Origin of the sequence: Mesorhizobium sp. AD1-1 (assembly GCF_020164655.1) — a bacterium.
In the GTDB taxonomy this organism is placed as follows: Bacteria; Pseudomonadota; Alphaproteobacteria; order Rhizobiales; family Rhizobiaceae; genus Mesorhizobium; species Mesorhizobium ciceri.
On the sequence record NZ_JAIUGP010000001.1, the window covers coordinates 55,750 to 112,568 of the forward strand.

The 56,819-nt window shown below is 63.9% G+C and carries 54 protein-coding genes (2 of these 54 only partly in view); 32 read left to right on the forward strand and 22 right to left on the reverse strand.

Annotation, left to right across the window (positions count from 1 at the left end; genetic code table 11):
• On the forward strand, positions 1-1,045 hold the 3' portion of the coding sequence (locus tag LB519_RS00300) for an NAD(P)/FAD-dependent oxidoreductase (RefSeq protein ID WP_224618278.1). The gene continues 206 nt to the left of window position 1, outside the view; 1,045 of the gene's 1,251 nt are visible here — the last part of the coding sequence; its start codon lies off the left edge, out of view; it ends in the stop codon at positions 1,043-1,045.
• Between the two features lie 289 nt (positions 1,046-1,334).
• On the opposite strand, the gene arfB is transcribed toward LB519_RS00300, so the two are convergent.
• Together arfB and LB519_RS00310 are read right to left on the reverse strand one after the other, a co-directional pair.
• Positions 1,335-1,772, reverse strand: coding sequence for an alternative ribosome rescue aminoacyl-tRNA hydrolase ArfB (arfB, locus tag LB519_RS00305; protein ID WP_027161031.1), 438 nt, complete (start codon positions 1,770-1,772; stop codon positions 1,335-1,337).
• Positions 1,773-1,855: 83 nt separating this feature from the next.
• The gene (locus tag LB519_RS00310) at positions 1,856-3,466 is read right to left on the reverse strand and encodes a phosphoenolpyruvate carboxykinase (RefSeq protein WP_224618280.1); all 1,611 of its coding nucleotides are present in this window, start codon (positions 3,464-3,466) and stop codon (positions 1,856-1,858) included.
• Positions 3,467-3,809: 343 nt separating this feature from the next.
• Here LB519_RS00310 and LB519_RS00315 point away from each other — a divergent pair, with 343 nt between their 5' ends.
• The 15 genes from LB519_RS00315 (at position 3,810) to LB519_RS00385 (ending at position 22,458) form a co-directional block, all read left to right on the forward strand.
• Entirely contained in the window at positions 3,810-4,511 is a 702-nt protein-coding gene (locus tag LB519_RS00315) for a response regulator transcription factor (protein WP_013528337.1), read from the forward strand.
• 20 nt (positions 4,512-4,531) lie between these two features.
• Complete coding sequence (locus LB519_RS00320; RefSeq protein WP_013528336.1) at positions 4,532-6,316, forward strand: sensor histidine kinase; 1,785 nt, start codon at positions 4,532-4,534, stop codon at positions 6,314-6,316.
• Positions 6,317-6,333: 17 nt separating this feature from the next.
• A complete protein-coding gene (locus LB519_RS00325; RefSeq protein ID WP_013528335.1) occupies positions 6,334-6,795 on the forward strand; it encodes an HPr kinase/phosphorylase in 462 nt (153 codons plus the stop codon).
• 164 nt (positions 6,796-6,959) lie between these two features.
• The gene (locus LB519_RS00330; RefSeq protein ID WP_010912939.1) at positions 6,960-7,361 is read left to right on the forward strand and encodes a PTS sugar transporter subunit IIA; all 402 of its coding nucleotides are present in this window, start codon (positions 6,960-6,962) and stop codon (positions 7,359-7,361) included.
• Positions 7,358-7,654 carry an HPr family phosphocarrier protein gene (locus tag LB519_RS00335; RefSeq protein WP_013528333.1) on the forward strand — a complete coding sequence of 99 codons (297 nt, stop codon included), beginning with the start codon at positions 7,358-7,360 and terminating at the stop codon, positions 7,652-7,654. Before LB519_RS00330 ends, LB519_RS00335 begins: the two co-directional genes overlap by 4 nt.
• A gap of 180 nt (positions 7,655-7,834) precedes the next feature.
• The gene (ahcY, locus tag LB519_RS00340) at positions 7,835-9,235 is read left to right on the forward strand and encodes an adenosylhomocysteinase (protein ID WP_013528332.1); all 1,401 of its coding nucleotides are present in this window, start codon (positions 7,835-7,837) and stop codon (positions 9,233-9,235) included.
• Between the two features lie 199 nt (positions 9,236-9,434).
• Complete coding sequence (locus tag LB519_RS00345) at positions 9,435-11,990, forward strand: sensor histidine kinase (RefSeq protein WP_013528331.1); 2,556 nt, start codon at positions 9,435-9,437, stop codon at positions 11,988-11,990.
• 8 nt (positions 11,991-11,998) lie between these two features.
• Positions 11,999-13,510: a bifunctional tRNA (adenosine(37)-N6)-threonylcarbamoyltransferase complex ATPase subunit type 1 TsaE/phosphotransferase gene (locus LB519_RS00350; RefSeq protein WP_013528330.1), complete on the forward strand. Its 1,512-nt coding sequence runs from the start codon at positions 11,999-12,001 to the stop codon at positions 13,508-13,510.
• Positions 13,507-14,235, forward strand: a complete 729-nt coding sequence (locus LB519_RS00355; protein ID WP_013528329.1) for a nucleotidyltransferase family protein — start codon at positions 13,507-13,509, stop codon at positions 14,233-14,235. Before LB519_RS00350 ends, LB519_RS00355 begins: the two co-directional genes overlap by 4 nt.
• Complete coding sequence (gene addB, locus LB519_RS00360) at positions 14,232-17,366, forward strand: double-strand break repair protein AddB (RefSeq protein WP_013528328.1); 3,135 nt, start codon at positions 14,232-14,234, stop codon at positions 17,364-17,366. Before LB519_RS00355 ends, addB begins: the two co-directional genes overlap by 4 nt.
• Positions 17,363-20,881, forward strand: a complete 3,519-nt coding sequence (addA, locus tag LB519_RS00365; protein ID WP_224618284.1) for a double-strand break repair helicase AddA — start codon at positions 17,363-17,365, stop codon at positions 20,879-20,881. Before addB ends, addA begins: the two co-directional genes overlap by 4 nt.
• Before the next feature lie 76 nt (positions 20,882-20,957).
• Positions 20,958-21,281: a thioredoxin gene (trxA, locus tag LB519_RS00370; protein ID WP_013528326.1), complete on the forward strand. Its 324-nt coding sequence runs from the start codon at positions 20,958-20,960 to the stop codon at positions 21,279-21,281.
• A gap of 128 nt (positions 21,282-21,409) precedes the next feature.
• Complete coding sequence (locus tag LB519_RS00375) at positions 21,410-21,691, forward strand: cupin domain-containing protein (RefSeq protein ID WP_013528325.1); 282 nt, start codon at positions 21,410-21,412, stop codon at positions 21,689-21,691.
• Positions 21,692-21,799: 108 nt separating this feature from the next.
• Positions 21,800-22,048 carry a type II toxin-antitoxin system VapB family antitoxin gene (locus LB519_RS00380; protein WP_013528324.1) on the forward strand — a complete coding sequence of 83 codons (249 nt, stop codon included), beginning with the start codon at positions 21,800-21,802 and terminating at the stop codon, positions 22,046-22,048.
• Entirely contained in the window at positions 22,045-22,458 is a 414-nt protein-coding gene (locus LB519_RS00385) for a type II toxin-antitoxin system VapC family toxin (RefSeq protein WP_013528323.1), read from the forward strand. The genes LB519_RS00380 and LB519_RS00385 overlap by 4 nt, the downstream gene beginning before the upstream one ends.
• Before the next feature lie 64 nt (positions 22,459-22,522).
• On the opposite strand, the gene LB519_RS00390 is transcribed toward LB519_RS00385, so the two are convergent.
• The 5 genes from LB519_RS00390 to LB519_RS00410 all read right to left on the reverse strand — a co-directional run bounded on the left by LB519_RS00390 (position 22,523) and on the right by LB519_RS00410 (position 27,838).
• Positions 22,523-23,848, reverse strand: a complete 1,326-nt coding sequence (locus LB519_RS00390) for a bifunctional folylpolyglutamate synthase/dihydrofolate synthase (protein ID WP_024501984.1) — start codon at positions 23,846-23,848, stop codon at positions 22,523-22,525.
• Positions 23,849-23,966: 118 nt separating this feature from the next.
• Entirely contained in the window at positions 23,967-24,893 is a 927-nt protein-coding gene (gene accD, locus LB519_RS00395) for an acetyl-CoA carboxylase, carboxyltransferase subunit beta (protein ID WP_013528321.1), read from the reverse strand.
• 101 nt (positions 24,894-24,994) lie between these two features.
• The gene (trpA, locus tag LB519_RS00400; RefSeq protein WP_013528320.1) at positions 24,995-25,834 is read right to left on the reverse strand and encodes a tryptophan synthase subunit alpha; all 840 of its coding nucleotides are present in this window, start codon (positions 25,832-25,834) and stop codon (positions 24,995-24,997) included.
• Between the two features lie 2 nt (positions 25,835-25,836).
• Positions 25,837-27,087, reverse strand: a complete 1,251-nt coding sequence (gene trpB / locus LB519_RS00405) for a tryptophan synthase subunit beta (RefSeq protein ID WP_224618287.1) — start codon at positions 27,085-27,087, stop codon at positions 25,837-25,839.
• Positions 27,088-27,178: 91 nt separating this feature from the next.
• Positions 27,179-27,838: a phosphoribosylanthranilate isomerase gene (locus LB519_RS00410; protein WP_024501981.1), complete on the reverse strand. Its 660-nt coding sequence runs from the start codon at positions 27,836-27,838 to the stop codon at positions 27,179-27,181.
• 112 nt (positions 27,839-27,950) lie between these two features.
• Here LB519_RS00410 and LB519_RS00415 point away from each other — a divergent pair, with 112 nt between their 5' ends.
• The gene (locus LB519_RS00415) at positions 27,951-28,169 is read left to right on the forward strand and encodes a hypothetical protein (RefSeq protein ID WP_013528317.1); all 219 of its coding nucleotides are present in this window, start codon (positions 27,951-27,953) and stop codon (positions 28,167-28,169) included.
• Positions 28,170-28,174: 5 nt separating this feature from the next.
• Here LB519_RS00415 and LB519_RS00420 read toward each other — a convergent pair whose 3' ends face one another.
• From LB519_RS00420 to LB519_RS00435, 4 genes are all read right to left on the reverse strand, one after another.
• Positions 28,175-28,933, reverse strand: a complete 759-nt coding sequence (locus LB519_RS00420; protein ID WP_013528316.1) for a M48 family metallopeptidase — start codon at positions 28,931-28,933, stop codon at positions 28,175-28,177.
• A 100-nt stretch (positions 28,934-29,033) separates the two neighbouring features.
• Entirely contained in the window at positions 29,034-29,516 is a 483-nt protein-coding gene (locus tag LB519_RS00425; RefSeq protein ID WP_063169787.1) for a DUF2852 domain-containing protein, read from the reverse strand.
• Between the two features lie 117 nt (positions 29,517-29,633).
• On the reverse strand, positions 29,634-30,776 hold the full coding sequence (locus tag LB519_RS00430) for a benzoate/H(+) symporter BenE family transporter (protein ID WP_013528314.1): 1,143 nt from the start codon (positions 30,774-30,776) through the stop codon (positions 29,634-29,636).
• A complete protein-coding gene (locus tag LB519_RS00435) occupies positions 30,776-31,546 on the reverse strand; it encodes an alpha/beta hydrolase (RefSeq protein ID WP_224618288.1) in 771 nt (256 codons plus the stop codon). Before LB519_RS00435 ends, LB519_RS00430 begins: the two co-directional genes overlap by 1 nt.
• Before the next feature lie 220 nt (positions 31,547-31,766).
• Here LB519_RS00435 and infC point away from each other — a divergent pair, with 220 nt between their 5' ends.
• The 8 genes from infC to LB519_RS00475 all read left to right on the forward strand — a co-directional run bounded on the left by infC (position 31,767) and on the right by LB519_RS00475 (position 38,712).
• Complete coding sequence (gene infC / locus LB519_RS00440) at positions 31,767-32,303, forward strand: translation initiation factor IF-3 (protein ID WP_013528312.1); 537 nt, start codon at positions 31,767-31,769, stop codon at positions 32,301-32,303.
• A gap of 163 nt (positions 32,304-32,466) precedes the next feature.
• Positions 32,467-33,114, forward strand: a complete 648-nt coding sequence (locus LB519_RS00445) for a methyltransferase family protein (RefSeq protein ID WP_013528311.1) — start codon at positions 32,467-32,469, stop codon at positions 33,112-33,114.
• Positions 33,115-33,295: 181 nt separating this feature from the next.
• Positions 33,296-33,499: a 50S ribosomal protein L35 gene (rpmI, locus tag LB519_RS00450; protein ID WP_006201248.1), complete on the forward strand. Its 204-nt coding sequence runs from the start codon at positions 33,296-33,298 to the stop codon at positions 33,497-33,499.
• Positions 33,500-33,592: 93 nt separating this feature from the next.
• Entirely contained in the window at positions 33,593-33,994 is a 402-nt protein-coding gene (gene rplT, locus LB519_RS00455; RefSeq protein WP_013528310.1) for a 50S ribosomal protein L20, read from the forward strand.
• Positions 33,995-34,147: 153 nt separating this feature from the next.
• A complete protein-coding gene (gene pheS / locus LB519_RS00460; RefSeq protein ID WP_013528309.1) occupies positions 34,148-35,245 on the forward strand; it encodes a phenylalanine--tRNA ligase subunit alpha in 1,098 nt (365 codons plus the stop codon).
• Positions 35,242-35,664 carry a GFA family protein gene (locus tag LB519_RS00465; RefSeq protein ID WP_013528308.1) on the forward strand — a complete coding sequence of 141 codons (423 nt, stop codon included), beginning with the start codon at positions 35,242-35,244 and terminating at the stop codon, positions 35,662-35,664. The genes pheS and LB519_RS00465 overlap by 4 nt, the downstream gene beginning before the upstream one ends.
• A complete protein-coding gene (gene pheT / locus LB519_RS00470; protein ID WP_224618290.1) occupies positions 35,661-38,069 on the forward strand; it encodes a phenylalanine--tRNA ligase subunit beta in 2,409 nt (802 codons plus the stop codon). Before LB519_RS00465 ends, pheT begins: the two co-directional genes overlap by 4 nt.
• 40 nt (positions 38,070-38,109) lie before the next feature.
• The gene (locus LB519_RS00475) at positions 38,110-38,712 is read left to right on the forward strand and encodes a nucleotidyltransferase family protein (protein ID WP_224618292.1); all 603 of its coding nucleotides are present in this window, start codon (positions 38,110-38,112) and stop codon (positions 38,710-38,712) included.
• Positions 38,713-38,822: 110 nt separating this feature from the next.
• Here LB519_RS00475 and LB519_RS00480 read toward each other — a convergent pair whose 3' ends face one another.
• Entirely contained in the window at positions 38,823-39,818 is a 996-nt protein-coding gene (locus LB519_RS00480) for an aldo/keto reductase (RefSeq protein WP_224618293.1), read from the reverse strand.
• 96 nt (positions 39,819-39,914) lie between these two features.
• On the opposite strand from LB519_RS00480, the gene LB519_RS00485 reads away from it, so the two are divergent.
• The 5 genes from LB519_RS00485 (at position 39,915) to LB519_RS00505 (ending at position 45,069) form a co-directional block, all read left to right on the forward strand.
• The gene (locus tag LB519_RS00485; protein WP_013528304.1) at positions 39,915-40,805 is read left to right on the forward strand and encodes a LysR family transcriptional regulator; all 891 of its coding nucleotides are present in this window, start codon (positions 39,915-39,917) and stop codon (positions 40,803-40,805) included.
• A 291-nt stretch (positions 40,806-41,096) separates the two neighbouring features.
• On the forward strand, positions 41,097-41,669 hold the full coding sequence (locus LB519_RS00490) for a cytochrome b (protein ID WP_013528303.1): 573 nt from the start codon (positions 41,097-41,099) through the stop codon (positions 41,667-41,669).
• Positions 41,670-41,738: 69 nt separating this feature from the next.
• Positions 41,739-42,314: a YceI family protein gene (locus LB519_RS00495; RefSeq protein ID WP_224618294.1), complete on the forward strand. Its 576-nt coding sequence runs from the start codon at positions 41,739-41,741 to the stop codon at positions 42,312-42,314.
• A gap of 68 nt (positions 42,315-42,382) precedes the next feature.
• A complete protein-coding gene (locus LB519_RS00500; protein WP_013528301.1) occupies positions 42,383-43,369 on the forward strand; it encodes a Gfo/Idh/MocA family protein in 987 nt (328 codons plus the stop codon).
• Between the two features lie 41 nt (positions 43,370-43,410).
• Complete coding sequence (locus LB519_RS00505) at positions 43,411-45,069, forward strand: FAD-binding dehydrogenase (protein WP_224618296.1); 1,659 nt, start codon at positions 43,411-43,413, stop codon at positions 45,067-45,069.
• Positions 45,070-45,104: 35 nt separating this feature from the next.
• Here LB519_RS00505 and LB519_RS00510 read toward each other — a convergent pair whose 3' ends face one another.
• The 7 genes from LB519_RS00510 to LB519_RS00540 form a co-directional block, all read right to left on the reverse strand.
• Positions 45,105-46,043 carry an alpha/beta hydrolase gene (locus LB519_RS00510; RefSeq protein ID WP_224618298.1) on the reverse strand — a complete coding sequence of 313 codons (939 nt, stop codon included), beginning with the start codon at positions 46,041-46,043 and terminating at the stop codon, positions 45,105-45,107.
• Positions 46,044-46,260: 217 nt separating this feature from the next.
• The gene (locus tag LB519_RS00515) at positions 46,261-47,043 is read right to left on the reverse strand and encodes a carnitinyl-CoA dehydratase (RefSeq protein WP_013528298.1); all 783 of its coding nucleotides are present in this window, start codon (positions 47,041-47,043) and stop codon (positions 46,261-46,263) included.
• Positions 47,036-49,114 carry an acetate--CoA ligase family protein gene (locus tag LB519_RS00520; protein ID WP_224618300.1) on the reverse strand — a complete coding sequence of 693 codons (2,079 nt, stop codon included), beginning with the start codon at positions 49,112-49,114 and terminating at the stop codon, positions 47,036-47,038. Before LB519_RS00520 ends, LB519_RS00515 begins: the two co-directional genes overlap by 8 nt.
• A gap of 3 nt (positions 49,115-49,117) precedes the next feature.
• Positions 49,118-50,281 carry an acyl-CoA dehydrogenase family protein gene (locus LB519_RS00525; RefSeq protein ID WP_013528296.1) on the reverse strand — a complete coding sequence of 388 codons (1,164 nt, stop codon included), beginning with the start codon at positions 50,279-50,281 and terminating at the stop codon, positions 49,118-49,120.
• Between the two features lie 4 nt (positions 50,282-50,285).
• The gene (locus tag LB519_RS00530; RefSeq protein WP_024501970.1) at positions 50,286-51,389 is read right to left on the reverse strand and encodes a carnitine 3-dehydrogenase; all 1,104 of its coding nucleotides are present in this window, start codon (positions 51,387-51,389) and stop codon (positions 50,286-50,288) included.
• Positions 51,386-52,015: an HD domain-containing protein gene (locus tag LB519_RS00535; RefSeq protein ID WP_013528294.1), complete on the reverse strand. Its 630-nt coding sequence runs from the start codon at positions 52,013-52,015 to the stop codon at positions 51,386-51,388. The genes LB519_RS00530 and LB519_RS00535 overlap by 4 nt, the downstream gene beginning before the upstream one ends.
• 21 nt (positions 52,016-52,036) lie before the next feature.
• Positions 52,037-52,954, reverse strand: a complete 918-nt coding sequence (locus tag LB519_RS00540; protein ID WP_013528293.1) for a 3-keto-5-aminohexanoate cleavage protein — start codon at positions 52,952-52,954, stop codon at positions 52,037-52,039.
• A gap of 77 nt (positions 52,955-53,031) precedes the next feature.
• Here LB519_RS00540 and LB519_RS00545 point away from each other — a divergent pair, with 77 nt between their 5' ends.
• Complete coding sequence (locus tag LB519_RS00545; RefSeq protein WP_024501969.1) at positions 53,032-54,012, forward strand: GlxA family transcriptional regulator; 981 nt, start codon at positions 53,032-53,034, stop codon at positions 54,010-54,012.
• A gap of 11 nt (positions 54,013-54,023) precedes the next feature.
• Here the strand turns inward: LB519_RS00545 and LB519_RS00550 are convergent, their stop codons facing one another.
• From LB519_RS00550 to xylA, 3 genes are all read right to left on the reverse strand, one after another.
• Complete coding sequence (locus tag LB519_RS00550) at positions 54,024-54,233, reverse strand: hypothetical protein (protein WP_013528291.1); 210 nt, start codon at positions 54,231-54,233, stop codon at positions 54,024-54,026.
• A 262-nt stretch (positions 54,234-54,495) separates the two neighbouring features.
• Positions 54,496-54,972: a GNAT family N-acetyltransferase gene (locus tag LB519_RS00555; protein WP_224618301.1), complete on the reverse strand. Its 477-nt coding sequence runs from the start codon at positions 54,970-54,972 to the stop codon at positions 54,496-54,498.
• A 236-nt stretch (positions 54,973-55,208) separates the two neighbouring features.
• Complete coding sequence (gene xylA / locus LB519_RS00560) at positions 55,209-56,534, reverse strand: xylose isomerase (RefSeq protein ID WP_024501968.1); 1,326 nt, start codon at positions 56,532-56,534, stop codon at positions 55,209-55,211.
• Positions 56,535-56,646: 112 nt separating this feature from the next.
• Between xylA and LB519_RS00565 the strand changes: the two genes are divergently transcribed.
• Positions 56,647-56,819, forward strand: the beginning of a protein-coding gene (locus LB519_RS00565; protein ID WP_013528288.1) for a nuclear transport factor 2 family protein. 190 nt of this gene lie beyond the right edge of the window; only the first 173 of its 363 coding nucleotides appear in the window; it begins with the start codon at positions 56,647-56,649; the stop codon falls past the right edge of the window.

A 56,819-nucleotide genomic window follows, 5' to 3' on the forward strand; every position in this document is an offset into this window, starting at 1 on the left:
CAACGCCGGCCCCGAAGTCCGCCGCGTCGGTTTCTTTTCCAGCGAGACCTGCGTCGAGGCGCCTATGCCGGGTGCAAAATATGGGCTCGCTGCAAACGACGGCTTCGGCCGGGCGCTGGGCCGGGACGTTCTCGACGCTCTGCTCTTGCAGGCGGCGCGATCGGCGGGCGCCGAGATATTCCAGCCTTGCCGGGCGGTCGCCATCGAGCGGGACGAGGACATGCAAAGGGTGCGCATTCAGGCGAGGGACGAGAATTCGGGCGACGAGACGACGACCTTGCGGGCGCCGGTAATTGTTGGAGCGCACGGTTCCTGGGAACCGGGACCGCTGCCAAGCCAACTCCAAAAGACCAGCCACCCGTCGGACTTGCTTGGCTTCAAGGCGCATTTCACCGGGTCGTCACTCGCGCCTGATCTGATGCCGTTGCTGGCGTTTTCCGGCGGCTACGGCGGCATGGTCCTGGCCGATCATGGCCGGCTGTCGATCTCGTGCTGCATAAGGCGCGACATGCTCGCCCGACTGCGCAGGAACCGTAGCTCCGGATGGGATGGCCCCAAACAGGATGGCCAAGTGTCGGCTGCTGAAGCGGTGTTTCGCCATCTCATGGCTTCTTGCCGAGGCGTGAGCGATGCTCTGGATGGAGTCCACCTCGATGGTCCGTGGCTTGCCGCAGGTCCAATCCAGCCTGGCATCCGCTCCTGTTACGAGCGGGATATCTTCCGCGTCGGCAACGCCGCAGGCGAGTCGCATCCGATCATCGCCGAAGGCATTTCAATGGCGCTTCAGTCCGGTTGGCTGCTGGCCGAGGAACTCGCGCGCGCGCCACGCGGCCGAGCCGGGCGCGAACTGGCCGGCAGACGCTATCAAGCGGCCTGGAGAGAATTGTTTTCGACGCGGGTTCACGCAGCTGCAGTCCTCGCCCGAATAGCCCTCAGCCCCGCCGGTCCCGCCTTGATGGCGGCGGCTGTTCGGAATTTCCCGCGAGCATTGACACTGGGCGCCCATATGAGCGGCAAGACGAGGCCGATCCCCGGTCTTGTTTGACCGATGCTGCGGCACTCCCGCTGCTCGCAGGGCCGAGAGCCAAGCTATGGAATATTCCCGGCGGCGTCCGGCGTTCCGCATACGGTCTTGCTATTTGCAATGGCCCTGCATGGAGGCGTTCATGATCCCCACCGGCAAGCCAACTTTCATGAATGCAATGCAATCAGACGTGGACGCGCCGCGTCTACGGACGCTCTGCCCGATCCGGGAGAATTTCCGCCAGGGCGCAATATTTCCTTTGAGTGAGCGTGCTTGGGAAGTCGTTTTGTGCGCGTGATTGGTGTGGTGCTTAATCGTTCTCCACCCGGCCGCGCAGCTTCTTGATCGTGCCGCGCCCGGCCTTGCTCTTCAGCCGCCGTTCCACGGCACCTTTCGACGGCCGCGTCTTCTTGCGCGGCGGCGGTGGCGGCTCGGCGGCCTTGGCGACCAATGCCGTCAGCCGTGCCCGGGCGTCCGCCCGGTTCTGTTCCTGGGTGCGGAAGCGGCCCGCTTCGATGACGATGACGCCGTCCTTGGTGGCACGCTGGCCGGCAAGCTTGATCGTCCGCTCGCGCACGCGCTCCGACAGACCCGCTGCGTTGGCGGCGTCGAAGCGCAGTTGCACCGCCGTCGCCACCTTGTTGACGTTCTGGCCGCCGGGACCGGACGAGCGGATGAAATCCTCGTGCAGGTCGCCCGGATGGATCACCGCATCGCCTGATATGAAGATATTGTCGTCGCTCGCCATGCCGCAGTCATGGCGCGGCGGATCGAAAAAGAAAAGGCCCGATCGAACCGGGCCTTTCAACGAAGCTGAACCCCGTAGCGCGATTACTCCGCCGCTTCCTGCATGCGCGGCGCCGCACCCAGCACCACGGCATCGACATGGCTTTCGAATTTCTCGAAATTGACGGCGAACATGCCGACCAGCCTTGCCGCCTGCCGGTCATAGCCGGCCTTGTCGGCCCAGGTGGAGCGCGGGTCGAGAATGGCGCTGTCGACGCCTCGAACCGCCACCGGCACCTCGAAACCGAAATGAGGGTCGGTGCGGAACTCGGCCGTCTTGAGCGAGCCGTCGAGTGCGGCGGCAAGCAAGGCCCGCGTCGCCTTGATCGGCATGCGCTTGCCGGTGCCGTAGGCGCCGCCGGTCCAGCCGGTGTTGACCAGCCAGCAATCGGCGCCGTGGTGGGCAATCAGCTCGCGCAGCAGATTGCCGTATTCCGATGGATGGCGCGGCATGAACGGGGCGCCGAAACAGGTCGAAAACGTCGCTTCGGGCTCGGTCACGCCCTTTTCGGTTCCGGCCACCTTGGCGGTGTAGCCGGAGAGGAAATGATACATCGCCTGCGCCGGGGTCAGCCGCGCGATCGGCGGCATCACGCCGAACGCATCGGCGGTCAGCATGATGATGTTCTTCGGATGGTTGGCGCGGCCGGTCTTGCTGGCGTTGGGGATGAAATCCAGCGGGTAGGCGCAGCGTGTGTTTTCGGTCAGCCTTCCGTCGTTGAAATCCGGCACGCCATCAGCGTCGAGCACGACATTTTCCAGCACCGTGCCGAAGCGCTGCGTGGTGGCGAAGATTTCCGGCTCGGCTTCCGCCGACAGCTTGATCGTCTTGGCGTAGCAGCCGCCTTCGAAATTGAAGATGCCGTGGGGTCCCCAGCCATGCTCGTCGTCGCCGATCAGCGTGCGCGAGGGATCGGCCGAGAGTGTCGTCTTGCCGGTGCCCGACAGGCCGAAGAAGATGGCGGCGTCGCCGGACGTACCCTCGTTGGCCGAGCAATGCATCGGCATCACGCCTTTCGCCGGCAGCAGATAGTTGAGCATGGTGAACACCGACTTCTTCATCTCGCCGGCATAGGAGGTGCCGCCGATCAGCACGACCTTGCGCGTGAGATCCACGGCGATCACCGTTTCGGTGCGGCTGCCGTGGCGGGCGGGATCGGCGCGGAAGGACGGCAGGTAGATGATCGTCATATCAGGCACGAAATGCTCGAGCTCGGCGGCATCGGGACGAATGAGCAGATTGCGGATGAACAGCGAGTGCCAGGCAAATTCGGTGACCACCCTGGTCGGCAGCTTCAGCTCCGCATCGGCGCCGCCGATCAGGTCCTGGACGTATAGATCCTTGTCCGCGGCATGCGCCTGGAAATCGGCGAGCAGCGTGTCGAACTGGGCTTGTGAAATTGCCTTGTTGTTGTCCCACCAGACGTGCGGTTCGGTGTCACTGTTGCGGACGACAAACTTGTCCTTGGGCGAGCGGCCGGTGTGCTGGCCTGTTTCGGCGACCAGCGCGCCATGTGCCGTCAAGCGGGCTTCGCCGCGCCGGATCGAGTCCTCATAAAGGGCAGCCGCACCGAAATTATAGCGCACCACGCCGGTGGTTTTCAGGCCGATATGATCGATCGCGCAGGCGGAATTGCGTTTGCCGACTTCCGACATCGAGTGTCCCTCTTGGATTTGCCGCATCTTTGCCGGCACCTTCCCGGCACGCCCACTACGCGGGCTGAGATGGTCAGAACCAGAAAAGCCAAATGATATCAAATCATTAATCGATTTAAATATTTTGAAAGTTGTTTAAATCGTTTATATGTGCAAAAAGTTTCGCGGTTGCCCAAAGGATTGGCGATGTACGTTCGTCCAATCCATGTCGAGGTAGGATTGTGGCCGCCGGCATGCCGCGCGTGACAGCGGACAAGGCCTATGCCACATTTTGTACCTAATTTGTCCTGCAAAAGCCCCTTCTCTACGACAGAAGGGACAGCTCATGAGGGAGCCGCTTGAAATGGCAACAATCGCGCTTGTCGATGACGACCGCAACATTCTGACATCGGTGTCGATCGCCCTGGAATCCGAGGGGTATCGCGTCGAGACATACACGGATGGTGCGTCGGCGCTGGAAGGCCTGGCGGCACGCCCGCCGAACCTTGCCATCCTCGACATCAAGATGCCGCGCATGGACGGCATGGAACTGCTGCGCCGGATGCGCCAGAAGTCCGACCTGCCGGTGATCTTCCTGACCTCCAAGGACGACGAGATCGACGAATTGTTCGGCCTCAAGATGGGTGCCGACGATTTCATCCGCAAACCCTTCTCACAGCGCCTGCTGGTCGAGCGCGTGCGCGCCGTGCTGCGCCGCGCCAGTGCCCGCGAGGCCGCCGCCAAGACACCCAGCCAGCAGGCCCGCTCTCTCGAGCGCGGCCAGCTCGTCATGGACCAGGAGCGCCACACCTGCACCTGGAAGGGCGAGCCGGTGACGCTCACCGTCACCGAGTTCCTGATCCTGCATTCGCTGGCGCAGCGTCCCGGTGTCGTAAAAAGCCGTGATGCGCTGATGGATTCGGCTTATGATGAACAGGTCTATGTCGACGACCGCACCATCGACAGCCACATCAAGCGGCTGCGCAAGAAGTTCAAGGCCGTCGACGACGACTTCGAGATGATCGAAACCCTTTACGGAGTCGGATACCGGTTCCGCGAAGCATAAGTAGCAGGGCCTGCTATTCGATGGCAGTGGAAGCACAGCGAACAAGACCGGCGGGCGCCTCCAGGCGGCCGTCGCGGATCATGCCGTCCTTCGTCTCGAAGATCACGGTGCCGATGCGCCGCTTCCTTGGCCATCACATCTTTTCCAGCCTGACGCGGCGTATCCTGTTCCTCAACCTTGCCGGCCTCGCCGTGCTGGTGACCGGCATCCTCTATCTCAACACCTTCCGCGACGGGCTGATCGACGCCCGCGTCGAAAGCCTGATGACCCAGGGCGAGATCATCGCCGGCGCCATTGCCGCTTCGGCGACGGTCGAGACGGATTCGATCAGCATCGACCCGGAAAAGCTGCTTGAACTGCAGGCCGGCGAAAGCCTGGGGCCGGGCTCCGACCAGCTCGACAATCTCGATTTCCCCATCAACCCGGAGCGTGTCGCCCCGGTGCTGCGAAGGCTGATCTCGCCGACCAGGACCCGCGCCCGCATCTATGACCGCGACGCCAATCTGCTGCTCGATTCGCGCCACCTCTATTCGCGTGGCCAGATCCTGCGCTACGACCTGCCGCCGGTCGAGGAAGAAGAGCCCGATCTGGTCGAGCGCATCCAGAAATTCGTCTTCGACTTCTTCCGCAACACCGAGCTGCCGGTCTATCACGAGCAGCCGGGCGGCAATGGCGCCGCTTTCCCGGAAGTGGTCAAGGCGCTCACCGGCAGCCCTTCGACCATCGTGCGCGTCAGCGAGCAGGGCGAGCAGATCGTTTCGGTGGCGGTGCCGATCCAGCGCTTTCGTGCCGTCCTGGGCGTGCTGATGCTGTCGACCGAAGGCGGCGACATCGACAAGATCGTCGCCGCCGAGCGCAAGGCGATCCTGCGCGTCTTCGGCATCGCGGCCCTTGTCACCGCCATCCTGTCGATGCTGCTCGCCTCGACCATCGCCAATCCGCTGCGCCGGCTGTCGGCGGCGGCGGTGCGAGTGCGGCGCGGCGTCAAGAGCCGTGAGGAGATCCCCGACTTTTCCGACCGCCAGGACGAGATCGGCAATCTGTCGATCGCCATACGCGACATGACCAACGCGCTCTACGCCCGGATCGAGGCGATCGAAAGCTTCGCGGCCGATGTCTCGCACGAGCTGAAAAACCCGCTGACGTCGCTGCGCAGCGCGGTGGAGACCTTGCCGCTGGCCAAGAACGACGATTCGCGCGGCCGGCTGATGGATATCATCCAGCACGATGTCAGGCGGCTGGACCGGCTCATCACCGATATTTCCGACGCATCGCGCCTGGACGCGGAACTCGCGCGTGAAGATGCGGGAACGGTCGATTTGAAGAAATTCATCACCGATCTGGTCGCCGTTTCGCGCGAAGCGACGCGCAACAAGAAGGCGGTCGAGATCGAGTTCAAGGCCGCCAAACTGCCGCAGGGCGTCAAAGGCTATGTCGTCGTCGGCCATGATCTGCGCATCGGCCAGGTCATCACCAATTTGATCGAGAACGCCCGTTCCTTCGTTCCCGAGGATCATGGCCACATCAGCCTGTCGCTGGCGCGTGCCGGCAAGTTCAACATCGTCACCGTCGACGACAATGGCCCCGGCATCCGCGCCGACAACATCGACCGCATCTTCGAACGCTTCTACACGGACCGGCCGGCCGGCGAGGCGTTCGGCCAGAATTCGGGCCTTGGCCTGTCGATATCCAGGCAGATCGTCGAGGCCCATGGCGGCACGCTCACCGCCGAGAACATCCCCGGCACCAAACCCGGCGAGATCAAGGGCGCGCGTTTTGTGGTGACGTTGCCGGCCGAAGGCTGAGAGCATGAATTCCAACCATGCCTGGTCCAGCCGTGCAGCCTGAAAACATTCACGCGACAATGGTTTTGATCGGCGAGCGCGGCATTCTCATCACCGGAGCCTCCGGCTCGGGCAAGACGGCGCTGGCGCTGGCGCTCATAGATCATTGTCGCCAGCGCGGATCGTTCGCGCGGCTCGTCGGTGACGATCAGCTCTTTGTCGAGGCGCATGCCGGGCGGCTTCTGTGCCGCGCTCCCGCCGCCATAGAAGGCCTCGTCGAGGTGCCTGGGCTCGGCCCCCGGCCTCTGCCATTCGAGCCGGCAGGCCTCGTCGACCTGCATGTCCACCTGGTGCCGGCCGATGAAGCGCCGCGCTTCCAGGAGGATGCCGCTAGCAGCATCGTGGGTTGTCTGGTGCCACAGGTCGATGTGGTCGAACGCAATATCCCGGCGGCCTTACCGGTCGTGATGGCGCGGCTGTCGATCGCGCCTTTTCTATGATCCGCTCCGGGTTTTTTGCTGCAATGCGTCAAAATGGCATGCGCCTGCGCAATTTTGGGCTTGTCAACGGGCCGCGCGTCGACAAGATAGCGCTCCCGCCGCCTGGATTGGCTGGCGAGCATAAAATGCGCCTGTGAAGCGGCGATGACGGGAGCCACCAAAGAATGATCGGACTCGTGCTTGTAACGCACGGTCAACTGGCCACCGAGTTCCGACATGCCGTCGAACATGTCGTCGGGCCACAAGACAATTTCGAAACCGTGGCGATCGGTGCCGACGACGATATGGAGCAGCGTCGGCGCGACATTGTCGACGCGGTTGCCCGTGTCGACACCGGGGCGGGCGTCATCGTGCTGACCGACATGTTCGGCGGCACGCCCTCCAATCTTGCCATCTCGGTGATGGAGTCCGGCCGCACCGAGGTGATCGCCGGCATGAATCTGCCGATGCTGATCAAGCTCTCCTCGATCCGCAAGGGCGACAACATGGCGGCCGCCCTTGATGAGGCCCAGGCCGCCGGTCGCAAATACATCAATGTTGCCAGCCAGCTCCTGAGCAGCAAATGACCGCGCTGTCCCCGGAAAAAGATCAGATAGTCCGGGATTTTCCCATCATCAACCAGCGCGGCCTTCATGCGCGCGCTTCGGCGAAGTTCGTCCAGCTGGCCAGCGGCTTCGATGCCTCGGTGCATGTCGAGAAGGATGGCGTCAAGGTTGGCGGCACCTCGATCATGGGCCTGATGATGCTGGCGGCAAGCCCCGGCTATTCGATCCGCGTCACCGCCAGCGGGCCGGAGGCCCAGCAGGTCATCGACGCCCTGGAGCAACTGGTGGCGTCCCGCTTCGGCGAGGAATGCTGATCTGGTAGAGCGCGATATGCGTCCGAGAGACATGCAGGGATAAAGATTTCTTTATATCCCATTGTCGTCCTTGCTCCGATCTGCTAGTCAGGCCGGCAATTCGCGCCCTTGGACGCGCCGACCGGCGCGGGCGTGTCCGCAACAAATTCGCAAGCACAACATTCGCATCGGAGTACTGCCATGACGGGTAGCAAGGACTATGTGGTCGCCGACATCTCGCTTGCCGGCTGGGGCCGCAAGGAACTCGAGATCGCCGAAACCGAAATGCCGGGCCTGATGGCCTGCCGTGAGGAATTCGGCCCCAAGCAGCCGCTCAAGGGTGCGCGCATCACCGGCTCGCTGCACATGACCATCCAGACGGCGGTGCTGATCGAGACGCTGAAGGCGCTTGGCGCCGATATCCGCTGGGCCTCCTGCAACATCTTCTCGACCCAGGACCATGCGGCCGCGGCCATCGCCGAGGCCGGCATCCCGGTGTTTGCCGTCAAGGGCGAGTCGCTGGAGGAGTATTGGGACTACACCGACAAGATCTTCCAGTGGGCCGATGGCGGCCTCTCCAACATGATCCTCGATGATGGCGGCGACGCCACCATGTACATCCTGATCGGCGCCCGCGCCGAGGCCGGCGAGGACGTGCTGTCCAACCCGCAGAGCGAGGAAGAGGAATATTTCTACGCCCAGGTCAAGAAGCGCCTGAAGGCTTCGCCCGGCTTCTTCACCAAGCAGAAGGCGGCGATCCGCGGCGTCACCGAAGAGACGACCACCGGCGTCAACCGCCTCTACCAGCTGCAGAAGAAGGGCCTGCTGCCCTTCCCCGCAATCAACGTCAACGACTCGGTCACCAAGTCGAAGTTCGACAACAAGTATGGCTGCAAGGAATCGCTGGTCGACGGCATCCGCCGCGGCACCGACACGATGATGGCCGGCAAGGTCGCTGTCGTGTGCGGTTATGGCGACGTCGGCAAGGGCTCGTCGGCCTCGCTCAAGGGCGCCGGTGCCCGCGTCAAGGTCACCGAGGTCGATCCGATCTGCGCCCTGCAGGCTGCGATGGACGGTTTTGAAGTCGTCACGCTGGAAGATGCAGCCCCCACCGCCGACATCGTCATCACCACCACCGGCAACAAGGATGTCGTCACCCTCGACCATATGCGCTCGATGAAGGACATGGTCATCGTCGGCAACATCGGCCACTTCGACAATGAGATCCAGGTCGCCGCGCTGCGCAATTTGAAATGGACCAACGTCAAGCCGCAGGTCGATATGATCACCTTCGCGGACGGCAAGCGGATGATCCTTTTGTCGGAAGGACGGCTGCTCAATCTCGGCAACGCCACCGGCCACCCGAGCTTCGTCATGTCGGCATCCTTCACCAACCAGGTGCTGGCGCAGATCGAGCTCTACACCAAGCCCGGCCAGTACGAGAACCAGGTCTATGTCCTGCCCAAGCATCTCGACGAAAAGGTCGCCCGCCTGCATCTCGACAAGCTCGGCGCCCGCCTGACCGAACTGTCGGGTGAACAGGCCGCCTATATCGGCGTCACGCCGCAGGGTCCGTTCAAGCCGGAACACTACCGCTATTAACCAAAGCTAAAATTACTACCAGATATTGAGGCCGGGCGATTGACTTTTCGCCCGGCCTTATTTTTGCGCGCCATCAGCCTTCACGCCGATTCGGCGAGGGGTTATTGTCAGGTGATTCGGCGATGCTTCCAGCCCGAGAGGGTCAAGAGAGGCACGCATCAGGGCGGTCTTGCATTCAGGCGGCGGAGAGGACCAAGACATGCCGGGGCAACACCCGCACAGAGCGGGACGGGCCGTTTCCGGCGGCCATGACGATTCGGGGATTGCTGGCTCCGCCCTGGAAGGGGGGAGCCTGTCCTGGCGCGCCCGCGCGTCGACATTCCTTGCCACCTCCGCGCTCGCGGGGCCCTTGGCCGGCGCCGCCGCGCATGCCGAGACCGCTGTTGCCAGCGTCGCCGGACTGTCGGTGAGTGCCATTGATGTCATGCAGCTTGCAGTGTTCGTCGGCGTGACGGGTGCCGCACTGATATCGGCCATCGTTCTCATCCGCGAAAGAGCCCGCACCTCGGCGGAGAATGTCGAACTCAGGAGCCGCCTCGCCGACATCAACGCGGCGCTCCGCCGTTCCGAGGCGCTGCTCAATCTGCGCGACCAGCGCGTCGTCGTCTGGGCTGCGGAAAACAAGAAGCCCGAGCTCATCGGCACATTGCCCGTCGAAAGCGGCGCTCCCGAGGATAGGGCCGCTTTTCTTGCTTTCGGCCGCTGGCTGATGCCGCGTTCGGCGGCGGCACTCGAACATGCCGTCGCGGGATTGCGCGAAAAGGCCAAACCCTTCGACCTGGTCATCGAATCGCAGGCCGGTGCGCCGCTCGAAGTGCATGGCCGCAAGAGTGCCGCGCATGTGCTCGTGCGTTTCCTCTCGCTCTCGGAGACGCAGCGCAGCCAGGCCAGACTGAAGATCGAGAACCAGCGGCTGGCCGCCGACCACGACACGATGATCGGCCTGCTCGACGCGCTGAACATGCCGGCGTGGCTCCGCGGCGAGGATGGCGGGCTGAAGTGGGTCAACCGCGCCTATGCCGATGCCGTCGAAGCCGAAAATGCCGAAGCCGCGGTTCGGGAGAAGAAAGAGTTCCTCGGCGGCCAGGCGCGCGATGCGATTGCCGCCCAGCACAGGACGCATCCGGTTTTCGAGCAGTCGCTGTCCACCGTGATCGAAGGCGACCGCCGTGTGTTCGCGGTCACCGATTTCGCCGGCAGCGATGGCTCGGCCGGCCTTGCCTGCGACACCAGTGCCATCGAAGCCGTTCGCGGCGAATACGAACGGACGGTGCGAAGCCACGCCGACACGCTCGACCAGCTCAACACGGCGGTCGCCATTTTCGACACCGACGAGAAGCTGCGGTTCTTCAACCAGGCCTTCCAGAAGCTTTGGGGCCTGGAGGCAGGCTTCCTGCACAGCGCTCCAGACAATGCCTTGCTGCTCGACCGGCTGCGCAGCGAAGGCAAGATCGCCGAACAGCCTGAATGGCGCCGCTGGAAGGAAGGCCTGCTCGGCGCCTATCGCGCTGTGGAATCCCAGGAACATTGGTGGCATCTGCCGGATGGCAAGACCATCCGCGTCGTCGCCAATCCGCAGCCCAAGGGCGGCGTCACCTGGGTGTTCGAGAACCTGACCGAGAAGATGGACCTCGAGAGCCGCTACCAGACAGCGGTGCGGGTCCAGGGCGAGACGCTCGACAATCTTGCCGAAGGCGTAGCGGTGTTCGGACCCGACGGCAGGCTCCGGCTGTCGAATCCTGCCTTTGCCACGCTCTGGGGATTGAGCGGCGAAGCGGCCAAGCCCAGCGTCCATGTTTCCACCATCCGCGACCTTTGCGACCGGCAGGCGGCGGACAGCCCCTGGCCCGGCTTTGTTGCCGCCGTCACCGGCTTCGACGACGAGCGCCGCGACCGCCACGGACAGACCGAGCTCAACAACGGCAACGTGTTGAGTTACGCCATGATCCCGCTGCCCAACGGGCAGGTGATGATGACCTTCGTCGACGTCACCGACAGCGTCCATGTCGAGCGGGCGCTGAAGGACAAGAACGAGGCGCTGCAAAAATCCGACCAGCTCAAGAACGAATTCGTCCAGCACGTTTCCTATGAACTGCGCTCGCCGCTGACCAACATCATCGGCTTCACCGAACTCCTGTCACAGCCCACGACCGGTCCGCTGACGCAGAAGCAGCGGGAATATGTCGAGCATGTCAGCTCCTCCTCCGCGGTCCTGCTCACCATCGTCAACGACATACTCGACCTGGCGACGGTGGACGCCGGCATCATGCAGCTCGATATTTCCGAGGTGCAGGTCGATCGCACCATCGCCGCTGCGGCCGAACTGGTGGCCGACCGGCTGGAAGAGCATTCGATCAGGCTCGAGGTTGAAGCAGCCTCGGCGCCGAAGACGTTTCACGGCGATGAGGTCCGCGTCCGCCAGATCCTCTACAATCTGCTCAGCAACGCCGCCAATTACGCCCCGGAAGCCAGCACCATCCGGCTCACTTGCCGCCATCTGGCGGACGGGGTGGAATTCTCGGTCCATGACGACGGTCCCGGTATGCCGCCCGATGTGCTCGATTCGGTGTTCCGCCGTTTCGAGCCGCGCGCCAATGGCGGCCGCCGGCGCGGCGCCGGCCTCGGCCTGTCGATCGTCAAGAGCTTCGTCGAGCTGCATGGCGGCAGCGTTCGCATCGAAACCGGCAAGGACAAGGGCACGACCGTCATCTGCACCTTTCCAGACATGCCGGGCATCCGTGCCGCGGCCGAGTAGCGCGTTCGATGACCGGACTGGTGCTGGAGCGATTACTCGCCGACGAGACCCAGACAGCGCGGCTGGGCGAAGATCTGGCGCTGTCGCTGCGCCCAGGCGACGTGCTTGCCCTGAAGGGCGATCTGGGCGCCGGCAAGTCGACGCTGGCGCGGGCCTTGATCAGGACCTTGGCCGACGATGCCGGCCTCGACGTTCCGAGCCCGACCTTCACGCTGGTGCAGAGCTACGACACCCGCATTCCGGTGCATCATTTCGATCTCTACCGCCTGTCCTCGGCCGACGAGATCGATGAGCTTGGTTTCGACGAAGCCTTGGCGCAAGGTGCTGCTTTGGTCGAATGGCCGGAGCGGGCGGAAGCCCATCTGCCGAAAACCACGGTCCTGATCGAGCTCGTCCAGCATGGCAACGGCCGGCTGGCACGATTGTCGGGGCAGGGACCTGCCTTCGATCGGGCCGCAAGGTCGCTGGCCATGCGCGACTTTCTCGTGAGCGCCGGCTGGGCGCAAGCGCAGCGCCGCCATTTCATTGGCGATGCTTCTGCCCGCTCTTACGAGATCGTTTCGCTGCCGGGCCAAAAGCCGCAAGTGCTGATGAACTCGCCACGGCTGGTGCTCGGCCCGCCGGTCCGCGACGGCAAGCCCTATGCCGAGATCGCCCACACCGCCCAGTCGGTTTCCGCTTTCGTCGCCATCGACCGCGCCTTAAGGGCAGGCGGCGTCAGCGTTCCGGAAATCCATGCCGAGGACCAGGAGCAGGGATTCCTGCTACTCGAGCATCTTGGCTCGGAAGGGTTCCTCGGCAGCGATGGCCAGCCGCTGCCCGAGCGCTGCGCGGCGGCGGCCGAGCTGCTGGCCATGATGCATGGCAGGACCTGGCCGCAGCGCCTGGAAACAGGGCATGGCGGCTTCCACGATGTCCCGCCTTTCGACCGCGAGGCCATGATGATCGAGGCCGATCTGCTGGTCGACTGGTACGTGCCGGCAATAACGGGCAGCCCGGCAAGCGGTGCCTTGCGCGCCGGCTACCACAAGCAATGGGGCGCGCTCCTCGACCGGCTGCACGGCCGCGAATATACGCTGATGCTGCGCGACTTCCATTCGCCCAACATCATCTGGCGCGGCGACCGTTCAGGGCATGATCGGCTGGGCATCGTCGATTTCCAGGATGCGCTGATCGGCCCGTCCGCCTATGACGTCGCCTCGCTGGCCATGGACGCGCGTGTTACGATGTCGCCCGAGATCGAGAGAAAGACGCTGGATGCCTATGTCGCGGCGCGCCACGCAGCCGGTGCTTTCGACGAGGCAAGCTTCCTGGAATCCTACGCCATCATGGCGGCGCAACGAAATTCCAAGATCCTCGGCATCTTCGTCCGCCTCGAAAAGCGCGACGGCAAGCCCTATTATCTAAAACACCTGCCGCGCATTCGCGATTATCTGCGCCGGGCCTTGTCTCATCCGGCGCTGGCAAGCCTGCGCGAGTTCTACGACGCCCACGGTTTGCTGGAGGAGCGAGCGCTGTGACAGCAGGACCGGACACCGCCATCGTACTTGCCGCCGGCCTTGGCAAACGCATGCGGCCGATTACCGACACCATTCCCAAGCCGCTGGTCAGGATTGCCGGCAAGACGTTGCTCGACTGGAGCCTCGACAGCCTGGCTGCCGCCGGTGTCGCGAAGGCCGTGGTCAACGTCCACTATTTTCCCGAACAGATCCTCGCCCATGTCGCCGCGCGCCGCGCGCCAAAAATCGTCATTTCCGATGAGAGCGAACAACTGCTCGATTCCGCCGGCGGCATCGTCAAGGCGCTGCCGGAACTGGGCGAGCGACCCTTCTACATCCTCAATGCCGACACCTTCTGGATCGATGACGGTCCTCTCAATCTCCAGCGCCTCGCCCTTGCATGGGACGCGGCGAAAATGGATATTCTGCTGATGCTGGCGGATCTCCAACAGGCGACCGGACACTGCGGCAGCACCGATTTCCTGGTGGCGCCGGATGGCGGCTTGCGGCGTTCAAAGGGGGATCCGGCGGGGCTGATCTATGCCGGCGCGGCGATCGTCGATCCGCGCCTGTTCAAGGGCGCACCGGCCGGGCCGCACTCGCTCAACGCCTATTTCGATTCCGCCATCGCCGCAGGGCGCCTGTTCGGCATGCCCATGCATGGCCACTGGATCACCGTCGGCACGCCCGATGCCGTACCGCTCGCGGAAGCGGCGGTCGCCGGTGCGCTCATCGAGTCGCAATGAGCGGCTCCAGCCGCGTTTTCTCGATCCCGCCCGGAGCGCCGTTTCTGCCGACGCTTGCCGAGGCGCTGCTTGCCGGCCGTCTTGTTCCGGGGTTTCGATTCGACGGCGACCCGCTCGCTTTGGCCGATGCCACCATCTATGTGCCGACACGCCGTGCCGCGCGTGCCTTGCGGGGTGTCTTCGTCGACAGCCTGGCGGCACGCGGCGGCGGCGGCTCGGCGATCCTGCCGGTCATCCGGCCACTCGGCGAATTCGACGAGGATGAGGCTGCGTTCGAGACCGAGGCAGCGGCGGCCATCGATCTGGCGCCGCCGATTTCGGCAACCGAACGCCTGTTGCTGCTGACGCCGCTGGTGCGCGCCTGGAAACGCCGGCTGCCGGCGCATGTCGCCGCCCTTTTCGCCGAGGAGATCGTCATCCCGGCTTCCACCGCCGACGCGATCTGGCTGGCGCGCGATCTCGCCCGGCTGATGGACGAGATCGAGACGGAAGGCACCGACTGGGCCAAGCTCACCGATCTGGTGACCGGCAATCTTGCCGGATGGTGGCAGGTGACGCTCGAATTCCTCGGCATCGTCACCGAAGCCTGGCCGAAATTCCTCGCGGAAAGCGACCGCTCCAATCCGGCCGCGCATCGCAGCGCGCTGATCCGCGCCGAGGCGGCGCGGCTGCAGCGCAATCCGCCCGCCGGCCCGGTCATCGCCGCAGGCTCGACCGGCTCGATACCAGCGACGGCCGAATTGCTTGCCGCGATCGCGCGCCTGCCCGGCGGCGCCATCGTGCTGCCGGGTCTCGACCGGACGCTGGACGAAGCGTCGTTCCAGGCGATTGCCGCGCCTGGCGCGCGTCCAGCCGTACTCGGCCACCCGCAATATGGCTTGGCCAGGCTGATCGGCAAGATCGGCGTATTGCGCGGCGACGTCGAGGAGATTGGCGTGGCCGAACCGCGACGTGCGCTTCGCGCTGCCCTTGTCGGCGAAGCGCTGCGGCCGGCCGAAACCACCGAACTCTGGGCCGAGACACGTGCCGGTTTCCCGGCGTCCGACATTGCCGGCGCCTTCGCCGAGGTGACCTTGCTCGAAGCCGCCAGCGAACGTGATGAGGCCGTCGCCATCGCCGTCGCGCTCAAGCGCGCGGTCGAACAGCCCGGCCAAAGGGCGGCTCTCGTCACCGGCGACCGCGCGCTGGCGCGGCGCGTCTCGATCGAGCTCCAGCGCTTCGGCGTCGTTGCCGACGATTCCGGTGGCACACCGCTCGCCAACACTCCGGCGGCCAGCCTGCTCAGGCTGGCGCTCGAGGCACTGTTCCGGCCAGGCGATCCGGTTGGCCTGCTGTCGCTGCTCAAGCATCCGCTGCTCGGCCTCGGCCTCGAACGGGCCGATGTGCGCCACGCGGCGGAGCTGATCGAACTGGTGGCGTTGCGCGGCGGCACAGGCCGCCCCGACATCGTTTCGCTACCGGAACTGTTCGAAGCCCGCCTCACCGGCTTGGGCGGCGGCAGCCGGCAGCCCTTCTGGTTTTCCCGGCTGACCGTGCGCTCTATCGAAACTGCGCGGAATTTGCTCGAACGTCTCAAGCAGGCGCTGGCGCCGCTCGCAGCCTTCCGAGGCCGGGATGACGCCGACCTTGCCGCGCTTGTCAGGGCCAGTGTCGTGACACTCGAAAATCTCGGCCGCATCGCCGACGGCGGCCTTGGCGAACTCTATGCCGGTGACGCCGGCGAGAAGCTTGCCGAACTGCTGCGCGGGCTGGTCGCGGCTTCGGCTTCGCTGTCCTTCGCGGCGACCGAGTGGCCCGACATCATGGCGGCGCTGATCGCGCCTGAAACGGTCAAGCCGGCACAAGGCACCGACCGGAACATCGCCATCTGGGGCGCGCTGGAAGCCCGGTTGCAGACGGTCGACACGCTGGTCATCGGCGGGCTCAACGAGGGCGTATGGCCGCGCAAGCCAGAGAGCGACCGCTTCATGTCGCGGCTGATGAAGACCGGCATCGACCTCGAACCGCCCGAGCGGCGTATCGGCCTTGCCGCGCATGATTTCCAGATGGCCATGGGCGCCGGGAAGGTGGTGCTGTCCCGCTCGGCACGTGCCGGCGATGCACCCGCCGTGCCGTCGCGCTGGCTTCAGCGGCTGCTGACCTTCATCGGCAGCGACCAGGCAGCGGAGCTGCGCCGGCGTGGCGACGAGCTGCTCGCCTGGGCGCGCGCGCTGGATGCCGGCCCAAGGCAGGATTTCGCGCCACGGCCGCAGCCGAAGCCGCCGCTGTCGGTGCGCCCGACGCATTTCTCGGTCACCGAGATCGAGACCCTGCGCCGTGACCCCTACGCCGTCTATGCAAGACGCATCCTCGGCCTGATGCCGCTCGATCCGGTTATTCGCGACCCTGGTGCGGCCGAGCGCGGCACGCTGTTTCACGCCATCCTGCACCTGTTCTCAGGCAGCGTCGCCGATCCGCGCGCTCCCGATGCGCTTGCCGGCCTCATCGCCGCCGGCCGCGCCTGCTTTGCCGAAGCCGCCCTTCCGGCCGACGTCGAGGCGGTGTGGTGGCCGCGCTTCGAGAAACTCGCCGCCAACATCATCGAGTGGGAGCGCACGCGCGCTGATGCTGTGACAAGGCGCCATGCCGAGGAGCGCGCCGGAAAGACCGTTGTCGGCCAGTCCGGCGTGACGCTGTCCGGCTACGCCGACCGCGTCGACCTTCTGGCCGGCGGCATGGCCGACATACTGGACTACAAGACCGGCTCCTCGCCGTCCAAGGCGCAGGCGCACACACTGCTTGCGCCGCAACTGGCGCTCGAGGGCGCGCTGCTCAGGCGCGGCGCCTTCAAGGATTTGGGCGTGCGTGAGCCCTCTCAACTGGCTTTCATCAGGCTGAAGCCGAATGGCGAGGTGTTCGAGGAATCCATCCTCGAACACAACCGCCAGCCGCGAACCGCGACCGATCTTGCCGAAGAGGCCTGGGCACGGCTGGAAAAGCTGCTGATCCACTATGCGGACCCTGCGACCGGGTATCTGTCGCGCGCGCTGCCGTTCCGCGAAGGCGAGACGGATGGCGACTACGACCATCTTGCCCGCGTGCTCGAATGGTCGGCAGGCGGCGATGCCGGCGACGAGGGAGGGGAGGCATGAAGAAGGCCTATCCCATTCCCAGCGACACCGCGACCAGCCAGGCCCGCGCCGCCGACCCCGGCAATTCCGCCTGGGTGTCGGCCAATGCCGGCTCCGGCAAGACCCATGTGCTGGCGCAGCGCGTCATCCGGCTGCTGCTGCGCGGCACCGATCCGTCGAAGATCCTGTGCCTGACCTATACGCGCGCCGCCGCCGCCAACATGTCGAACCGGGTCTTTTCGACACTGTCGGAGTGGACGACGCTTGGTGACGTGGATCTGGCGGCAAAGGTCGAGGCGCTGGAGGGGCGCCGGCCCGATCTCGAGACCATGCGCCGGGCGCGGCGCCTGTTCGCCGAGGCGCTGGAAACGCCCGGCGGGCTGAAGATCCAGACCATTCACGCCTTCTGCGAATCGGTGCTGCACCAGTTCCCGCTGGAGGCCAACATCCCGGCCCATTTCGAGATGCTCGACGGCCAGATGGAGGCATCGCTGTTTGCCGCGGCGCGCCGCGAGATGATTTCGGGCACGTCCGCCGGTGACAGGGATCTGGCCGAGGCTTTTGCCTCCATTCTCGATCGGGGCGGCGAAGCCGGGCTCGACGCCTTGCTGGGTGAGATTGTGCGCAAGCGCGACGGCTTGCGCCATTTCATCGACGCGGTCGGGCGCGATGGCACGCACTTCCAGGCCCTGTTCGACGAATTCCATTTCCATCCAGGCCAGACAGCCGAGGGCATAGCCGCTTCGGTATGGCCGTTGCCGGGCTTCCTGCCCGACTATTTTGCCGGCTTCGCCCACGCCGCCGAGGCCACCGACGCCAGATCGGTACTGAACAACATCCTGCCCTATGCGCGGCAGGCCTTTGCCGAGGGCGATCCCATTCGCCGCCTGCAACTGCTCGCGCGAGCCTTCCTCAAGACCGATGGCGACGCTTACGACCCGGCAAAGGCCTTCAAGAGGGCCCTGGTCGACCGGTTGCCGGATCTGGCGGAGCGTTATCTCTCGGCCGCCAACGCCATCGTCGAAACCACCGATCGGCTGGCCCTGTTCCGGATGCTTGAAGGCACGGCTGCCGCGCTGACCATCGCCGACTGGCTGATCGCCCGCTACGAAATGCTGAAGCGCAGCCGCGGCTTCCTCGATTTCAACGACCTGATCACCCGCACCGTCAACCTGCTGGCGCGGCCGGACGCCGGCCCCTGGGTGCAGTACAAGCTCGACCAGGGCATCGACCACATCCTGCTCGACGAGGCGCAGGACACCAGTCCGGACCAATGGGAAGTGGTGAAACGGCTGGCGGAGGAATTCTTTGCCGGCTTTGGCGCACGCGACAGGGTCCATCGCACGGTGTTCGCCGTCGGCGACGAAAAGCAGTCGATCTATTCATTCCAGGGTGCGGCCCCGGACTCCTTCGCCGACAGCCGGCTGTTGTTTGCCGGACGAGTGCGTGACGCCGAGGCGTCCTTCGCCGACCTCAAGCTGACCTGGTCGTTCCGCTCGACCGACGATGTTCTGACCGCGGTCGACCGCGTCTTCGCCGATCCAGCCGTGCGGCGCGGCATCAGTCATGATCCCGATCCGCTTCGCCACCAGGCGATCCGCACCGACGCGCCGGGCTATGTCGAGGTGTGGCCGTCGGTCGGCGCCGATGTTGTCGATGAGCCCGACGACTGGACGCAAGCCATCGACCATGCCCACGCGCCGGCGGTGCGCGTGGCCGAGAACGTCGCCGTCACCATCGCCGGCTGGATCGGCAGTGGCGAAATCATCGAAGGCCGCGGCAAGCGGCTGCGGCCGGGCGATGTGCTGGTGCTGGTGCGCAAGCGCGATCGCTTCGTCCATGCCCTGACCCGCGCACTCAAACGCCGCGACATTCCGGTTGCCGGCGCCGACCGGCTGAGCCTGCCCGGGCACATCGCGGTCAAGGACCTGATCGCGCTCGGTCACCTCCTCATCCAGCCGCAGGACGATTTGTCGCTTGCCGCCGTGTTGCGCAGCCCGATCTTCGATCTGCCGGAAGAGGCGCTTTTCACGCTCGCCGCGCAGAGGCCGGCCGGCCTGTCATTGATCGCATCGCTGCGACAGCACGCCGGCGAAAGCGAGAGACTGGCGAAGATCGTCGCCCAGGTCGACATCTGGACGAACGAAGCCGCGTTTAAGCCGGTGTTCGAATTCTATGCCGCCCTGCTGGCGCGCGATGGCGTGCGCCGCAAGATGATCGCGCGGCTCGGGCCCGAAGCCGGCGATATTCTCGACGAGTTCCTGAGCTTCTGCCTCGCCGAGGAGCGAACCGGCCTGCCGGGGCTGGAAGCCTTCCTGTCGACGTTGGAAAACGCCGGTCCCGAGATCAAGCGCGAGATGGACCAGACCCGCGACGAGGTCCGGGTCATGACCGTGCACGCCGCCAAGGGCTTGGAAGCGCCCGTCGTGTTCCTGGTCGATGGCGGTTCCGCGCCGTTCAGCGACCAGCATTTGCCGCGCCTGATGCCCTTCGATGGCTCCGGCGCGAACTGGGACGGCAAGGGCTATCTCTGGCGCTCGGCCAGCGACGTCGCCAACGGTTTTTCGAAAGCAGCGGCCTCAAGGGCACGGGAACTCGCCGACGACGAATACCGTCGCCTGCTCTATGTCGGCATGACCCGTGCCGAGGACCGGCTGATCGTCTGCGGCTATCATGGCAAGCGGGCGCCGAACGCCGGCACCTGGCACTCGATCGTCAGCCGCGCGCTGATCGGTGCGCCGGAGAGCGAGCAGCGTGCGCATCCCGCCGGCGGCGAGCCGGTGCACCGTTTCCATGTCACCAAGCTGCCCCCCGTCGCGCCAAGTTCCGCCGAGCAGGTACGGCAGGCCGACGCTTTCGCGCCTTTGCCGGCGACGCTGTTCCGGCCCTTGCTGCCCTTCGAGGATCTGCCGCGTCCGTTGTCGCCATCGGGCGCCTCGGCGCTGATCGACGAAGGCAAGCAAGCCGTTGTCGACAAGGCGTCGCCGGTGCTCGACGCCGACGCCGAGCCCGGCTTTGCCGTGCTGCGTGGGCTCGCCCTCCACAAACTGCTGCAGATGCTGCCCGGTATTGCCGAGCCCGAACGTGCGGGAGCGGCAGAACGCTATCTCTTGCGAACCGGTGCGGACTGGCCGCCATCAGAGCGTGAAAAGGCCCTGGCGTCGGTCACATCGATCCTTGCCGATCCCGGCTTCGGTCAGCTGTTTGCGCCATCGTCGCGTGCCGAGGTTGCGATCATGGGCAGCCTGGAGGTCAAGGGCAAGAAGCGCTCGATTTCCGGCAAGATCGACCGGCTGGCGGTAACGCCGGACACGGTATCGATTGTCGACTACAAGACCAACCGGCCGGCGCCCGCCACTCTGGCCGAGGTGCCGCCGGCCTATGTCCTGCAGTTGGCGCTCTACCGCGCGCTGTTGCAGCCGCTCTATCCCGGCCGCACGGTCAAGGCGGCCTTGCTGTTCACCGAGGCGCCGCGGCTGATCGAACTGCCTGCCAGCGCCATGGACGACGCCCTTGCTCGACTCACGGGAGCGTGACACAACACCTGCTTGAAGAAGGGCGCGATCACCACCACATTTGGTGGGACAAAAACTTTCAAAAGGATTTTTCCATATGGCAACCGTGAAGGTCGACAAGAGCAACTTCCAGGCTGACGTGCTTGACGCCAACGTACCGGTCGTCGTCGATTTCTGGGCGGAATGGTGCGGTCCCTGCAAGATGATTGCGCCGGCGCTCGAAGATATCGCCACCGAACTTGGCGCCAAGGTCAAGATCGCCAAGCTCAACATCGACGAGAATCCGGAGCTTGCCGCCCAGTTTGGCGTGCGCTCGATCCCGACGCTGATGATCTTCAAGGGCGGCGAAATGGCCGACATGAAGGTCGGTGCCGCGCCGAAGACCGCGCTGTCGCACTGGATCAATGGCAACCTCGCCTGACCCATCTGAAATTCCTGATATCAAGCCCGGCCTCGCGCCGGGCTTTTTGTTGGCGTCATCGGTGCGTGGCTCTGGCTCTCGCATCCGGGCACTCCATGTCATCTGCTTGAGCCAGACAGGAGAACTCCATGACCGGATCCGCCAAGGCCACCGTCTTCATCGACAACGAGCGTGTCATCGTCACCGAATACCGCTTCGCGCCGGGCGAGAACACCGGCTGGCATCGCCACGGCCACGACTACGTCGTCGTGCCGCTGATGGACGGCAAGGTGAAGCTGTTGACCAAGGACGGCGAATCCTTCGCCGAGATGAAGAAGGGCGCGCCCTATTTCCGCAAGGAGGGCGTAGAGCACGACGTCATCAACGCCAATGAAGGCGAATACGCCTTTATCGAGATCGAGCTGAAGTAACGTCGCCTATCAATGCGCTGGAAATCCACCGCGTGATGGCACGCCATCAACTGCCACCTTGATGGCAGCAGTGGATCGGCCTATATCCGTTCTAAAAGGGAGTTCGAAATGGCCGAACCACAACTCTCAGTCCGAAGCGCAAAAGCACGCGACCTGGCTCATAGACTTGCTCGTCGTGAAAATCGTTCGATAGCCGATGTGGTCGAACGTGCGCTCGAATCCTACGAAATTCGTGAAGCTGGCCGTGAACCTGCTTCCACCTTCTATGCCAGCTTGACTGCAAACCACGGCGCCGACATCGATCTGGAAAAGATCATTCGCGAAGGCCGCCAGGTTCATTCGGGACTTGAGCTTTGATTTTCGTCGATACCAACGTGATTTCGGAGAGTCTGAAGAAGGCGCCGGACCAAGCTGTCCTGGCATGGCTTGTCCGCAATGACGCTGAACTGGCACTTCCCACAGTGACGATTGCTGAAATCGCCTTCGGCATCCAAAAAATACGGCCTGATGAGCGTGCCGATCGGCTGGAGCAGGGACTTTCCCGGTGGCGCCATCGATTTGCCGGCCGGATTTTTGGACTGACTGAAGATGCTGCCTTGGCTTACGGCGAGATCATGGGGGCCGCGACACGCCAAGGTCGCGGCATGTCAGCCCCCGATGGCATGATTGCGGCGATAGCGCGCGTGAACGGTGGCCGGCTGGCAACGCGCAATCTCAGCGACTTTGGCACCACCAGCCTTGATCTGATCTCACCGTGGGATTTCTGAAGGTCGAAAGCCAAGGTTCGGCCTCAGCCGCCGCAGCCACCCAAGGCATGAATAGTCGCCTGCTTCAGGTCGGCGGGGTGCCGTTCTCGGCCAGCACCGCTCCGGTCAGATACAACGAACCGCTGATCAGGATGCGTGGCGACGGGCCGTCCCAGGTGTCGCGCAGCAGCATCAGCGCGCTAGCGACGGAACTCACCGGCTCGGCGGTCAGCCCGGCTTCCGTTGCGCGGATCGCCAGTTCGTCGTTCGGCACGCCGGCCTCGCTGAGGCTCACCGGCACCGTGTAGACATGCCGGGCGAGGCCTTTGAAGGCACGGAAATAGCCGCTCTGGTCCTTGGTGTTGATCATGCCCGAGATGAGGAACAGCGGACGCGGGTTCTTCTCTTCCTGCTCAGCCAGCGCTTCGGCAACCACCACGCCGGCGCCCGGATTGTGGCCACCGTCGAGCCAGATATCGGCGCCCTTGGGTGCCAGTTCGGCCAGCCGGCCCTGCACGAGCTTCTGCATGCGGCCGGGCCAGGCGACATTGACCATCGCCTTTTCGGCGGCGCGATGGCTGATCTCGAAACCGGCCGCTTTGACCGCGGCGATCGCCGCCGCCGCATTGGCGAACTGGTGGCGGCCGGGCAGCCTGGGCGGCGGCAGGTCCATCAAGCCGTCTTCGTCCTGGTAGACCATGCGGCCGTTTTCCTCGAAGGCAAGGAAGTCCTGGCCGTAGACGAAGGTGGGGCATTCAAGCCGCTCGGCGGTTTCGATCAGCACCTGCAGCGCCGTCTCGCTTTCCTGCGCGCCGATGACCACCGGACAGCCGGGCTTGATGATGCCGGCCTTTTCGGCTGCGATCAGTTCGACACGGTCGCCGAGATAGGCCTCATGGTCGAGCGACACCGGCATGATCACCGACACGGCCGGCTCCTTGATGACATTGGTCGCGTCGAAGCGGCCGCCGAGCCCGACCTCGATGATGGCGGCGTCGGCCTGGTGTTCGGAAAACAACAGGAAGGTGACGGCGGTGAGGATCTCGAAGACGGTGATCTTCTCGCCTTCATTGGCCCTGGCCGCACGGGCAATGGCATCGGCGAAAACCCTGTCCTCGACCAGCCTGCCGCCGCCATCGGCGGCCAGCCGGTAACGCTCATGCCAGTTGACCAGATGCGGCGAGGTATGGACATGGACGCGGTAGTCCGCAGCCTCGAGCAGGGCGCGTGAAAAGGCTGCGCACGAACCTTTGCCGTTGGTGCCGGCGATGTGGATGACCGGGGGCAGCCGGTCCTGCGGATTGTCAAGCCGCTCCAGCAGCCGCGAAATGCGGTCGAGCGAAAGGTCGAAGCCTTTCGGATGAAGCGCCATCAGGGCTTCGATTTCGCGGTCGGCGGCAAGCGTCGTCATGGTGGAATCCTAGCGCATGAGCCTGAAAACCAGAATCGGTTTCGGATGGCCATGGCAATCAAAGGCTACAGCGCGCCGAAGCCCTCGTGCAATCGCGGTCGCGGCGCTTCGTGTCGCTTCAGGCTTGCGGCCGAGCTTCCGCGGCAACCACCGCCGGCGGCAGGATTTCCGGCTCCAGCGTTTTTTGCTCTTCCGGCAGCTTGAGCAGCATCTTGAGCAGGCGCGCGATCGTTTCACGCATTTCCAGCCTGGATACGACCATGTCGACCATGCCGTGCTCCATCAGATATTCGGAGCGCTGGAAGCCATCGGGCAGTTTCTCGCGGATCGTCTGTTCGATGACGCGTGGTCCGGCAAAGCCGATCAGCGCGCCGGGCTCGGCGATGTGCACGTCGCCCAGCATGGCGTAGGAGGCGGTCACGCCGCCCGTGGTCGGGTTGGTCAAAACGACGATGTAGGGCAGGCCGGCTTCCTTCAGCCGGTCGACACCGACCGTTGTCCGCGGCAATTGCATCAGGGACAAAATACCTTCCTGCATGCGGGCGCCGCCGGAAGCAGCAAACAGGATCAGCGGCCGCTTGCGCTGCAGGGCCACTTCGAAGCCGTGCACGATGGCGTCGCCGGCGGCCATGCCGAGCGAGCCGCCCATGAAGGCGAAGTCCTGCACCGTGACCACAACCGGCAGACCCTCGACGGTGCCCAGCGCATTGATGATCGCGTCCTCAAGGCCGGTCTTGGCCTTGGCGTCCTTCAACCGGTCGACATAGCGCTTCTCGTCGCGGAATTTCAGCGGATCCTGCATGACCTTGGGGTTGTCCAGGGTCTCGTATTTGCCGCCATCGAAGAAGAATTTCAGCCGCTCCTTGGCCGAGATCTTCATGTGATGGCCGGACGAGGGAATGACGAACTGGTTCGATTCCAGGTCCTTGTGGAACACCATCTCGCCGGTCTCCGGATCCTTGATCCAGAGATTCTCGGGCATGTCGGTGCGCCGGCCGAGCATCGAATTGATCTTCGGGCGAACGTAATTGGTGATCCAGTTCATCGCTTCGGCTCCTGTCCTGACGAAGAGTTGCTAATGCATGTCGCCCAAAAGTGGGAACCGGTTCTGGGATAACGGCATGCACAAGACCTGACGTAGGGAAACTATTCGGCAGCAGCAAGGCGGGCCGAGCGCACGCCTTGCGCAAGCCCGCTGACCAGCGTGGCGACGGCCTCGGCCGGATCGGCGGTCTTCTCGCCCTTCGGCCCCAGCACATTGGCCACCGCATTGACGATCGCGGTGCCGACGACGACGCCGTCGGCATTGGCGCCGATCACCCGGGCCTGCTCGGCGGTCTTGACGCCGAAGCCGACGCAGACCGGCAGGTCGGTGTGGCCTTTGATGCGCTTGACCGCCGCCGCCACCTTGCCGGTGTCGGCCAGCGCCGAGCCGGTGATGCCGGTCATCGACACGTAATAGACGAAGCCCGACGTGTTCTGCAGCACCTTGGGCAGGCGTTTGTCGTCGGTCGTCGGCGTCGCCAGCCGGATGAAGTTGATGCCGGCTTTCAATGCCGGAATGCACAGTTCCTCGTCCATCTCCGGGGGCAGGTCGACGACGATCAGCCCGTCGATGCCGCTGGCGATCGCGTCCTTGAGGAAGCGGTCGACGCCATAGATGTAGATCGGATTGTAGTAGCCCATCAGCACGATCGGCGTTTCATTGTCGCCAGCGCGGAAGTCGGCCGCCATCTTCAGCGTCTTGGCCAGCGTCTGGCCGCCTTTCAGCGCCCGCAAGCCCGCCGCCTGGATCGCCGGGCCGTCGGCCATCGGATCGGAGAACGGCATGCCGAGCTCGATGATATCGGAACCTGCGCCCGGCAACGCCTTCATGATCGACAAAGAGGTATCGTAGTCGGGGTCGCCGCCCATGAAATAGGTGACGAGCGCCGGGCGGCCTTCGTTCCTGAGCTTCGCCATGCGGCGGTCGATGCGGGTGGCCATGATCAGATCTCCATGCCCAGCATCGAAGCCACCGTGTGCACGTCTTTGTCGCCACGGCCGGACAGGTTGACGATGACGATCTGATCCTTGTCCATGGCAGGCACGATCTTCACCGCATGCGCGATGGCATGCGCCGATTCCAGCGCCGGGATGATGCCTTCGACGCGCGTCGTCAGCTTGAAAGCCTCCAGCGCCTCGTCATCGAGGATCGGCACGTATTCGACCCGGCCTGAATCGCGCAGCCAGGAATGCTCCGGCCCGACGCCGGGATAGTCGAGGCCGGCCGAGATCGAATGGCCGTCCATGATCTGGCCGTCGGAATTCTGCAGGAGATAGGTGCGGTTGCCATGCAGCACGCCCGGCGCGCCGGCATTCATCGAGGCGCAATGCTCGATGCCGTCGAGACCGCGACCGCCGGCTTCGATGCCGATGATGCGGACCTCCTTGTCGTCGAGGAAGGGATGGAACAGGCCGATGGCGTTCGAACCACCGCCGACAGCGGCGATGATGGTGTCGGGCAGCCGGCCTTCCTGCTCGAGGATCTGTGCCCGCGCCTCGATGCCGATCACCGACTGGAAGTCGCGCACCAGCTCCGGATAGGGATGCGGGCCGGCGGCGGTGCCGATCAAGTAATAGGTGTCCTCTACATTGGTGACCCAGTCGCGCAACGCCTCGTTCATGGCGTCCTTCAGCGTGCCGTGGCCGGCGGTCACCGGGCGCACTTCGGCGCCGAGCAGCTTCATGCGGAAGACGTTCGGGCTTTGCCGGGCAACGTCTGTGGCGCCCATGTAGACGACGCAGGGAAAGCCGAAGCGGGCCGCAACCGTGGCCGAGGCCACGCCGTGCTGGCCGGCGCCGGTCTCGGCGATGATGCGCTTCTTGCCCATGCGCTTGGCCAGCAGGATCTGGCCGAGGCAGTTGTTGATCTTGTGCGAACCGGTGTGGTTCAAATCCTCCCGCTTGAAGTAGACCTTCGCGCCGCCCGCGATGCCCCTGGCCGAGGAAACCTCACGAAGATGCTTCGTGAGGCCTTCGGCGAAATAAAGCTTCGACGGCCGTCCGGCATAGTGGGTCGACAGGTCAGTCAGCTCAGCCCTGAAATCCGCATCGTTCTTGACCTCGTTCCAGTGCCGCTCCAGATCGAGGATCAGCGGCATCAGCGTTTCGGCAACGAAACGACCGCCGAAAATGCCGAACATGCCCTGTTCGTCGGGCCCGGTGCGGAAGGAATTGGGTGTCGCCGGCTTGTTCATCGCCGATCTCCTGGCATCTTGACTATGAGGCATGTCCTTGTCGGAAAACCGGTTCCCACTTTTCCGGGACATGCTCTGGTTTGAGGCACCACTAGGCTGCGCGGGTGTTCCGCGCGGCCCTGACGGCCCGGAAAAACTGTTCGATCAGCGCCGGATCCTTGACGCCCGGCGCGCTTTCCACGCCTGAAGAAATGTCGATCCCAGGCGGGTTGGCAAGCCGAAGGGCATCGCCGATATTGGCGGCGTTGAGCCCACCGGAAAGCATGTAATCGACGCCGCCGTCAAGGCCGGCGAGAATGCGCCAGTCGAAGGCAACACCATTGCCGCCCGGCAGTTCGGAGCCTTTCGGCGGCTTGGCGTCGAACAGGAACCGGTCGGCTATGCCGATGAATGGCTTCATTCGTTCGAGATCGGCGGCCTCGCTGAGCGGCAGCGCCTTCATCACCGGCAGGCCATAGCGGGCTTTGACCTCGGCGACGCGCTCGGGCGTTTCCGCGCCGTGCAGCTGCAGCATGTCGGGCTGCATTTTGGCAACGATTTCATCCAGGAAGGCGTCGCCGGCATCGACGGTGACGGCAACCGCCATCGCCTTGCCGCGCGCGGCCTCGCGCAGACGGCCAGCCTCGGCAGGTTCGACATAGCGCGGGCTTTTGGCGAAGAAGATAAACCCGACATGGCTGGCGCCGCCGGCCAGCGCCGCGGCCATTGCCGCGTCGGTCTTCAAGCCGCAGATTTTGATGTCGAGTGCCATGGCGCGGGAATTGGCATGAAAAGCGATAAGAGTCGAGAAAAAGCATGCTGTTTGCCGGCACGGCCAAAGGCGCTACCTATGGATGGACAGGACGCAAGGCGGGAGCACGATCATGGCCGACAGAACCGTAGCCGAACTCAGGCAGAAGATTGCGCAGGCGCGCGAGGTCATCGCGCACCTGATCGACAAGGCCGCCTTCAATGGCGCCGAGGCGCACCGCGCGCTCGACTATTTCGGCGGCGATGAGTTCGACGGCAATTTCCTGCCGTGGCCGCATCATGGCGATGAGGGGTTGCGGCCCGAAGACTTGAACGCCGCCAACGACGATTGAGCGATCTACTCGAACATGATCGCCTGCAGCGCACCGCCATTGCGCTTCAGCCAGTCCTTGCAGCGATCGGTGTCGGGGCAGAGCTTTTCGCACAGTTTCCAGAATTTCGGGCCGTGGTTCATCTCCTTGAGATGCGCCACTTCATGCGCGACGAGATAGTTGATGACCGGCGACGGCGCCATCATGATGCGCCAGGAAAAGGACAGATTGCCTTCGGAGGTGCATGACCCCCAGCGGCTTGACGTGTCCTTGAAGCGGATCGCCTTGGCGCGCTTGCCAAGCGCCTCGGTGTGCTTGGCCACCAGCTTCTCGATTTCCTTCTTGGCCTCGCGCTTGAGGAAATCGGCGAGGCGGCGCGGCAGATGTATGCGGTCGCCATGCACGATCAAGAGCGGACCACGTTCGTCGCGCGACACGGTGACGGTGCCGCGCTTTGACGGTTCATGGACGATGCGGTGCGGCACGCCGCGCACCGGGATCCTGATGCCGGGCCGCACCTGCGGCCGCGTCGGCACCTTGGCCAGTCGCTGCTCCAGCCAGTCCTGATGCCGCTCGAGGAACCTGTCCACTTCGCCGCGGCGCAGGCCTGGCGGCACGGTGATGCGCAGACCCTGGCCGCCTGAATCGATACGCAGCGTCATTCGGCGCGCCCTGGCGCTCTCGACGATCTTGAGCGGCAGCGTGCGACCGGCGACGCAATATTCGCGCTCCACGACAGGCGTGGGCTTGGGCTTTGTCAGATTGCGAAAGAAGCCGAGAGTCATGGCGGGACGATACGCGATTCGAGAAAAACGACTAGAACAAAAAAGAAACGGCGCCGCTCGCGCGACGCCGTTTTTTCACGATGTGACCAGTCGCCGGATCTCAGTCGTCAAGCAGGTTCGAACCCTTGCCACGCTTGGTGGTCGTCGTTCCGGTGCTCGGATCGGTCTTCGTCGGCGCCGTCGACTTGTTGCGGTTGGCCATGAAGCGGTCGAACTCGTCCTGGTCCTTGGCGCGGCGCAATTCGCGGGCGTATTCGTCGAACTGGGTCAGCATCTCGTCGAGCTTGCGGCGCTCTTCGTTCAGCCGCTCAAGTTCCTTTTCGCGCCAGTCGTCGAAAGCGACGTTGCCGGTGCGGGCGGAACCATTGCCCCAGCGCGCGGCCTTGTCGGAACCGCGGCGGCAACCGGCGAAGATGCCGTCGGTCGCGCGGTTGACGTCACGCTTGAAGCCATCGAGGCGGTCGCCCCAGATGATGTAGGCGAGCATGGCGAAGCCGAGTGGCCAGAACACCATGAAACCCACAACCATCAACGCGATGGTTGCCGGCGTCCAGGCCGGACGGATCAATGCGGATGTGTTCATTTTCTCCCATTCCTTCGGTTGGAGACAGCCAAACCCGGCTGCGTGGAATCGAAATGGGAAGAGAAAAACGGCGATTCAAGACAATGTCCGCCAAATCCGGACAAGCATCTGAAATGTTTATCGCTTTTTGATCATATCGAGGAAAAGCACGACCAGCCCGGCAATCAGGCCCCAGAATGCGGCGCCAACGCCGAACAGCGTCAGACCCGACGCGGTGACGACAAAGGTGACGGTGGCGGCCATGCGATCCGCCTCTTCCTTCAGCGCGATAGACAGCGCGTTGGCGAGCGACGCCATCAGCGCCAGGCCCGCCACCAGTACGATCAGGCTCTGTGGCAGCACCGCGAAGATCGCCACCAGCGAAGCGCCGAAAATCGCAAAGATGAGATAGGCGAGCGCATAGAACGGCCCGGTCTTCCAGCGCTCGGCGGGGTCGGGGTGGACGTCCGGCCCGGTGCAGATCGCCGCCGAGATCGCCGCCAGATTGGTGGTCGAGCCGCCGAACGGCGCCGACAGCAGCGAAAACAGGCCGGTGACGCCGATCAGCGGGCCGGGCTCCGGATGGTAGCCGGCGGCGCGCAGCACGGCGAGGCCGGACAGGTTCTGCGAAGCCATGGTGACGAGATAGAGCGGCAGTGCCAGCCCGATCACCGCCTTGGCGGTGAAATCAGGCGCAATCAGCGTCAGCGTCGACAGTTCCGGTGTCGGCAGGCCGCCGACACGGCCGGTGAGGAAAGCGGCAAGGCCACCGCCGATCAGCACCGCCAGCACCGACAGCGCCGGGTTGAACAGGCGGATGACGAAGAAGGCTGCAATCAGCGGCAGGATCAGCCACGGGTCGATGGGAATGGTCTTCACCGCATTGAGCGCGAAGGTGACGACGATACCGGCCAGCATGCCCGAGGCGACGGAAGGCGGTATTCTCGAGATCAGCTTCGTCAGGGGCCGAAACAGCCCGGTGGCGATCAGAAGGACGCCGGTGACGATGAAGGCGGCGACGGCCTCACCCATCGAAAAGCCGCTCGATGCCGCGATCAGCGCCAGGCCCGGCGTCGACCAGGCGGTGATGACTGGCATTTTCGTGCGCCATGACAGCCACAGGCTCTCGATCGCCATGGCCAGGCAGATCGTCGTCACCCAGCTTGCCGTCTCGATCTGCGTCGCGCCGACTGCGTTGGCGGCGGCGATGACGATGGCCAGCGTGCCGCCGAAGCCGACGATCGCCGCGACGAAGGCGGATATCGGAATGGAAAGGCGCATCAGTTTCCCCTCTGCGCCATTGCATCGACGGCCCGCACCAGCATGTCGAGATCCTGCGGTCGCGACAGGCGATGGTCGCCGTCAGGGATCAGCGATAGGGTCACGTCGTCGGCGGGCAGCAGGCTGACCAGCTTCAGTGCATGGCTTGCCGGCACATCCGCATCGGCCAGGCCCTGCAGGATATGCACCGGGCAATGGGTGTCGATCGGGCCTGTCATAACCCGGTTGTCGCGCCCGTCCTCGATCAGGGCGCGGGTGTAGATGTAGGGTTCCGTGGAATAGTCCGACGGCTCTTCGAAGAAACCTTTTTTGGCGAGATCGCGCTTCTGCGCCTTGGTCAGCACCGGCTCGATCAGTTCAGCGGTAAAATCCGGTGCCGGCGCCAGCAGCACCAGGCCGGCGACGTTGCTGTCATCAGCCTTGCGCAATTCCTGCACCATGCGCAGCGCGATCCAGGCGCCCATCGAGGAGCCGACCAGGATCTGTTTGCCCTTGGTGAAATGCCGGAACACGGCAAGGCTTTGTGCAAGCCATGTCGAAATCGTGCCGTCGGCAAAGGCGCCGCCGGATTCGCCATGGCCGGAATAATCGTGGCGCAGAAAGGCGCGGCCTTCTTTTGCCGCCCAGTCCGACAGCGTCTGCGCCTTCGCGCCCAGCATGTCCGACTTGTAGCCGCCGAGCCAGACGATGCCGGGCGCAGAGCCAGCAGTATGGCGCACCGCGATGCGCGATCCGTCGACATCCATAAAGACGGGGGGCGTTGCGGTCATGGCTTTTTCCTCAGGCCCTCTTCTGGCGCGGGATTCTTGTGGCACGGTCGGTGGCGTGGCGAAAAGTGCTCACTATGTTCTTTGTTTGGTGCAGGGCAGCGATCAGGGTGATTTTCTGTCAATGCTGTGCTATTGACTCCGCCCGCGCGCTCACCACATTGGCGCGTCCATGCATCAACACTGACAAATCCTGAACGAAACGGCCAAGGAGACCACGACCATTCGCAGACCTTTCAAAGCAGCGGCGCCGACCAAGGATGGCCCGCGCTCCAACCGTGACATCCGGGTTCCCCGGGTCCAGCTTATCGACGCCGAAGGCCAGAACCGCGGCGATGTTTCCATCAACGACGCATTGCTGCTGGCCGAAGAGGCCGGGCTCGATCTCGTCGAGATATCGCCCAACGCGGTGCCCCCCGTCGTCAAGATCCTTGATCTCGGCAAGTTGAAATACGCCAACCAGAAGAAGGCGGCCGAGGCGCGCAAGAACCAGAAGGTCATCGAGATCAAGGAGATCAAGATGCGCCCGAACATCGACAGCCATGACTACGAGACCAAGATGAAGGCGGTTCGCCGCTTCTTCGAGGAAGGCGACAAGGTCAAGCTGACGCTGCGCTTCCGTGGCCGCGAGATGGCGCATATGGAACTCGGCATGCAGCTTCTGAACAAGGTCCGCGAGGAAGTGGCGACGATTGCCAAGGTCGAAGCGGAACCGAAGCTCGAAGGCCGCCAGATGATGATGGTGCTGTCGCCGCGCTAAGATCTGCATCGGCGCGTATCTAGGATCACGATGACGTCAGGCTTGGCCATCGCGCTTAAATCCGCCTGAATCACATCGCAAGGCGTCCCGGCGATCGGCGGGACGCCTTCTTCTTGTTCAGACGCTGCGATCGCCGGCAAAATTCCTGACGATCGGATTCACTATGGTCGATGAAGTCAAGGTTTCGGACGTGGACTTCAAACACGGGCTGGGCAATTACCAGCATATGCGCCGGATAGTGCTTGCCGTTCTCGTGGTCGTGCTGTTTGCAGCATTGCTATTTGGCCAATCGACGTTTCCGCCCGACACAGCCGTGCACGAGACGATCGAAATGTTCGGCGTGCTGCTGATTTTCCTCGGCATCGTGGGCCGCCTTTGGGCGACACTCTACATAGGCGGGCGCAAATCGTCCGAGGTGGTGACTGGCGGGCCTTACTCGATCACCCGCAACCCGCTCTATGTGTTCTCGACCGTAGCCGCAGCCGGTGTCGGCGCGCAGATCGGTTCGTTCTCCGGTATCATCCTCTTCGGGCTTTTGTGCGCGGGGGCCTTCCATATCGTCATCCTGCGCGAGGAGAAGTTCCTCAAGGAAGCGCTCGGCGCGCCGTATCAGGCCTATCTGGCGCGGGTGCCGCGCTTCTTCCCAAAACTGTCGCTCTACCAGGAGGGCGATACCGGAAACTTCAAGCCGCGCCTGCTGTTGACCACGCTGCTCGACGGCCTGGTGTTTCTGATCGCGCTGCCGGCCTTCGAATTGATCGACGGCGCCCAGCTGTCAGGCATGTTGCCGGTCTGGTTCACGCTGCCCTGACGAGGACACAGCGCCGCATCTCCACAGGTGTTGCGCGCCGGCCGTCTTTGACGTATAGCACCGCCGTTCAAGAAAACCGCCCGGCAGGGCATGCCGTGGCGGTTTCATTTGCTTTTCGGGCTTTGGTCGGCCTGAAGCGAACAAGAAGCGCGATAGTGCGCCAACAATACGGAGTAGCAAAATGCCCAAGATGAAGACCAAATCGGCCGCCAAGAAGCGGTTCAAGATCACAGGTACGGGTAAAGTCCTGTCGGCTGCGGCCGGCAAGCGTCACGGCATGATCAAGCGTTCCAACAAGTTCATTCGAAATGCCCGCGGCACGATGGTTCTGGCTGAACCGGATGGCAAGAAGGTCATCAAGAATTTTCTGCCGAACGGCCTCTAAGGCATTCGGTCCGGACACGCATTTGTTTTACGCAATTCCGAACGGAAAACCGCAAGGCACTTTTCCTGGAATTGCTTTTAAGGAGATCATGACATGGCACGCGTAAAAAGAGGCGTCACTTCGCACGCCAAGCACAAGAAGGTCCTGAAAGCCGCGAAAGGCTTCTACGGCCGCCGCAAGAACACCATCCGCATCGCCAAGCAGGCGGTGGAAAAGTCGCTGCAATACGCTTACCGCGACCGCAAGAACCGCAAGCGCTCCTTCCGCGCGCTGTGGATCCAGCGTATCAACGCCGCGACCCACGAGCATGGCCTGACCTATGGCCGCTTCATCGACGGCCTCAACAAGTCGGGCATCGAGATCGATCGCAAGATCCTGTCGGACATGGCCATCCACGAGCCGCAGGCTTTCGCGGCCCTGGTCGCCAAGGCCAAGGTGGCGCTCGAATATCTGAAGAACACCACGCCGAACGCTTTTGAAAGCGCTGTCGCCTAAGACCAGCGCTTCCCAAGCATTCGCAATTCTGATTTGGGGAACCCGCGCTGGCACGGCTGGCGCGGGTTTTTCTTTTGCCTGATCCTTGGAGTGATTTCACTTTAGAAGTGACTTTCACTTTGAGGCCGACCTCCCAACGCAGCGAGTTTGACCGTGAACGACGCAACCACTGGCCTGGATACGCTTGAAAACTCACTTCTGGCCGAGATCGCCTCGGCCGCCGATGAGCCGGCCATCGAGGCCGTGCGCATCGCTGCTTTCGGTAAGAAGGGCAGCGTGTCCGAGATGCTGAAGACACTTGGCGCCATGACCGCCGAGGAGCGCCAGATCAAAGGCCCGGCCATCAACGGCCTCAAGAACCGCGTCACCGACGCGCTGACTGCCCGCAAGGCTGAGCTCAAGGATGTGGCGATCACCGCCCGCCTCGCCGCCGAAAAGGTCGACGTGACGCTGCCGGTGCGGCAGTCGCCGGCCGAGCGCGGCCGTATCCATCCGATCAGCCAGGTCATCGACGAGATTGCCGCGATCTTCGGCGACCTCGGGTTTTCCATCGCGGAAGGTCCCGACATCGAGACCGACTATTACAATTTCACCGCGCTGAATTTCCCCGAAGGCCATCCGGCGCGCGAGATGCACGACACCTTCTTCTTCCAGCCGGACGAGAAGGGCGAGCGCAAGCTTTTGCGCACGCACACTTCGCCGGTGCAGATCCGCACCATGGAAACGAAGAAGCCGCCGATCCGCATCGTCATTCCTGGCAAGACGTACCGGCAGGATTCGGACGCCACCCACTCGCCGATGTTCCATCAGGTCGAGGGGCTGGTGATCGACAAGACAGCCAACGTCGCCAACATGAAGTGGGTGCTGGAGGAGTTCTGCAAGGCCTTCTTCGAGGTGCCGCAGGTTAAGATGCGCTTCCGGCCGTCCTTCTTCCCGTTCACCGAGCCAAGCCTCGAGGTGGACATCCAGTGCGATCGCTCGCGGCCCGGCGAGGTGCGCTTCGGCGAAGGCTCCGACTGGATGGAGATCCTCGGCTGCGGCATGGTGCATCCCAATGTGCTGCGCCATGGCGGTCTCGATCCGGACGAATATCAGGGCTTTGCCTGGGGCATGGGCATAGACCGCATCGCCATGCTGAAATACGGCATGCCGGACCTGCGCGCCTTCTTCGATGCAGACGTGCGCTGGCTGTCGCACTACGGCTTCCGGCCGCTCGACATGCCGACTTTGTTCGGAGGCCTGAGCGCATGACAGCGCCCTATGCCGGCGGCTGCCGCTGCGGCGCCGTGCGGTTCGAGGCCTCTGCCGAACCGCATCACGTCAGCTACTGCCATTGCGGCGATTGCCGGCGGGCCAGCGGCGCGCCGGTGTCGGCCTTTGTCGGCTTCCTGGTCGATCAGGTCGCGTTCACCGGCAAGGCGCTGAAGATGTATGAGAACGGCCCGGTGACGCGCTCTTTCTGCGGCACCTGCGGCTCACCCATCGCCTATGTCGACGAGCGGCTGGAAGAAGACATCTACTTCATGCTCGGCGCCATGGACATGCCGGCCGATTTCCAGCCGACGCTGCATGCCTATATCGGCGAGCAGCTTGCCTTCCTGCATATGTCCGACGACCTGCCGAGACATCTGAAATCAAGCGTCAAAAGACCAGACGGAACAGTCCCATGAAATTCACCCTCTCCTGGCTCAAGGACCACCTCGAGACCGACGCCACGCTCGACGAGATCGTCGAGCGGCTGACTTCGATCGGTCTCGAAGTCGAGCATGTCGACGACAAGTCGAGCCTGAAACCATTCGTCATCGCCAGGGTGCTGACGGCGGTTCAGCATCCCGATGCCGACCGGCTGCGCGTGCTGACCGTCGACACCGGCGACGGCAAGCCTCCGGTGCAGGTCGTTTGCGGCGCGCCAAACGCTCGCGCGGGCCTGATCGGCGCCTTTGCCGCGCCCGGCACCTATGTGCCCGGCATCGACGTAACGCTGACGGTCGGCAAGATCAGGGGCGTCGAAAGCCACGGCATGATGTGTTCCGAGCGCGAGCTGGAGCTGTCCGACGAACACAATGGCATCATCGACCTGCCTGAGGATGCGCCGGTCGGCACCAGCTTCGCCGCCTATGCGCACATCGACGATCCGGTCATCGAGATCAACTTGACGCCGAACCGGCCGGATGCCACCAGCGTCTACGGCATCGCCAGGGATCTGGCGGCGAGCGGGCTTGGCCGCCTCGTCGGCGGCGCCATCATGCCGCATGTCGGCAATGGCATGTGTCCGGTCAAGGTGACGATCGAAGCGCCGGAGCTTTGCCCCGGCTTCGCGCTCAACTTGGTCAAGGGCGTCAAGAATGGACCCTCGCCAAAATGGCTGCAGCAGCGGCTGATCGCCATTGGGCTGAGACCCATCAGCGCACTGGTCGACATCACGAACTACGTCACCTTCGACCGCGGCCGCCCGCTGCATGTGTTCGACGCCAGCAAGGTTGCCGGCAATCTCGTCGTGCGCCGCGCGCGCGATGGCGAAAAGGTGCAGGCGCTCGACGGCCGCGAATACACGCTGACGCCGGAAATGTGCGTCATCGCAGATGACAACGGCGTCGAGTCGATCGCCGGCATTATGGGCGGCGAGCATTCGGGCTGCGACGAGAACACCTCAGATGTGCTGATCGAATCCGCCCTTTGGGATCCGATCACCACGGCGCGCACCGGCCGCACGCTCGGCATCATCACCGATGCGCGCTACCGCTTCGAGCGCGGCGTCGACCCCGAATTCATGGTTCCGGGCGTCGAACTGGCAACGAAACTGGTGCTCGATTTCTGCGGCGGCACGCCGACCGAAATGGAGGTCGTCGGTTATGCCGGTCACACGCCGAAGATCGTTTCCTTCCCGCTTTCGGAAGTGAAGCGGCTGACCGGCATCGAGGTTCCCAGCGCGGAAAGCCTCGACATCCTGTCGCGCCTCGGCTTCAAGCCGGAGGGCTCGGGCGATGTCGTCGATGTCGCCGTGCCGTCCTGGCGCCCCGACGTCGATGGCAAGGCAGACCTGGTCGAGGAGGTCATGCGCATCCACGGTGTCGACAACATCGCGCCGCAGCCGCTCGGCGCGCATGACGCGGTCAATGCAAAGATCCTCACCACGCTGCAGGTCCGTACCCGCACGGCCAAGCGCGCGCTTGCCGTGCGCGGCATGATGGAAGCCGTTACCTGGTCGTTCATTCCGGCCAAGCACGCCGAGCTGTTCGGCGGCGGCCAGACCGCGCTGAAGCTCGCCAACCCGATCGCCGCCGACATGTCCGACATGCGGCCCTCGCTGCTGCCGGGCCTGATCGCGGCTGCCCAGCGCAACGCCGACAAGGGTATTGGCGACGTGGCGCTGTTCGAAGTGTCGGGCACTTATGAGGGCGACGGCGCCGACCAGCAGCGGCGCGTCGCCGCCGGCGTGCGTCGCGGCACCGCCAAGCTCGACGGTTCCGGCCGCAACTGGGCCGGCAATTCCGGCCCGGTCGGCGTGTTCGACGCCAAGGCCGATGCGATCGCCGCACTTGAAGCCTGCGGTGCGCCTGTCGACCGGCTGCAGATCGAGGCCGGCGGCCCGGCCTGGTATCATCCCGGCCGTTCCGGCACGATCAAGCTCGGCCCGAAAACCGTACTCGGCACTTTCGGTGAATTCCATCCGAAGACGCTGGAGGGCCTCGATGTTTCCGGCCCGCTGTGCGGCTTTGAAGTCTTCGTCGATGGCGTGCCTGAACCGAAGGCCAAGCCGACGAAAACCAAGCCGAAACTGGAACTGTCGCCCTTCCAGGCGGTCAAGCGCGATTTCGCTTTCGTCGTCGACAAGGCGGTCGAGGCCGGCACGCTGGTGCGCGCCGCACTCGCCGCCGACAAGAAGCTCATCACCGCCGTCTCGGTCTTCGATATTTTCGAAGGCGCTTCGCTGGGCGAGGGCAAAAAATCGATTGCCATCGAAGTGTCGATCCAGCCGGTCGAAAAGACGCTCACCGACGAGGATTTCGAGGCACTGGCCAAGCGCATCATCGAGAATGTCGGCAAGCAGACCGGGGGCGTTCTGCGGGGCTAAAAAACTTGCGAGCAGATGGCGAATCGCCCTCCAAAGGGCGATGGACCATCTGCGGTATTCCGGCCTTCCCCTTGAAGAACAGCGCGCGGCGTTTCTCGCCATCGTGTCTGCCGACCCGCTGTTATGCGACGCGGTGGCGCGGGCTCGCACGCTCGACCTGCAGGACTGGCTGGTGGTATCCGGCGCTCTCTACAACAGCATCTGGAACCACCTGACCGGCAAACCGTCGGGCTACGGCATCAAGGATGTTGATCTTTTCTACTTCGATGGCAGTGACCTGTCCTATGAGGCCGAGGACGCGGTGATCCGCCGGGCGGAGAAGCATTTCGAGGGGCTAGCGTTGCCGGTCGAGGTGCGCAACCAGGCGCGGGTGCATCTGTGGTATCCGCAGAAGTTCGGACGGCCGTGCCCGCGCTATTCGAGCGCCAGCGAATCCGTTAGCCATTTTGCCTCGAAGACGCACGCCGTCGGGGTTCGATACGACGCTGACGGGCAGCTCGAGATCGTGGCACCGTTTGGTCTTGACGACATTTTCTCGTTTCGCATCACGCCGAACCGGGTGATGGACAATCAGCGCACGCATGAGGCGAAGGGTAAGCGTGCAAGGGAGAACTGGCCGGAGATTAGTGTCGAGCCTTGGTAAAAATGTCGGCAGGGCAGAGGGGGGCGCTTCACGTCAGCGTCCCCATCTTCTGCACCGCGCTGCGTACGAAAAAGGGGCGCGCGGCGCCCCTTCCGATTACTCACCAGTTTTCAACCATTCACCAGCGTCAGCTCCTTCTCCGCATAGCGCCTACCGACCACCTTGTCGGGCGACAGCGCGTCACCAATCGCCTGCACCTCGACCGCGCTCAGCGCGATCCCGGCAGCCGCCGCATTCTGCTCCAGATGGCGTATCCTTCTCGCGCCGGGGATCGGCACGATGAAATCGCCCTGGTGCAGCACCCAGGCCAGCGCCAGTTGGGCCGAAGTTACCCCCTTTTCAGCTGCCAGCTTTTCCAGCGTCGCGATGACAGCGGCGTTGGCTTCCATCGCCTCGGCCTGGAAGCGCGGCAAGGTCCGGCGCCAGTCGTCGTCGCTCAGCGCCTCGGGCTTGGCGATCGTGCCGGTCAGCAGGCCACGGCCGAGCGGGCTGTAGGGAACAAAACCGATGCCGAGTTCGCGGCAGACGGCGAACACCTCGTCTTCCGGGTCGCGGCTCCACAGCGAATATTCGCTCTGCACGGCAGCAATTGGATGCACGGCATGGGCCCGGCGGATGGTCGCCGCACTCGCCTCCGACAGGCCGAGCGCGCGCACCTTGCCCTCGCGCACCAACTCGGCCATGGCACCGACCGTGTCCTCGATCGGCACGTTGGGGTCGACACGGTGCTGGTAGTAGAGGTCGAGCACATCCGTGCCGAGCCGCTTCAGCGACGCCTCGGCGACCGCCTTGACGTGCTTGGGGCGGCTGTCGACGCCGGCCATGCGGTCGAGGCCTGTACCTTCCTCCAAAATCCTGAAGCCGAATTTTGTCGCGATCGTCACCTTGTCACGCGCGGACTTCAGCGCTTTGCCGAGCAGGATCTCGTTCTCGAACGGGCCATAGACCTCCGCCGTGTCGAAGAAATTGACGCCGATATCGATGGCGCGGTGCAGCGTGGCGATTGCGTCGGCTTCCGCCTGGCCGCCATAGGCGAAGCTCATGCCCATGCAGCCGAGGCCGACGGGATAGACGTTCAATTCAGTTCCTAGCTTGCGGGTTTGCATAACGCGTCTCCTTGTTGCGATGCGGCAGAAATAGCGCCTTGCCTTGTGTTCGATAATCGGCTCTCATTTGCACGGGCTGTTCTAAAAGATAGATCAATGAATCGCGCGCATCTTTCCCAACTGGCCGTGCTGGCAACCGTTGCCCAATGCGGCAGCTTTCGCGGCGCGGCCAGGGAATTGGCCATCGCGCCTTCGGCGGTCAGCCATGCGGTGTCCAGCCTAGAGGCGCGGCTTGGCGTTCGGCTGCTGGCGCGCAGCACACGCAGCGTCGCGCCGACCGAAGAAGGTGCGCAGTTGCTGGAACGGCTGCGACCGGCGCTGTCGGAGATCGATCTGGCGCTGGAGACGGCAATCGAGACGCGCGACCGGCCGGCCGGCAATCTGCGCCTGACCGTGCCGCGCACCGCAGCCCATTTGGCGCTGACGCCACGGCTGGGCGCCTTTGCGTCGGCCTATCCCGATATCGTGCTGGAGATCGTCATCGAGGACCGTTTCACCGACGTGGTGGAAGGGGGCTTCGATGCTGGCGTCAGGCTAGGCGAGAGCCTGCAGCGCGACATGATCGCGGTGCGCATCGGGCCGGACCTTCGCGGCGCGGTGGTCGGCGCCCCGGTCTATTTCGAGGTCAACCCCAAGCCGCGTCACCCGCGCGACCTGGCTGACCACCGCTGCATCCGCTTCCGCTTCTCCAGCGGCATCCTCTACCGCTGGGAGTTCGAGAGAGGCCGCGAGGCGATCGAGATGGCGGTGGAGGGACCGCTGATCCTCGACGAGGACCATTTGATCGCCCAGGCGGCGGTCGACGGCGCTGGGCTCGCCTTCGTCTTTGAGGATTATGTCCGCGCGCCGCTCGCCGACGGCAGGCTGATCCGTGTGCTGGAGGACTGGTGCCCCTCCTTCGACGGCTTCTTCGTCTATTATCCGAGCCGCCGGCAGATGCGCCCGGCGCTCAGGGCGTTTGTCGATTTCTTCAAGGTGAGTGGATAGAGCGGGCTCGCCCCTCCCCTTGTGGCCCTCCGGAGGGAGAGGAAGGGAGCCAGGCTCGGCGAACTCGCGCCTTTCGTCTCCCTCCGGAGGGCCCTGATGGGAGTCCGAAGGACGGGCGAGATCGGCGGCTCGCCCCGGTAGGTCGGCTGAGGGACGGGGTGGGTAGCGCCCTACGAGACCCCCACCCCGCCTCGCAAAAGCCGCTTCGCGGCATTTGCTGCGCGCCCCTCCCCACAAGGGGGAGGGTGAAGCGCGCTGGAAGAAAGCCGAACCAACATTCGTTCACTCCCCATGCAAACATCGATCACCAACAGCGCCACCCGCTATGGCTGGGGCGCGATCCTTCTCCACTGGCTGATTGCGCTCATTTTCATCGGCCAGTTCGGGCTCGGCTTCGTCATGGTGCGGCTGACCAGCCAGCGCACCGCCTTCGAGCTGATCCAACTGCACAAATCTTTCGGCTTCCTGCTGCTCGGGCTTGTGTTGCTGCGCATCGCCTGGCGTCTTGGCAATGCAACGCCGGCGCTGCCGCGCTCGGTCGGAACCCTGGAGCGTCGGGCAGCACCGTTGGCCCATCTTGCGCTCTACGCGTTTCAGCTTGCCTTGCCCTTGTCCGGCTGGGCGCTGGTGTCGGTCTCGATGCTGGAGATCCCCAGCCTGCCATTCAACCTGTTCGTCATGCCGAACCTGCCGCTGGCCGAATCGGATGGTGCCGAGAGCTTCTGGGCGGCGGCACATTGGTATCTCGCCTATGCCGGCATGACGCTTGTGGCTCTCCACGTCGCGGCGGCGCTGCGGCATCATTTCCAGCTCAGGGATGGCGTGCTCACGCGCATGGTCACGCCTTCGTCAGATTCGGAATAGAGCGAGCGGTTCATTCGTTCATGAAGTGAGGGCGCAAGAAATGCGCTGCCTCCAACAAGGAACATCCTCATGTACACGCGCATCCTCGGATTTGCGGCGGTCGCCGCTTGCCTTGCCATGCCTGTTTCTGCGGCCGTCGCGCAGGGTGACGCCGCCGGCAGCTATTCGATCAGCCCGGCCAGCTCCAGCATCCGCTTCTCCATCGGCAAGGTCGGCGGCGGCGGCCTCAATGGCACCTTCGCCCGCTTCAAGGGCTCGATCCGCATCGACAACAGCGATGTCGGGCGCTCAGCTGTCAATTTCACCATTTTTCCCGAAAGCGTCGGCACCGGCCAGGGCCGTATCGATGCCTTCCTGCGCTCCGACGCGGTGTTTGATGCCGCCAACAGCCCGGAAATCCAGTTCCGCTCTACCAGCGTGACCCGAACCAGCGACACCACGGCTCTCGTCAGCGGCCGGCTGACGGCGCGCGGCAAGACGTTCCCGGAAAAATTCACGGCCGAGCTCGGCGGTCTCAAGGCCGGCATGATCAAATTCCATGTCACCGGCAAGGTGCTGAGGTCGCGCTACGGCATGGATGTCGGCACGCCGATCTATTCCAACATCGTCGACTTCGACATGACGCTGACCGGCAAAAGGGGCTGACCTCGTCATTGGCTTTTCCGGCGATTTCGGGCAAACCTCGTCGCCTGTAATCGTGATGGAGAAGCCTGATGTTCCGATGGGGTGTGTTGTCGACGGCCAAGATCGGCCGCGAGCATTTGTTGCCGGCGATGGTCGAGGCGGAGAATGGCGTGCTGTCGGCGATCGCCAGCCGCGACCTGTCGAAGGCCAAGGCGCTGGCCGACCGCTTCGGTGCACGCCATGCCTTCGGCTCCTATGAGGAACTGCTCGCCTCGAAAGAAGTAGACGGCGTCTACATCCCGCTGCCGACCTCGCAGCATGTCGAGTGGGCGGCCAAGGCCATCGAAGCCGGCAAGCATGTGCTGGTCGAAAAGCCGCTGGCGCTCGACGCCAAGGACATCCTGCCGCTGATCAAGCTGCGCGACCAGAAAAAGGTGCTGGTCTGCGAAGCCTTCATGGTCATCTACCACCCGCAATGGATCAAGGTGCGCGAGCTCATCGCCAGCGGCGCCATCGGCCGGCTGCGCCATGTGCAGGGCGCGTTCTCCTACTACAACGTCGACCCCAGCAACATGCGCAACCAGCTCGACCTCGGCGGCGGCGCGCTGCCCGACATCGGCGTTTACCCGACCGTGTCGACGCGCTTTTCCACCGGCAAGGAGCCGCTGCGCGTGCAGGCGACGATCGAGCGCGACAAGACATTCGGCACCGACATCTACTCCTCGATCCGTGCCGATTTCGGTGACTTCGAGCTGTCGTTCTATCTGTCGACTCAGATGGCGGCGCGCCAGGTGATGGTGTTCCACGGCGAGAAGGGTTTCATCGAGTTGTTCTCGCCTTTCAATGCCGGGCTCTACGACCACCACCGCGTCGAACTGCACAACCAGAACCACACCGAGGCGCAGGTTTTTCGCTTTCCCGGCACGCAGCAGTACCGGCTGGAGGTCGAGACCTTCGCGCGCGCGGCACAGGGCGGCAAGGAGCGCGTCTTCACGCTGGAGGAATCGGTGCTCAATCAGAAAGTCATCGACGCCATCTTCCGCGCCGGCGGCAAAGAAGGCTGGGAGACCGTCTGAATTCCTTGCATTGAAATAGCCGGCTAATTCTGGGAGGAAAAATGGCTGACGATGCGGACGTGATCATTGTCGGCGCCGGCCTTGCAGGGCTGGTTGCCGCCGCCGAGCTCGCCGAGGCCGGCAAGAAAATCATCATCGTCGACCAGGAGCCGGAGCAGTCGCTCGGCGGCCAGGCATTCTGGTCGTTCGGCGGCCTTTTCCTCGTCGATTCGCCCGAGCAGCGGCGCATGCGCATCCGCGATTCGCATGACCTGGCGCTGGAAGACTGGCTGGGCACCGCGGCTTTCGATCGGCCCGAGGATTTCTGGCCGCGCAAATGGGCGGAAGCCTATGTCGGCTTTGCCGCCGGCGAAAAACGCTCCTGGCTGATACAGCGCGGCCTGAAATTCTTTCCCGTGGTCGGCTGGGCCGAGCGAGGCGGCGGCAATGCCATCGGCCACGGCAATTCGGTACCGCGCTTCCACATCACCTGGGGCACGGGCCCCGGCGTTCTCGAACCTTTCGTACAGCGCGTGCGCGAGGCGCAGAAGCGCGGACTGATCAGTTTCAAATTCCGCCATCGGGTCGATGAATTGACCCGCACGGGTGCGACTGTCGACGGGGTGCGCGGCGACATCCTGCAACCGAGCACCGCCGAGCGCGGCCACAAGAGTTCGCGCGAAATATCAGGAGATTTCGAGCTTCGCGCGCAAGCCGTGATCGTCGCTTCCGGCGGCATCGGCGCCAACCATCAGCTTGTGCGGGAAAACTGGCCGCAGCGGCTGGGCGCGGCGCCCAAGCGCATGATCACCGGCGTGCCCGACCATGTCGACGGCCGCATGCTGGCGATCACGGAACGGGCCGGCGGCTCGATCATCAACCGCGACCGCATGTGGCACTATGTCGAGGGCATCAAGAACTGGGCGCCGATCTGGACCGACCACGCGATACGCATCCTGCCCGGCCCATCATCGCTGTGGCTCGATGCGCGCGGCAAGCGCCTGCCGGTGCCGCTCTATCCCGGCTTCGACACTCTGGGCACGCTCTCCCACATCATGAGCACCGGCTTCGACTATTCCTGGTTCATCCTGACCAAGAAGATCATCCAGAAGGAGTTCGCGCTGTCGGGCTCCGAGCAGAACCCCGATCTGACCGGCAAGAGCTGGCGCCAGGTGCTCGGCCGCGCCACATCGGGCATTCCGGGTCCCGTCAAGGCGTTCATGGAAAAGGGCGAGGACTTCATCGTCGAGGCCGATTTGCCGGCGCTGGTCGCGCGCATGAACGCGCTGGCCGGCGGCGAGGCGCTGCTTGAGGTGGCTCAAGTCGAGCGCGAGATCCACGCCCGCGATAGGCAGCTCGACAACCCGTTCTCCAAGGATATGCAGATCACCGCTCTGCGTGGCGCCCGCGCCTATCTCGGCGACCGGCTGATCCGCACGGCCAAGCCGCACAAGATGCTCGATCCGGCAAATGGCCCGCTGATCGCGGTGCGGCTCAACATCCTGACCCGCAAGACGCTGGGCGGCCTGCAGACCGATCTCGACAGCCGCGTGCTGGGGGCAGATGGCCAGCCGGTAGCCGGGCTCTATGCCGTCGGCGAAGCCGCCGGTTTCGGCGGCGGCGGCGTGCATGGCTATGCGGCGCTCGAAGGCACCTTCCTCGGCGGCTGCATCTTTTCCGGCCGCAGCGCCGGCCGGGCAGCGGCTGCCTCGGTGGCGTGAAGGGGCGTCACCTGGTCCTCAGAGTTTGGCCGCGATCACCAGCGCCAGTCGCCCTGTCCAAGCGCGGTCACCGCACCGACGATCCGGGTGAAGCTGGTGCGGGCGCGGCCAATCGTGTGCCGGGCTCTGAGATAGCCGTGCACCAATCCCGGCTCCTCGAACCACGTCGCGTGGCCACCTGCCGTGATGATCAGGTCGCGATAGGTCTCGCCATCCGATGACAGCGGGTCGCATTCGGCGGTGATCAGCACTGTCGGCGGCAAGTTGGAGAAATCGGTGTCGGCAAGCGGGGCCAGCGTCGCATCGCCGCTACGGTCTTGCCCCCCAGTGCGAATGTGCTTGTAGAATTCGAGATCGCGCACGGTCAGCATCGGCGCTTCGGCGTGCTTGACATAGGAGCCTTTCGAGCGGTTTCCGCCGAGGCCGGGATAGATCAGCACCTGGCCGACCGGCCTTTTCGAATGGCCGCGCGTGGCGTGACTGACGGCGGCGCAGAGATTGCCGCCGGCGCTGTCGCCGCAGAGCACGATAGGATGATCGCGATTGGCGGCGGCCCATTCGAAGGCGCTCATGGCATCGTCAAAGGCGGCTGGATGCAAATGTTCCGGCGCCAGCCGGTAATCTACGGAGACCACCTCATAGCCTGTGCGCGAGCACAGCTCCGCGCAAACATCGTCGTGGCTGTCCAGCCCACCAAGGATGAAGCCACCGCCATGGACATAGAGCACCGTCACGGCTGCCTGAAGTGTGCTTCGGTAGATGCGGATCGGGATGTCATGCGTCGGCGTTGCAATGGCGGAGGTTTCGACAGCGACGCCCTCGGGGTAGCCGGCAAAGAATTCCCGGCACATGCGGTCGTAAATCTCGCGCTGCTGCACGATCGTGTAGTCGATCGTATCGGGCGGGTAATAGGAATTGGTGCGCTCGATGAAGGCCCAGGTCTCGGCGTCGATGAGCTTGATGTAGTCGGTCATGGGTGCTGGAGAGGCGGCCAAGGCTGAGCCTGGGCGCCCCCCTCTGTCCTGCCGGACATCTCCCCCTCAAGGAGGGAGATCGGATGTTGCGAAGGCTTTCGCCAACCTTCTGCGTCGCAAGAAGACTGCAGAGATCGAAGCTGCCAATCTCCTCCCTTGAGGGGGAGATGTCCGGCAGGACAGAGGGGGGTAAGCGCCGTCATTTCGGCAACAATCCTCACTTCCCCTTCCACACCGGCTCACGCTTCTCCGCAAAAGCACGAAAACCCTCCATATTGTCCTCGGAGCCATAGAGCGCATCGACCGTCGGCAATTGCCGGCGGGTCACCTTGTTCATGGCGTCCTGGAAGGTCAGCGCCTCGGCCACGCGCGCCGTCTCCTTGATCGCGGCAAACACCAGCGGTGGGCCGCCTGCGAGCAGCCGGGCGATCTCCCAGACGCGATCTTCCAGCTTTTCCTTGGGCAGCACTTCGTTGACCAAGCCCCAGCGATGCGCTTCAGCGACATCCATCCAGCGGCCGGTGAGCAGAAGGTCCATGGCGACATGGTAGGGGATGCGCTTCGGCAGCTTGATCGTCGCCGCGTCGGCCAGCGTGCCGGCTCGGATCTCGGGCAGCGCGAAGGAGGAATGATCGGAGGCGTAGATGAGGTCGCAGGACAGCGCCAGCTCGAAGCCGCCGCCGACCGCCATGCCGTTGACGCACGCGATGATCGGCTTGTTGAGGTCGCGCAATTCCTGCAGCCCGGCAAAGCCGCCGACGCCATAGTCGCCGTCGACCGCATCGCCGCCGGCAGCTGCTTTGAGGTCCCAGCCCGCGCAGAAGAACTTGTCGCCAGCGGTCTTGACGATGGCGACGCGCAATTCCGGATCGTCTCGGAACGCCTTGAAGGTCTCGCCCATCAGCCGCGAGGTCTTCAGGTCGATGGCGTTGGCCTTGGGCCGGTCGAGGGTGACTTCGAGGATGGTGCCCTCGCGGCGGGTCGAAATGACGTCAGACATTCTTGTTCTCTCCCAGCACCAGCAGCGCGTCGGCGATCCAGGCGCCCTTGCCCTCTGCACAGACGATCAGCGGGTTGATGTCGAGTTCCTCGATCTCCCCGGCATTCTGCTGCACGAAGGCGGCAATGCCAGAGATAGCATCGATGGCAGCCGCGACATCGGCCTTCGGCCGGCCGCGATAGCCTTCGAGCAGCGGGAACAGTTTCAGGCCGCGCAGCGCCGCCTCGATATCGTCGCGGGTCGCCGGCAGCATCAGCGTGACGCTGTCGCGCAACAGCTCGACCAGCACGCCACCAGTGCCGAGCGTCATCACCGCGCCGAACATCGGATCGCGGGTGAAGCCGACGATGAGTTCGGCAACACCGTCGCGCACCATGCGCTCGACATAGAGCCCGGTGCCGAGCGGCAACAGGTCATGCGCTGCGGTGCTGACGGATTCGGCATCCCTGAGATTGAGCCTGACAGCGCCAACTTCGGATTTGTGGGTGACGCCGAGCGCCTTCAACGCGACGGGAAAGCCGAGCGCCATGGACGAAATCACCGCTTCGACGGCATTGGCGGCGCGCTCGCCCTTCGGCACCGGCAGGCCGGCTTTGATCAGCCGTGACTTCGCCTCGGCTTCGTCGGGCGTGACGTGGTCCCCGCCAGAGGCGCCGGAGGCCGACGTGTCGATCGGCTGCGCCTGCGGTTCAGCCCAAGCCCAGCCGATGAAGGCTGCTGCGCCGGCTGCATCCATCGCTTCCGAAATGCCGAACAACGGCACCATGCCGCGCGCCATCAGTTCGGCAGTGTATTCCTCGGGCAGGTTCTCCGGCAGCGAGGAGACGATCGCACCATGCGCCTTGTTGGTCTTGAGCGCCGATTCGAAAGCGCGCAACGTCGCCCACCAGTCGGTGACCGAGCAGCGGTCGGGTCGCGGAAAATCGAGCACCAGCATGTTGAGGTCGAAACCGCCCGACACCATGGCGGTGAAGGTGGCGGTCATCGCCGGCTCGTTGTTCCAGATGAAGGTGTGATAGTCCAAGGGATTGGCGACCGCGACCAGCGGCCCGAGCGTCGATTTGACATGGGCGCGATGGCTGTCGGTCAGCACAGGGAAATTGACCCAGCGGCCTTCGGCGCTGTCGGCCATGACGGAGGCCTCGCCGCCGGAGCAGCTCATCGACGACAGCCTACAGCCGGGCAAAGGTCCGGTGATGTGCAGCAGCTTCAGCGCCTCGATGAAGGCGGGGATTGAATCGACACGCGCAATGCCGAGCCGCCGCAGGAACGCACCCGAGGCCGCGTCCGAGCCGGCGAGCGACGCGGTATGCGAGACAGTCGCTTGCCTGGCCTGTTCGGAACGGCCGACCTTCATGGCGATGATCGGCTTCTTCAGCTCGCGGGCTCGTGCCGCCAGCCGTTCGAAGCCGGCTACCGAATCGAAGGCCTCGATGTGCAGGCCGAGCGACGTGACGCGCTCATCCTCGATCAGGCCGAGCGCCATTTCGGATAGGCCGGTCTGCGCCTGGTTGCCGGCGGTCATCAGGAAGGCGATCGGCAGGCCGCGCTTCTGCATGGTCATGTTGATGGCGATGTTGGAGGACTGGGTGATGATGGCGACGCCCTTGCCGCCCTCGGCCAGTCTTATGCCGCCATGCTGGTCGGGCCACAGCAGCGCGCCGTCGGCATAATTGATCAGGCCGTAGCAATTCGGCCCGATGATCGGCATCTGGCCGGCCGCCGCGACCAGCTCGGCCTGCAGCCGCTCGCCATCATCGTCATAGGCCTCGGTTTCGAGGAAGCCGGCGGCAAAGCAGACGGCGCCGCCGGCGCCGCGTTCGGCCAGCGCCTTGATCACCTCGATGGTCAAATGCCGGTTGACGCCGACAAAGGCAGCATCCGGCGCGCCGGGCAGGTCAGCCACCGAACGATAGGCCTTGCGACCGGCAACCTCGTCCTTGGTCGGATGCACCGGCCAGATCTCGCCGGCAAAACCCATCTTGATCGATTGCGCGACGACGGCTGCGGCCTGCGCGCCGCCGAAGACGGCGATCGATTTAGGCCGCAGGAGACGCTCCAGTTTATGCATATGTTATGCCCCGAACGGGCGCAGCAGCGCCCTTGAAATGATGTGGCGCTGGATCTCGGATGTGCCTTCCCAGATGCGCTCGACGCGCGCGTCGCGCCAGATGCGCTCCAGCGGCAGATCGTCCATCAGCCCCATGCCGCCATGGATCTGGATCGCTTCATCGGCGACGTATGCGAGCATTTCGGTGGCCTTCAGCTTGGCCATGGCCATGTCCTGGTCGGTGACGGTGCCCTGATCGTACTTCCAGCCGGCTTCGAACACCATCAGGTCGGCGGCCTTCAATTCGGTCGCCATGTCGGCAAGCTTGAACGATACGCCCTGGAACTTGCCGATCTGCTGGCCGAACTGCTGGCGTTGCGCGGCGTATTCGACGGCATGGCCAAGCGCACGCTCGGCGCGACCGAGGCAGGTGGCGCCGACCTGCAGCCGGGTGGCGCCTAGCCAGGAATTGGCGACATCGAACCCCTTGTGGACTTCGCCCAACACTTGGGCTCCGGGTAGCCGGCAATCGTCGAATTCGAGGATGGCGTTGGTGTAGCCGCGATGCGAGACGTTGCGGTAGCCGTCACGGACGGTGAAGCCTTTGGTGCCCTTATCGACGAAGAAGGCGGTGATCTTCTTGCGTTTGCCGCGCGGCGAATCCTCTTCGCCTGAGGCCATGAAAACGATGGCGAAGTCGGCGAGGTCGGCGTGGGAGATAAAATGCTTGGTGCCGTTCAGCACCCAGTCGTCACCGTCCTGCACGGCGGTTGCCTTCATGCCACGCAAATCGGAGCCGGCGCCCGGCTCGGTCATCGCCAGGCAGTCCCATTTCTCGCCACGGATGCAGGGGAACAGATACTTTTCGCGCTGTTCGGGCGTGCCGGCCAGGAGGATGTTGGAGGGGCGCGCCACGCAGGTCCAGTGCAGCGCGTAATTGGCGCGGCCGAGTTCCTTCTCGTAGAGCAGCCAGGTCACCGTATCGAGGCCGGCTCCGCCGACATCGGCCGGCATGTTGGCGGCATAGAGCCCTGCCTCGATCGCCTTTACCTTGATCTCCTCGATCAGGTCGCGGCGCAGCACGCCGGTGCGCTCGACCTCGCGCTCATGCGGGTAAAGCTCGTTCTCGACGAACGCGCGCGTCGTCTCGACGATGAGCTTCTGTTCCTCCGACAGCCCGAAATCCATGCTCTCAGCCTTTCTTCTTGCCGGTCTTTTTCTTCGGCTTTTCGGCTTTCTTGACCGGTTTCAAGGCTTTGGCCTTCTCGGCCGCCTTGGAGGCCATGGGCTTCTTCGCCGCCAGCTTGGCCAGCTGCCTGGTATAGTCCTTATGCAGCGCGCCGGCGCCCCAGCCCTTGCCTTTGTTTTGTTTCGACAGCGCATCCATGATGGCGACCAGATTGTCGTCGCGGATCTTTTCCAGCTCGCGGATCGACAGCCCATGCGCCTGTTCGTCCGACTGCGTGGCGATCAGGTCGACCAGTTCGTCGTTGAACTCAGGCACGTCCATCAGCTTGGTCCATGGCCATTTCAGGCACGGCCCGAACTGCGCCATGAAATGGCGCATGCCGGCCTCGCCGCCGGCGACGCGATAGACCTGGAACATGCCCATCTGCGCCCAGCGCAGGCCGAAGCCGTAGCGCATGATGTCGTCGAGTTCCTCGACCGTGCAGATGCCGTCCTTGATCAGCCACAGCGCCTCGCGCCATGCCGCTTCGAGCAGGCGGTCGCCGACGAAGGCCTCGATCTCCTTGCGGATGACGACAGGCTTCATGCCGATCGAGGCATACATCTCCTTGGCGACCTCGATCGCCTCGGGGAAGGTCTGCTCGCCACCGACGATCTCCACCAGCGGCAGGAGATAGACCGGGTTGAACGGATGGCCGACGACCAGCCGCTCCGGATGCTTCTTCATCGCCACCTGCATGTCGGTCGGCTTGATGCCGGAAGTCGAGGAGCCGACAATCGCGTTGGCCGGCGCGTGAGCGTCGATCTCGGCCAGCACGCGGTGTTTCAGGTCGAGCCGCTCCGGCACGCTCTCCTGGATGAAATCGGCATCGGCGACCGCTTCGGCGATGGTCTTGGCGAAGGTCAGCTTGCCCTCTTTCGGCAGGCCGCCGGGCACCATCTGCTTGTAGGCGCGGCGCGCGCCCTTCATCACTTCGCCGACCTTGCGCGACGCCTCGGGATCGGGATCGAAGATCGACACGTCGATGCCGTTGAGCAGCAGGCGCGCCACCCAGCCGGCGCCGATCACACCGCCGCCGATGGCGGCTGCCTTGTTGATGATGCTCATGCTGAAGCTCCGGTTCTTGTCGCGGCGGTTGCGGGATCGATGAGGGGCACGCGCTCGCCGGCTCGGATCACCGAGGGATCGTAGGCCTTGCGGGCAAAGACTTCGAGCACGAAGGGCCGGAAGAATTCCATCGACAGCGTGTCATAGTCGGGGTCGAAGCTGGACTGGTCCCAGCGTTCGCAAAACTGGTCGCAATCGTCGAAATAAGCATGGCCGGCAAAGCGGTCGCGGGCGTGGCGGTTGCCGCCGAGATGATGGGCATAATAGAGCCGCTGGAAGTCGCCATGCTTTTCCACCACCCAAGTGCATTGCTCGCGCACGAAAGGCTTCAGGATCGAAGCGGCATATTCGTCGTGATTGTAAGGCGCATAGATGTCGCCGATGTCGTGCAGCAGCGCGCAAGCGATCCAGTCGGTGTCTGCGCCGTCGCGCCAGGCACGTGTCGCTGCCTGCAGCGAATGGCCGAGCCGGGTGATCTTGTAGCCGGAAAGACCCGCGTCGAGCTGCACCAGCGCGTCGAGCAGCCGCTCGCCGGTCCTGGCCGCATAGTCGATTTCATGCGCGGTCAGGAACTCGTAGTCGTCCCGGTCGCCATCCTTCATCGCGGTGAATTTTACGGTAGTCATGCCGACCCTCCCGACGAATAATTATGCCGCGATCGGCGCCCGCTTGGTGAGGTTGAGCTTCTGCCGTACCTCTTCCGGTCCAAGGATTCTGGCGCCGAGATTGGTGACGATGCTGGCGGCGCGCTCGACCAGCTGTGCGTTGGTGGCCAGCACGCCCTTGTCGAGCCACAGATTGTCCTCCAGCCCGACGCGGACATTGCCGCCGGCCAGCACCGCCGCCGCGGCATAGGCCATCTGATTGCGGCCGATGGCGAAGGCCGACCAGTTCCAGGTCGACGGCACATTGTTGACCATGGCCATGAAGGTGTTGAGGTCGTCAGGCGCACCCCACGGCACGCCCATGCAAAGCTGCACCAGCGCATCCGGGTTGAGCACCTTTTCCTCGACCAACTGCTTGGCGAACCACAGATGGCCGGTGTCGAAAGCCTCGATCTCCGGCTTGACGCCGAGCGCCGTCATCATGCCGCCCATGGCGCGCAGCATGCCGGGCGTGTTGGTCATGACATAGTCGGCCTCGGCGAAATTCATGGTGCCGCAGTCGAGTGTGCAGATTTCCGGCAGGCATTGGCGCACATGTTCCATGCGGTTGGTGGCACCGCCCATGTCGGTGCCTTTTTCGTTGAGCGGCAGCGGCGCTTCCGGCGATCCGAACACCATGTCGCCGCCCATGCCGGCGGTCAGGTTCAGGATGACGTCGACTTCTGCCGCGCGGATGCGCTCGGTCACTTCGCGGTAGAGATGCACGTCGCGCCTCGGCCTACCGGTCTCGGGATCGCGCACATGGCAATGCACGATGGCGGCGCCCGCCTTGGCCGCATCGATGGCGGAATCCGCGATCTGCTTGGGCGAGCGCGGCACATGCGGGCTGCGGTCCTGCGATCCGCCGGACCCGGTCACGGCACAGGTAATGAAGACCTCACGGTTCATCGCAAGCGGCATGGAACTCTCCTCCGAAAGAAATAGACCTCAACAATGCCCGACTTGCCGGAAACTGTTTTGCGTTTTACGAAGCTTCCATGACGAAAAGCGAAAAACCAACGATCTTTCGCGCCGAGCGCTCGCCGCTTAGGGTGACGCTGCTGGTATTTTCCGGGTCGTCGATCATGTGCGTCGCATCCGCCGTCGATCCACTGCGCGCGGCCAACCGCATCTCCGGCGAGACCCTGTTCGATTTCAAGCTGGTCTCGGTGACCGGCGAGGCTCCAGTCACCACTTGCGGCCTGCCGGTAGCGGTCGGCGGCCGCTTCGATGCGGGCGAGTCGACCGACGTTCTTGTCGTCGTCGCCGGCTTCGGCACCCAGAACTATGCGACATCGGCTCTGTTGTCCGGCCTGCGCCGGGCCGCACGCACGGCGCGCGCGTGCGGCGGTGTCGAAGCCGGCACCTGGCTGGTGGCGCGCGCCGGCCTGCTGGAAGGACGCAGCGCCACCACCCACTGGGAGGACATGGAGGATTTTTCCTCGGCCTTTCCCGGCGTCGACGTGCGTCCGGACCGTTATGTCATCGACGGGCCGGTGTTCACCTCGGGCGGCGCGTCGCCGACCTTCGACCTGATGCTGCATCTCATCCGCACGAGGCTCGGCATGGCCGTCGCGCTCGATGTCGCCAGCGTCTTCATCTACGATCAGGCGCGCGCCGCCACCGACGCACAGCCGCTGGTCTCGCTCGGCCGGCTCGATGGCTACGATCCGCGGCTGGCGCAAGCCATCCGGCTGATGGAAGCGCATGTCGACCAGCCGCTGACCATTGAAGCGGTGGCCAAGCGCGCCGGCGTGACGGCACGGACGCTGGAGAGCATCTTTCGCAAATCGATCGGCGAGACACCGGGCGCCTATTACCTCAGGCTGCGCCTGGGCGCCGCGCGCCGGCTGGTGGTCGATACAAGGATCGCCATGGCCGATATTGCCGGGCGGACCGGATTCTCATCCGCCGCGGCGTTTTCAAGAGCGTTTTCAAGGGCTTTCGGCGAAGCGCCGGTCAGGCTGCGCCGGGGCTGACTATGATAGAATCAGGCAGCGTTCTGACGGTCGCTGCCGCCGTCGATCTGCGAGCGCATTTGCTTGGCAAGATGGGTCTCGAAACGGCTGGCCACAGCGCGATCCCATTCGTTCGAGCGGCGCGTGCCGTCCTTCGGATGCGGCATTGCCATCAGCCGGTCGATGATCGATCCAGCCTCGCCAGGTGAGAGCAGGGCGTCGATTTCACGTTCGTTCTGCATATCGGTTCGCCTCCTTCTTCCTCTCCCGCCACGAGCCACTCTTATACGAGATTCGTGACGGCAGTTTGAAGGCAAGAGCGAGGTCATTGAAGGGCGTCGAAGGGCAAAACCATGTCGCTCTGGACCGGGCCATGCGCAAAGCTGTTCCTGCGCCCAGGCAGGTCAGGTCAACGAGAAATCTATTGTTGGATTGCGCAATTCCCAAGGCAAAGCGCTGTACGCTTTTCCCGGGGAAACCGTTACCCACTTTTCCTGGAATTGCTCAAAGCCGCTTTTCGAACAGCACCGTGGTGAAGCCACTGTCCCATTCGTCATCGGGATAGCGGCTTTTCTCGATATAGCCGACCGCTTTGTAGAGTGCTTGTGCGGGCAGGTTGAACGTGTCGGTCTCCAGCCGCGCCTGCGCCAATCCGGCCGCACTGACCGCCTGTTCGGCATGGGAAAGCAGCTTGCGGCCGACACCTTGGCCTTGACGGGATGCCATCACGTGCAGGGCCTCGATGAAATCCGCGCGCCAATGGATCAAGCCGGCGACCTCGCCATCGATCTCGGCAACGGCGAATTCAGGCCAGCTCTGGTCGACATAGCGCCCGCCAATATCCGTCTCGACATAGCGTTGCGCGGCTGCTTCGGTGATGTTCGGCAGCCAGGTGCCTTCGAAGGTTTCCTGCAGCACCTGCTTCAGCGCCGGAATATCGCTCGCGTGCGCCGGGCGCACGATGATTCGATCCTCTGCCATTTCCGTCTCCTGCCAATGCATGTCGCCCAAAGTGCACAGCGATTTGGGACGACGACATGCCGCCGCACGGGTCCTCTTTCGGTGACACGTGTAGCGTCCTGGTCTCACGCAGGCTGCCGAAGATCTGTGCGATCCTCGGCAGCTTGTCGCGAAGTGGGCTGACTAGCAGATGGCGATGGCGGCGGCTTTCAGCCAGTGGCGCCGGATGTCGGTCCAAAGATGAAGCGGCGCTCGCCCTACACGTAGCGGTTGACGATGTTTTCCAGCAGTTCCTGGCGGCCGGACCTCGGCTGCGGCTCGATCTTCTTCTTGACGACACGCTCGGCGATATCCTCAAGCGTGCGCTTGCCGGCAAGCATCGCCTTGCCCTCGGCCGTGTTCCAGCCGGCATAGCGTTCGGCCAGCGGCGCCGACAGTGCCTTGTCCTCGACCATGCGCGCCGCGGCTTTCAGGCCGCGAGCGCAAGAGTCCATGCCGCCGATATGGCCGATCAGCAGGTCCTGCGGATCGAGCGACTGGCGGCGCAGCTTGGCGTCGAAATTGGTGCCGCCGGTCTTGAAGCCGCCAGCCTGCAGGACTTGGTAGTAGGCCAGTGCCATTTCCGGCACGTTGTTGGGGAACTGGTCGGTGTCCCAGCCCGACTGGTAGTCGTTGCGATTCATATCGATCGAACCGAAAATGCCGAGCGCATTGGCCAGAGCCAGTTCGTGCTCGAAGGAATGGCCGGCCAGAATGGCGTGGCCCTGCTCGATATTGACCTTGACCTCCTTCTCCAGCCCGAAGCGCTTGAGGAAGCCGTAGACCGTGGCGACATCGTAATCGTACTGATGCTTGGTCGGCTCCTGCGGCTTCGGCTCGATCAGGATCGTGCCCTTGAAGCCGATCTTGTGCTTGTAGTCGACGACCATGCTGAGGAACCGGCCGGCCTGTTCCTGCTCGCGCGCAAGGTCGGTGTTGAGCAGGGTCTCATAGCCTTCGCGCCCGCCCCACAGCACGTAGTTTTCGCCCTTCAGCCGCTTGGTGACGTCGATACAGCTTTTCACCGTCGCCGCCGCGTAGGCAAAGACATCCGGATCGGGATTGGTGGCCGCGCCCGACATGAAGCGGCGGTTCGAGAACAGATTGGCGGTGCCCCAAAGCAGCTTGACGCCGGTCTGCTTCATCTTGCCCGCGAAGTAGTCGGCGATCTCATCGAGGCGCGCCGCACTCTCGGAAAAATCCTTGCCTTCCGGCCGTACATCGGCGTCGTGGAAGCAGAAGTAGGGCGCGCCGAGCAACGAGAACATCTCGAAGGCGACGTCTGCTTTCAGTTTTGCCAGCTCCATCGTGTCGGTGCCGCCGGCCTTGGGAAACCACGGCCGGTCGAAAGTCTGGCCGCCGAACGGATCGCCACCCGGCCAGGCAAAGGAGTGCCAGTAGGCAACGGCGAAGCGCAGATGATCTTCCAGCCGCTTGCCGGCGACGACCTCATCGGGATTGTAGAACCTATAGGCCAGCGGATTGGTCGAATCCGGCCCTTCATATTTGATCTTCTGGATGTCGCCGAAAAATCCACTGCTCATGATTTCTGTCCTCTCACAAAGTTCTGACGCCATTACCTCAGGCGTAATTGGTTTCACGCCGGCGCTGGTTGAAAAGGGTCATGTCAAAGCCACCAAACGAAGGAGACAGACCATGACCGACCTCACCAAGATCGCTAAAAACTACATCACCGCCTGGAACGAAAGCGATGCCGGCCGCCGGGCCGAATTGCTCAAGGCGACCTTCACGGAAGACGTCAGCTACCGCGATCCGCTCATGCAGGGTGATGGCCATGAAGGCGTCGCGGCTCTGATCGACGGCGTGCA

Coding starts and splice junctions, on each gene's coding strand:
- arfB (WP_027161031.1), bottom strand. CDS start 1,772: ATGGCGAGCGACGACAATATCTTCATATCAGGCGATGCGGTGATCCAT.
- LB519_RS00310 (WP_224618280.1), bottom strand. CDS start 3,466: ATGTCGGAAGTCGGCAAACGCAATTCCGCCTGCGCGATCGATCATATC.
- LB519_RS00315 (WP_013528337.1), top strand. CDS start 3,810: ATGGCAACAATCGCGCTTGTCGATGACGACCGCAACATTCTGACATCG.
- LB519_RS00320 (WP_013528336.1), top strand. CDS start 4,532: ATGGCAGTGGAAGCACAGCGAACAAGACCGGCGGGCGCCTCCAGGCGG.
- LB519_RS00325 (WP_013528335.1), top strand. CDS start 6,334: ATGCCTGGTCCAGCCGTGCAGCCTGAAAACATTCACGCGACAATGGTT.
- LB519_RS00330 (WP_010912939.1), top strand. CDS start 6,960: ATGATCGGACTCGTGCTTGTAACGCACGGTCAACTGGCCACCGAGTTC.
- LB519_RS00335 (WP_013528333.1), top strand. CDS start 7,358: ATGACCGCGCTGTCCCCGGAAAAAGATCAGATAGTCCGGGATTTTCCC.
- ahcY (WP_013528332.1), top strand. CDS start 7,835: ATGACGGGTAGCAAGGACTATGTGGTCGCCGACATCTCGCTTGCCGGC.
- LB519_RS00345 (WP_013528331.1), top strand. CDS start 9,435: ATGCCGGGGCAACACCCGCACAGAGCGGGACGGGCCGTTTCCGGCGGC.
- LB519_RS00350 (WP_013528330.1), top strand. CDS start 11,999: ATGACCGGACTGGTGCTGGAGCGATTACTCGCCGACGAGACCCAGACA.
- addB (WP_013528328.1), top strand. CDS start 14,232: ATGAGCGGCTCCAGCCGCGTTTTCTCGATCCCGCCCGGAGCGCCGTTT.
- addA (WP_224618284.1), top strand. CDS start 17,363: ATGAAGAAGGCCTATCCCATTCCCAGCGACACCGCGACCAGCCAGGCC.
- trxA (WP_013528326.1), top strand. CDS start 20,958: ATGGCAACCGTGAAGGTCGACAAGAGCAACTTCCAGGCTGACGTGCTT.
- LB519_RS00375 (WP_013528325.1), top strand. CDS start 21,410: ATGACCGGATCCGCCAAGGCCACCGTCTTCATCGACAACGAGCGTGTC.
- LB519_RS00380 (WP_013528324.1), top strand. CDS start 21,800: ATGGCCGAACCACAACTCTCAGTCCGAAGCGCAAAAGCACGCGACCTG.
- LB519_RS00390 (WP_024501984.1), bottom strand. CDS start 23,848: ATGACGACGCTTGCCGCCGACCGCGAAATCGAAGCCCTGATGGCGCTT.
- accD (WP_013528321.1), bottom strand. CDS start 24,893: ATGAACTGGATCACCAATTACGTTCGCCCGAAGATCAATTCGATGCTC.
- trpA (WP_013528320.1), bottom strand. CDS start 25,834: ATGGCCACCCGCATCGACCGCCGCATGGCGAAGCTCAGGAACGAAGGC.
- trpB (WP_224618287.1), bottom strand. CDS start 27,087: ATGAACAAGCCGGCGACACCCAATTCCTTCCGCACCGGGCCCGACGAA.
- LB519_RS00410 (WP_024501981.1), bottom strand. CDS start 27,838: ATGGCACTCGACATCAAAATCTGCGGCTTGAAGACCGACGCGGCAATG.
- LB519_RS00415 (WP_013528317.1), top strand. CDS start 27,951: ATGGCCGACAGAACCGTAGCCGAACTCAGGCAGAAGATTGCGCAGGCG.
- LB519_RS00420 (WP_013528316.1), bottom strand. CDS start 28,933: ATGACTCTCGGCTTCTTTCGCAATCTGACAAAGCCCAAGCCCACGCCT.
- LB519_RS00425 (WP_063169787.1), bottom strand. CDS start 29,516: ATGAACACATCCGCATTGATCCGTCCGGCCTGGACGCCGGCAACCATC.
- LB519_RS00430 (WP_013528314.1), bottom strand. CDS start 30,776: ATGCGCCTTTCCATTCCGATATCCGCCTTCGTCGCGGCGATCGTCGGC.
- LB519_RS00435 (WP_224618288.1), bottom strand. CDS start 31,546: ATGACCGCAACGCCCCCCGTCTTTATGGATGTCGACGGATCGCGCATC.
- LB519_RS00445 (WP_013528311.1), top strand. CDS start 32,467: ATGGTCGATGAAGTCAAGGTTTCGGACGTGGACTTCAAACACGGGCTG.
- rpmI (WP_006201248.1), top strand. CDS start 33,296: ATGCCCAAGATGAAGACCAAATCGGCCGCCAAGAAGCGGTTCAAGATC.
- rplT (WP_013528310.1), top strand. CDS start 33,593: ATGGCACGCGTAAAAAGAGGCGTCACTTCGCACGCCAAGCACAAGAAG.
- LB519_RS00465 (WP_013528308.1), top strand. CDS start 35,242: ATGACAGCGCCCTATGCCGGCGGCTGCCGCTGCGGCGCCGTGCGGTTC.
- pheT (WP_224618290.1), top strand. CDS start 35,661: ATGAAATTCACCCTCTCCTGGCTCAAGGACCACCTCGAGACCGACGCC.
- LB519_RS00475 (WP_224618292.1), top strand. CDS start 38,110: ATGGACCATCTGCGGTATTCCGGCCTTCCCCTTGAAGAACAGCGCGCG.
- LB519_RS00480 (WP_224618293.1), bottom strand. CDS start 39,818: ATGCAAACCCGCAAGCTAGGAACTGAATTGAACGTCTATCCCGTCGGC.
- LB519_RS00485 (WP_013528304.1), top strand. CDS start 39,915: ATGAATCGCGCGCATCTTTCCCAACTGGCCGTGCTGGCAACCGTTGCC.
- LB519_RS00490 (WP_013528303.1), top strand. CDS start 41,097: ATGCAAACATCGATCACCAACAGCGCCACCCGCTATGGCTGGGGCGCG.
- LB519_RS00495 (WP_224618294.1), top strand. CDS start 41,739: ATGTACACGCGCATCCTCGGATTTGCGGCGGTCGCCGCTTGCCTTGCC.
- LB519_RS00500 (WP_013528301.1), top strand. CDS start 42,383: ATGTTCCGATGGGGTGTGTTGTCGACGGCCAAGATCGGCCGCGAGCAT.
- LB519_RS00505 (WP_224618296.1), top strand. CDS start 43,411: ATGGCTGACGATGCGGACGTGATCATTGTCGGCGCCGGCCTTGCAGGG.
- LB519_RS00510 (WP_224618298.1), bottom strand. CDS start 46,043: ATGACCGACTACATCAAGCTCATCGACGCCGAGACCTGGGCCTTCATC.
- LB519_RS00515 (WP_013528298.1), bottom strand. CDS start 47,043: ATGTCTGACGTCATTTCGACCCGCCGCGAGGGCACCATCCTCGAAGTC.
- LB519_RS00520 (WP_224618300.1), bottom strand. CDS start 49,114: ATGCATAAACTGGAGCGTCTCCTGCGGCCTAAATCGATCGCCGTCTTC.
- LB519_RS00525 (WP_013528296.1), bottom strand. CDS start 50,281: ATGGATTTCGGGCTGTCGGAGGAACAGAAGCTCATCGTCGAGACGACG.
- LB519_RS00530 (WP_024501970.1), bottom strand. CDS start 51,389: ATGAGCATCATCAACAAGGCAGCCGCCATCGGCGGCGGTGTGATCGGC.
- LB519_RS00535 (WP_013528294.1), bottom strand. CDS start 52,015: ATGACTACCGTAAAATTCACCGCGATGAAGGATGGCGACCGGGACGAC.
- LB519_RS00540 (WP_013528293.1), bottom strand. CDS start 52,954: ATGCCGCTTGCGATGAACCGTGAGGTCTTCATTACCTGTGCCGTGACC.
- LB519_RS00545 (WP_024501969.1), top strand. CDS start 53,032: ATGACGAAAAGCGAAAAACCAACGATCTTTCGCGCCGAGCGCTCGCCG.
- LB519_RS00550 (WP_013528291.1), bottom strand. CDS start 54,233: ATGCAGAACGAACGTGAAATCGACGCCCTGCTCTCACCTGGCGAGGCT.
- LB519_RS00555 (WP_224618301.1), bottom strand. CDS start 54,972: ATGGCAGAGGATCGAATCATCGTGCGCCCGGCGCACGCGAGCGATATT.
- xylA (WP_024501968.1), bottom strand. CDS start 56,534: ATGAGCAGTGGATTTTTCGGCGACATCCAGAAGATCAAATATGAAGGG.